The following is a 54063-nucleotide window of genomic DNA, read 5'->3' on the forward strand; positions in this document are numbered from 1 at the left end:
CCGAAGCCGCGAAGTACATGCTCCAGCACCCCGACACCTACCGCGCGATCGAGACGCGCGACGTGGCCGGGGCCGACGGCAAGTCCGGCCTGGGCAACCTGCTGGCCGCCGCCCGCGGCGAGATCCCTGCCGTGAAGGGCGCAACGGACTCCCTGGACAGCCTGCAAAAGCTGCTGCAGCAACTGTTGAAGCTGCTGAAGGCCCATGCAGAGCCGAACCCGCCCCTGGACGGCCAGAGCGCGGCACGCATCCTGGCCGACCACATGGTGCAGGAAGCCGGTGGTGCGCTCCGCCTCTTCGGCAAGCGCTTTCTGCCCAAGACCCAGCCCATGACCCCGGACCGCCTGTACCAGTTGAGCCAGGGACAGGGCCAGGTGGCCGAAGCCGCGAAGTACATGCTCCAGCACCCCGACACCTACCGCGCGATCGAGACGCGCGACGTGGCCGGGGCCGACGGCAAGTCCGGCCTGGGCAACCTGCTGGCCGCCGCCCGCGGCGAGATCCCCGGTGTGCAGGGCCGGGCCGGCGGCTCGGCGCAAGCCCTCCTGCCGCTGTTGCAACTGTTGCTGCAGCTGCTCAAGGCCACCTCGAACACCCAGCCGCCACTGGATGGACAGAGCGCTGCGCACACCCTGGCCGATCTGCTGCAGCAGCAAGGTGGCACGATGACGCCGGACCGCCTCTACCAGCTGAGCCAGGGCCAAGGCGAGATCGCCGACGCCGCGAAGTTCATGCTCAAGAACCCCGACATCTACCGTGCCATCGAGACGCACGACGTGCCAGGCGCCGACGGCAAGTCCGGCCTGGGCAACCTGCTGGCGGCCGCGCGCGGTGAGATCCCTGGCGTCGAAGGCGGCGCGGCGCAACGCACCGCAGGCGCGAGCCGCTCCGTGCTCGATGCGCTGCTGCAACTCCTGCAGTTGCTCACGGGCCAGGGGGCCGCGCAGTCCAGCGGCGCTTCACGGCCCAACCGGCCCGTGCAGCCATCGCAGCTGGACGGCCAAGGCGCCGCGCGCATCCTGGCCGACCACATGCTGGGTTGCCACGCCGGACTGCTGGCGAAGGCCTTCGGCGGCAAGGACATGACGCCGGGCCGCCTCTACCAGCTGGCCGAGAGCGACACGGCATCGCCCCAAGTCGCCGCAGCCGCGAAGTTCATGCTCCAGAACCCCGACACCTACAAGGCCATCGAGACCCACGATGTACCTGGCGCCGACGGCAGATCGGGTGTCGGCAATCTGCTGGCCGCCGCGCGCGGCGAAGTGCCTGGCGTGGATGGCACGCCGGCTTCGAGCGCCGGCATCCTCCAGTTGCTGGCCCAGGTTCTTCAGGGCCTTCAGTCCCGTGAGCAGCAGCGCGTGGTGCAGATCGAGCTGCGGGTGAGCGTGAGCGTCCAGGTCTCCGTCAAGGCCTGACCGACCCTTCGAAGACGCAATGGGGACGATGGCCTGGGCAATGCCCCAGGCCATCGTCCTTTTTTCTTGCCCGCCACTGCCGAGCGAACGAAAAAAAGGGCCGGCGATCATGTCGCGGCCCTCGGGGAAATCAGGGAAATCAGCGGGTGGCGGGATACCTGTCCAGCACCTTGCGCACGTAATCCTGCGTCTCGCGAAAAGGGGGAATCTTGTAGCCGTGCCGCACGACCGCCCCCTCGCCCGCGTTGTAGGCGGCCAGCACCAGCTCGGTCTGGCCACTGAACTTGTCGGCCAGAAAGCGCAGATAGCGCACCCCGGTCTCGACATTGACGGCGGGCGTGAACAGGTCGGCGGAGGACGGCGCGCCAAAGCGCGCGGCCGTGGCGGGCATCAGTTGCATCAGGCCCAGCGCGCCCTTGGGCGATCGGGCATTGGGCGCGTAGGCCGACTCCACCTCGATCACGGCCTGGACCAGGTGGGGGTCGATGGCATGGCGGGTGGCGGCCGACTCGATCACCGGCCACAGCGCTTCATGGCGCCAACGGGGCGTCACCATCGCCGTGGGCCAGACCGCGCCGGACGGCGCGGCACCGGCGGTGCGTGAGGCCCGGATCACGCGCACGCTTGCCACGGCGGCCGCGCTGGCCACGGGATCGTCCGCGTCTGCCGGATCGGCCGGCGGGTCGGGCAGCTCGACCGCCCGGCATTGCCCCACGATCGCCGGATAGCGCTTGGCAATGTCGAACGCCACGCGCACCGGATCGGACTCCGGCCCCTTCACCCAGCAGTCGTAGGCGATGAGTGCGTTGGCGCCACACGCCTGCAGCGCCGCCGCTGCCACCAGCGCATGGCGCTGCCAGCGCACCATCACAACAGGCCCAGGTGGCGCAGCACCGGGGCACGGCTGGCAAAGAAGCAGCGGGCGCTGTGCGCCAGGCGTTCGGCCGGCATCTGGCCCTCGCCCTCGCCTTCGAACCGGGCCCGCATCGCCTGGACCATTTCGTCCGCGGTCTGCGCGCCCTGGCAGGCGGCACGGATCTGCGCCATGGCAAGCGGCGACCAGCCCATGGCCTGGCCGCTGGCGGCGCAGGACAGGTAATGCAGTCCATCGTCGTCCGGCCGCTGCATGACCGCCTTGTTGAAGCGCTGCACCGATTCCCGAGCGCTCTCACGCAGTGCCACGGGCAACGCGGGATGCACTTGGGCTTCGTTTTCCAGCAGCATCAAGGCCTCGACGATGAAATCCGCGCCCAGCGATTCCAGCTCGGGCCGGCGGGCCAGTTCGCGGGCGGTGGCGGGGCCTTCTGCCAGCGCGTCCAGCAGGCGCAGGGCAGTGGCTCCGTCCACATGGTCGGCGGCGCCATCGGACAACGGGCTCTCGCGGGTTTCGCTGCGCGCGGTGGCCAGGATCCAGGACCTGTCCAGGCGGAACTGCGCATGCTGCTGCGCGCTGGCCTGGGGGGCGCCCCGGGTGTACAGATCCCAGCGGAAGGACCGGTTCACCGCGAAGTCGCGCAGGGTCTCCCGCAGCACCGGGTCATCGACCCCCCGCAGCAACTCCCGCGTGGCCGGGGGCAGGATGGCCGCATCCACCTGCTGGGACAGCACCGCGGGCGCTGCGAACTCCAGCCCCGCCTCGGCCATCTCGGCGGCGACCTGGTGAAAGTGCATGGGGTGCCAGTCGGGATTGAAATACTCGTGCGCAGCGTAGTGCGGATCGAGCCGCCGCAGCCCATACAGGCGCGCCTGCACCGAAAGGTCGTCGGAGAAATAGGCAGGGTTCACCTTGGCGAAATCGTCGAGGAAATCCAGCGTTTGCGACAACCGCTCGATCGGCGTTGCGCTGACCGGAACCTGGCGCAATCCATGCAGGTTCACCAGTTCGCGCAGCGGCATCTGCGCGGCCCAGCCGGGCAGTGCGTTGTGGCTCACGAAGACGACGCCTCCCGGGCGCAGCCGCTCGGCGATGAAACGCATCACCACCTTGCGCAGCGGCGGCGAGATCCAGGAGTACACCCCGTGCATGGAGATGATGTCCATGGGGGGCAGGTCACGATCGAGCAAGGTCTCGAAGGCGTCTTCGAACACTTCCACGTTCGACAGGCCCGCGTCCCGGGCCAGTTCGTTGGCATAGGCGACGTGATGGGGGTTGAAGTCGTTGCCGTAAAAGCGCATGTGCGGAAAGCAGGCCGCATGCGCCACCAGCGGCAGGCCGAACCCCATGCCCAGCTCGAAGCAGTTCAGGGGGGCCGACAGGTCGGGGCCGCACACGCCACGGGACTCCAGGGCCACGCTCATCTGCGCGGGCGAGAGGGCGCGGTAGTAACCGCGGGTATAGGGTTCGCTGCGCACGTCGAGCACGGCGGGCTGGGGTGATTTCATCGGTCTTCCTCTGAGCGTTGGGACGGTGACAGGGCGTGTGCACCTTCGCTTTTCGCGAAAGGCACCAACGGCTGCGCCCATTGCAGCCGCAACGCGCGGCCAGGCCGGTCCAACAGTCGAAACGATGGCCGGAAAGGCGAAGCAGAGGCGCCATGTCGCACCCTGCCCGCCCCATGCCGGGCTTACCGGCGCCCCTACCGGTGCCCTTGGTGACGGCCCTGGCGACGGGCCCCGAACCACCGAAATCATGGCCTTCGTGCCGCGGGCCGTGTCTTCGCCTGCGGTGCCGCGACGGCGGTGGCCCCCACCTACTCTTCGTTTGCCAGACAACGAACCGGAGTACTGCGTTGAAGTCCACCGCCCCCATCCCTCGCAAGCCATCCGCCCCCTCGGCCTGCGGCATGGGAGCCGTTCAGCGCGACACCCTCGCCGCCGTGCTGCTCGCCCTGTCTCTCACCGGGTCCGCTCTCGCACAGCCCTCCATGGGCTACATGAAGATGTCCCACCAGTTGGGCAGCCTCTCCAGCATTTCCGCCTCCGCCAACCCCTTCGCCGTTCCGGCGACGGATCGCACCCAGGGCGATGCCGCCGTGGCCACCCGGCCCGTCACGATGCCATCGGCCCGGGCCACATCGCTGTCCGCAGCGCAGGCCCTGCCCCTGCCACCCAGCGCCATCGAACCGGCAGCCTGGGAGAAGGGCCGATTCGTCTACCGGGCGGAAAACAAGCGGATTGCGGATGTGCTGCAGGACTTTGCCGCCAGCCGCGGCACCCCAGCCATCGTGGCCGATGGGGTGGACGGCGTGGTCAATGCCAACTTCGATCTCAAGCCGCGCGAATTCCTCGACAGCGTCTCCCGTGCCTACAACCTGTTGTGGTACCACGATGGGTCGGCGCTGTACTTCTATCCGGGCCGCTCCATGCAAAGCCGCATGTTCCGCCTCAAGGGTTTCAACCGGGAACAGGTGGCGGAGCTGCTGCAGTCGTTCGACCTGGGCGACAAGCGCTACCCCATCCGGTTCAACGAGGCCAGCAGCACGCTGTATGCGTCCGGTCCGCCCCGGCACCTGGAACTGGTGAGTTCGGCCCTCGAAGCACTCGACGCGGGCGTGACCGACAACAACGCCCGTACGGCGCGCGTCTTCTCGCTCCAGTTCGCTTCGGCTGGCGACCGGGCCGTGGGCAACACCACCGTGCCGGGGGTCGCGTCCATGCTGCGCAAGCTCTACGGCGAGCGCGAAAAGGAAGGCGCCAGCATCGCCCCCCTGGTGCGGATGATGGACAAGGACACCGACAACACGCGCAAGAAGCTCGGGGCGTACATCCCCCTGCCTTCGGCCAATCAGTTCCTGCCCCCGCTTCCGCGCGCCACCAACCAGGACGCCAGCACGCCGGCGTCGGACCTGCGGCCGCTGACGCCCCCTGCGAAGAACCCCGAAGAAGACAACCAGCCGCGCTTCGAGGCCGACGAGGGCACGAACTCGGTCGTGGTTTTCGGCCGCGCCGACCGCATGGCGGAGTTCGAGACCCTGATCCGCCGGCTCGACCAAAAGCCCCAGCTGGTCGAACTGGAGGCCACCATCATCGAGGTCAACTCCGATAGCGTGGATGCGCTGGGCGTGAACTGGACCTTGCGGGGCAGCGACACCAACATCAGCATGAACCTGTCCAACAGCCTCATGCCTGCCGCAGCGCTGGGCACGATCGTCGCCGACGCGGGCCGCCATCTGCTGGCCCGCGTGAACGCCCTGCAGGGCGAGGGCAAGGCCCGCGTGCTGTCCAAGCCCTCCGTCATGGGCGTCGCCAACCGGACCGCCGTCATGCGCGAAAAACGCGTGGCAACCGTGCGTGTGGCCGGCAACCTGGAAGCCAACCTGTTCCAGATCGAGGCCGGCACGCTGCTGGAGATGACGCCGCAGGTCACCCGCATGGACGGCAGCAACAACATCAAGCTCACGCTCTACATCGAAGACGGAGCGTTCGAGACGAACGTGGTGGACCAAGTCCCCATCGTGAAGAAAACCGAGATCCGCACCGAAGCCCATGTGCGCGAGGGCGAGAGCCTGCTCATCGGGGGCATCACCGTGGAATCGGAGCAGTCCCAGAACAACGCCGTTCCCGGACTTTCCAAGCTGCCGCTCGTGGGCGGGGCATTTCGCAACAACGAGCGCCAGACGCAGCGCACCGAGCGGCTTTTCCTCATCACGCCGCGCCTTCTCAACGCCGCCTCGCCTGCTCCTGTCGCCTTCTTGAATGAGGTTCGCAAGCCATGAAGCAGCTTCGCATACTGACCGGCCAGCATGCCGGCGCACAGATAAATTTGACCTCAACGCGCTACCTGATCAGCGCGGAAGACGCAGCAGATATCCAGCTCACCGACTGGACTTCGGATGCGATGTTGATCGAAGCGGGAGAGGACGGAATGATTCAGTTCGCGCTGTCGCCACAAGGCCCTGCCCCGGCATGGCTGCCCATGGAGGACTTCACGCCCCATCGCATGGGTGACATCGTGCTGTGCACCGGCCCCGGCAACGCCACCTGGCCCGCCAGCGTCGATCTGATCGCCCGTCTCAACCAGGTACCCGTGGTGGCGCCCCACAGCCGCAAGATGTCGCCCATGATCCTTTCGGCGGTGGTGGGAACCGCGCTCATGACTGCGGCGTTGAGCGCGGCCGTCGCGCCGTTGACCCCCTCCAAGAAGGATCGCCCCGCCACCGACTCCGTTGCCCGCGAGGCGGTGCCCAAGGAACCGCTCCTGGTGCGGGTTCAGCGCGCCCTGGCGACAGCTCCGGTCTCCGGGCTGGAGGTGGTGGCCCAGGCGGATGGCGTCGTCGTGCGCGGCCTGCTGGCCGAAGCTTCGGATGCGGACACCGTTCGCCAACTGCTGGCGCCTTTCAAATCGGAACGCATCGTGCACGCCTATGCGACGAGCAACGAAGTGGAGCAAAGCATCGCCGACGCGATTGCACGCCCGGGCATTCGCGTCCATCACCTGGGCGAAGGGCGCTTCAACGTCACCGGCGACACGCAGAACCTGTCGGCGCTCAAGGACAGCGCCATGCGCATCGCGTCCGACCTGGCACCGCTGGTCAAGCGGATCGACGTGAGCGCGGCAGAACTTCCCCCTGCAGGCGTCAAGCGCATGAGCGCGCTGATGAACGCAGGGGACCTGCAGTACGTACAGACACGCGACGGCGTGAAACACCTCTCGCCACCGAATGCAGAGAGCCTGGCCGCCAACGACTGGTCGGTTTCCCGTTAACCCTTCACCCAACGAACGCCAACACCATGACTGCTTCCAACGAATCCATCATCTTCAGCGACCTCGCCAACCTGGACCAGGCGCTCACCGAGGACAAGAGTGGCGACCGTGCGCGGGCCATGATCCGCTACTTCGCGGAGATCGCGGATGAGAGCAGCGCCATGCTGAAGTCCACCCAGGTGGACGCCGAGCGCCAGCTCGTCACGCAGCTGATCCAGGCGTTCTACGCATCGCAGCGCGTGATCCAGCGGATCTGGGAAACCCTGCACGGCACCACCCTGGCCGTCTGAGACACAAGGAGCCCCTCCATGCTGGTCCTCGAAGCACCCACCGCGGCCAAGAGCGCATATCCGGTGATCTACCGCAACCTCATGACCGTGGGCTTGCTGGGCACGATCTACCGGGTGGGCGAAGACGCGCAAACCATCCACTCCACCGTCGAGATGACGCTCGAAGATGCCCACGGCTACTCGCTGTACCGCACCGTTGCCATGGCGATGGCCGGCCAGCTGGGCGAAGCGCGGGAGGCCCTCGCAGCACGCATCGAGGAAGAACCTCAGAACGGCGAGAACAAGATCGCCATGGCCGTCGCGATGCTCTTTGGCGGCGACCGGGGCTGGCGCTACTGGATCGACAACGTGCTGGCCACCCACGCAGACCAGGAGGTGCGCGAAGCCGCCTTCGGGGTGCTGAAGTACGTGGGCCAGCAAGGCCGGGGGGTCTCCCTGCACTGAACCGAAATTGGCATGGCGGCATCCGGCCGGCATGCCTCAACGAATGGGGGCCGCGCGGTGTGGCCTTCAGCAACGCGGAATGTTCCGCACTTCACCTGGGATTCAAACATGTCCACGAACAAAGCAGATGGCGATACCCGTGCCCTGATGGGCCGCATGCAACAGCAGCAAGACAACCAGAACGCCATGACGGCCCTGCAAGCCGAGCTGAGCGAGCAGCAAGGTAAGAACGCTGTCATCTCCAACATGGCCGATGCGTTCCAAAAGAACTCCAAGGCCCTGTCGGACAAGCAAGCGCAAGGCGCGGGCTAAAGCGGCATCGCGCCATGGGCCCAGGCGCTCATGGTGCTGCACTTTCTCATTTCCAACGTTCAACTTTTAAAGGAATTCAATCATGTCGACGAACAAAGCCGATGGCGATACCCGTGCCCTGATGAGCCGCATGCAACAGCAGCAAGACAACCAGAACGCCATGACGGCCCTGCAAGCCGAGCTGAGCGAGCAGCAAGGTAAGAACGCCGTCATCTCCAACATGGCCGATGCGTTCCAGAAGAACTCCAAGGCCCTGTCGGACAAGCAAGCGCAAGGCGCGGGCTAAAGCGGCATCGCGCCATGGGCCCCCAACGCTCATGGTGCTGCACCTTCTCTTTTCCAACGTTCAACTTTTAAAGGAATTCAATCATGTCGACGAGCAAAGCAGATGGCGATACCCGTGCACTGATGGGCCGCATGCAACAACAGCAGGACAACCAGAACGCCATGACGGCACTGCAAGCCGAGCTGAGCGAGCAGCAAGGTAAGAACGCCGTCATCTCCAACATGGCCGATGCGTTCCAGAAGAACTCCAAGGCCCTGTCGGACAAGCAAGCGCAAGGCGCGGGCTGATGCTGCATCGCGCCATGGGCCGCACCGCTCATGGCGCAGCAAAGCCTTTTACTTTTTCCCTCACAGGAGAGCCCCCATGGTCAACAAAGCAGATGGCGACACCAAGGCCCTGATGGCCCGCATGCAGCAGCAGCAGGACAACCAGAACGCCATGACGGAACTGCAAGCCAAGCTGAGCGAGAGGCAAGGCCGCAACTCCGTCATCTCCAACATGGCCGACGCGTTCCAGAAAAGCTCCAAGAGCATGACGGACAAGCTTGCGCAGGCTGCGGGATGAAGCGATCGGATCCTCTTTGGATCCAAGGCGTTTCCCCCGCGCATGGATTGCAAGCCTGCCCGCAGCCGCCGCAGGCCATGCCACCTTTCATCACCACGATCGTGACCCTTCTGGCTTGCGCTTCGTACGTCGTACTGGTGAGCGCCGAGGCGGACCATCGACCGACGCCGGCGCAGGGCTGTACGCGAGCCCAGGCCGTCTATGCAGAAGAAACAGGAGTGTTTTTATGAATCCGAAATTTGAGCGCAAGGAATTCGTTACCGCGCTGATCAAACTGGTCTACCGGACCATCGCCCAGGGCATGAACGACGAGGCGTCGGACATCCTTGCCGGAATCCGCACGGTGCGCCCCAAAGTGGCGGAGCTGGACATGATCGACGGCTGGATTTCCTTCCGGCGCGGGGCCTACCGCGAATGCATCCAGCTCGTGCGCACCCTGGAGAACCACCCGGAACAGTGGGGTTCCGCGAAAGCCATGATCGCCAACTGCCAATACATGCTGGGCGATCGCGGCTGGGAGATGACGCTGAACGAGCTGGAGCAAGGCAACGCCGGCCCGGACGCACTCGAACTGGTCAGCGGCCTGGTCATCAACCGGGCCCGGGCCGCAGGCACGTTCCAGGAAACCACCGAGGCACCCAAACCCGCCGAGGCCGCCAGCGTTTCCGCGTTCCAGATGCCTTTCATGTTCATGCGCGCCTGACACCCCTTCATTTCCGGAGAATCCACCATGGACCCCATCGGCAGCATTGGCGCGGCATCCAGTTCCCTCATCGTCGATCAGGCGTCCAGCCCCTCGATGAACATGAGCGCCGTCGCGGAAAAATTCGCCCGCATGATGAAGGACGCGCCCCCGCTGTCCTCCGTGGAGACCGAGAGCCCGTCCACGCTGGGCAAGATGCTGATCAATCAGGACGAGTCCATCCGCAAGGAAATCCAGGACACGGCGGCGCTCATGCAGGCCGCGATCCAGCAGCCGCCCGGGGTGGACCTGACGGCGTACCAGGTCACTCTGATGTACCAGTTCGCCGGCACCCACTTCCAGGTCCAGGCGATGAGCAGCCTTGCGCAAACCGCCAAGACCGGCCTGCAGACGCTCATGCGCAACCAATAACCCCCTTCAGCGAAGCACCCATCATGGCGCAATCCCTCTGCTCCCGCGCGGCGACCTACCGCCAGTTCGCGCGCCGCGCGCTGATCCCGTTGCTGCTGTTGCTGGCCCTCACCGGCTGCAAGACGGACCTCTACACCAAGCAGACGGAAACCGATGCCAACGACATGGTGGCCGCCCTGCTGGAAAGCGGCGTGCAGGTGAGCAAGGCCACCACGGATGCCGGCAAGACCTGGAACGTGCAGGTCGACCAGGACGATGTGGTTCGCTCGCTGACCGTGTTGCGGTCCTATGGCCTGCCCCGCGAGCGCCACGTCACGCTCGGCGAGATGTTCAAGAAGGAAGGCCTCATCTCCACGCCGACCGAAGAACGGGTGCGCTTCATCTATGGTGTGGCCCAGCAGCTGGAGGCCACGCTGTCGCAGATCGACGGCGTCGTCACCGCACGGGTGCACATCGTGCTGCCCAACAACGACCCCTTGGCATCCTCGGTCAAGCCGGCCAGCGCTTCGGTCTTCATCAAGTACCGCGAGAGCGCCAACCTGGCAGGGCTGGTCGCCGGCATCAAGAACATGGTGGCACGCAGCGTCGAAGGGCTGGCCTATGAAAACGTGACCGTCACCCTGGTGCCGGGCATGCCTTTGAGCCCTGCCGTACTGAAGGAAGAGTCCAACAACAGCCTGTGGATCGGCCTGGCCGCCTTGCTGTTCGTCCTTGCCGCGGCGGGTGGATGGCTGGCCTGGAAGCGCCCCGCCTGGCTGCCAGCGCCGCTGCGGCGCAAGGAAGCCAGCGCATCGCAGCCCGCCGTGGAGGCCGCCAAATCCAACCCCGCGCCGGCCACGGCGCCCGCGGGAGCCTCGGCATGACCCCCCTCCCCGACACGGCCGATGGCCTGGGGCGGCGGCCATGAGCCGGGCCAGCCAACTTGCCTCGCTGGCGCAGGCGCTCCAGCTGCGGCTCGAAGCCCTGCACGAAGGCATGGACCCGAGCTGGCGCGCCCCGCTCGGCCTGGCGCAATCCGCCCAGGACTGGGACCAGGGGGCCGTGGGACAGCGCATGTCCATTGCGCTGTATGAACGCAGCTGTGGCCCCCTGCCTCCCCTGCCCTCCCTGGAGCACCCTGCCAGCCGGCTTGCGCTGATGGACCGGACAAAGATGCTGTCGCGGTTGTGCGCGCTCGCCCTGATGGGCCGGCCCGGTGTGTTGCGCTGCTGCGTCGAGCGCACGTCGCGGGCCGCGCTGCAGCAATGCCTGGGGCCGGCCTACGGGGCCCTGCGAGGCCTTCAGGAAGGCACACCCGTGCCCAGTGAAGTCGCATCGTGGACACCCCTCGCATGGGCCTGGGTCGGTTACCGCGAACTGGTGCGGGAAGGCGTGTGGCCCGACCGGGGATTGCGCCGGCTGGCCCGATTGTCTCTGCCCCTGTCGCGGCAGGACGAGCCCCGCGCCCGGCATGTGCCGGCGGCACTCAGCCCGGCCCATGCCCGCCTGGAGCGGCTGGAATCGCTGTTCGAAGGCACACCATGCTGATCTGGTCCAACCCGAACCGCGCCCAGCTGCGCACCGACACCGGCATCCTCCGGGCCCATGAAATCCCCACGGTGACCGGCGTACTGGGGCTGCTGGAGAGCGTCCGGGATGAATGCGCCGCCATCCGCGAGGAAGCCCGGGCCCAGGCTCAACGCACCGCCGACGAAGCCGAACAGTCGGCCCAGGCCCTGTTGCAGCAGGCGCGGCAAGAGGCCGAAGCCCTGGTGAACGAGGCACGGCGCGAGGCGGCTGTCGAGCGAGAGCTGGGCTATGCCCACGGCGAGCGCGAAGCCGCCGCGCGGTGGCACGGCCGCTTCGCGCAGCTCAAGGCCACGCATGAAGCCGCCTGGCACGCCATGGACACCCAACTGGCCGGCGTGGTCGCGCTGGCCGTCGAGCGCATCGTGCAATCCGAATCGCGCGAAGCCCTGTTCCAGCGCGCCCTGTGGACCGTGAAGGATGCGCTGCGCCAGGCAGGAACGGCCAGCCTGCGCGTTCATCCGGACGAAGCCGAGGCGGCACGCACCGCCATCGCCTCGGCCGCGCGTGGGCCGAACGAGCCCGAGGTGCGCGTCGAGACCGATGCATCGCTCGCGCTGGGCTCCTGCATCTTCGAGTCCGACATCGGCCGGCTCGACACCAGCCTCGGTGTGCAGCTCGCTGGCGTGCGCTCGGCACTGGAGCGGGCCACCCGGCTGGCGATGGCCAATGCTTCGCAGGAAGCCAGCACGCCGCCAGACCCCGAAGAGATCGAGATGGAACCTTTGCATGAGGTCCAACTGACGTCCGCCCACGAAGCCACGGAGTGGCTGGAGGCGGACGAAGCCGAAGCCGAAGCCGAAGCGGAAGCGGAGGCGGAGGCGGAGGCGGAAGCGGAAGCGGAGGCGGAGGAGCCTCTCGTAGCCGAGGACCCGCTGGACACCGAAGAGTCGGTGCCCGAGCAAACCCTGGCATCCGTTGCACCGCCTCTGGCCCAGAGGGCAGACGACTCGCCCAACTGGTTCTCATCCGCCAAGCCGTTGCACAACGACGACGATGCGGTGGACTGGCTCGAAACCCTGGACCCGATGAGCGGGACTGCCGGCGACGGCGATGACGATGACGACGAGGAAAAGCACCATGCTTGAAGTCTCCGGACTGCCCCAATGGATGGAGCAGGAAATTGCCTCCGCGACCATCGTTCGCCGCAGTGGCAAGGTCGTCGAGGTGATCGGCACCTTGATGCGCGTGACCGGCCTGGACGCCAAGCTCGGCGAGCTGTGCCATGTGCTCGATGAAAGCGGTGGCCTGCTGCAGGCCGCCGAAGTGATCGGCTTTGCCAACGGCCAGAGCATCCTGTCACCGTTCGGATCGATCCTCGGCGTGCGGGGCGGCTCGGCGGTGGTCGGCCTGGGCGAGGTGCTGTCCGTCCCTGTGGGACCCAAGCTGCTGGGCCGGGTGATCGACAGCCTGGGCCAGCCCATCGATGGCAAGGGTCCGCTCGATTGCCTCGAGCGGCGCCCGGTGTTCGCCCTTCCGCCCACGCCGATGGAGCGGGAAATGATCGAGCACCCCTTGCCCACCGGCGTGAAGGCCATCGATGCCCTGCTCACCCTGGGCGAAGGCCAACGCATGGGCATCTTCGCGCCGGCGGGGGTTGGCAAGAGCACGTTGATGGGCATGCTGGCGCGTGGCACGGAGTGCGACATCAGCGTGATCGCGCTCATCGGCGAGCGGGGCCGCGAAGTGCGCGAATTCGTCGAGTTCATTCTGGGTGAAGAAGGCATGGCGCGGTCCGTGGTGGTGTGCGCCACCTCCGATCGGTCGTCCAGCGAACGCGCCAAGGCAGCCCATGTGGCCACCGCCGTGGCCGAGTACTACCGGGACCAGGGCTTGAAGGTACTGCTCATGATGGACTCGCTCACGCGCTTCGCCCGCGCGCAGCGGGAAATCGGCCTGGCTGCGGGCGAGCCCCCTGCGCGGCGCGGCTTCCCGCCCTCGGTGTTCGCCGAGATCCCCCGTCTGCTGGAGCGGGCCGGCATGGGTGCGGTGGGCTCGATCACGGCGCTGTACACCATCCTTTACGAGGACGAGAGCGGTGGCGACCCGATCTCCGAAGAAGTGCGAGGCATTCTGGACGGCCACATGATCCTGTCACGCAAGATCGCGGCCCGCAACCAGTACCCGGCCATCGACGTGCTGGGCAGCCTGAGCCGCGTGATGTCGCAGATCGTGCCCAAGGACCATCAGCAGGCGGGCGGACACTTTCGCCGCCTCATGGCGAAATACGACGAGATCGAACCGCTGGTGCAGATGGGGGAATACAAGCCCGGCAACGATGCGCTCGCGGACGAGGCCATGCAGAAAATGCCCCAGATCCTGGATTTCCTGAACCAGGCCACATCGGATCTCTGGGATTTCGACCGATCGGTGGGCACCTTGGCACACGTGGCCAACGGCTGACCCACGGCCCGCCAGCCGGGATCCGGCCAACGGTCAGGCCAGGCGGCGGGAAAAGAGACCGGCGAGCGAAGCGATGGCCATGCGGCCCACGCCGGGCGCCGTGCGCCATGCGAACCGCGCTGCCTGCCCCAGCAGGCCCAGCGGGCGCACGTGGCCGTCAACCATGTCCCGCCACAACAGCCCCGTCAGCAGGCGCGACAGATCGATGCCGAGATACAGCGCCGCCAGCGCCAGGCATGCCACACGCCGGGCATGGCCAATACCGAACGCGCGGGCCACATCGGAGGCCACATGGCGATGCCCCACCTCTTCCTCGCAATGCCAGCGCCACATCCGCGCCTCACGGCCATCGCCCTGCAGCCAGGCCGTTCCCTGCAGCACCTGCGCTGAGAGCAGCGCAGTCAGGTGCTCGAACGCCTCGGCCAGCGCCAGGCGTGTCGGCAGCGGCAGACCGGCCAGGTCCTGGACCGCCGCCGCGACCCGCCCCTCCAATTTGGATACCGGCACGCCGGTCTGCGCCAGGCGCTCGTTGTAACGGCGGTGCGCTCGCTGGTGGGTGGCTTCTTCTCGCACGAAGCGCAGGGCCTCGTCACGCAGTGCGGGAGCCGAGACGCCTTGCCCGCCGTCGGCCTGGAGCGCGTCGGAGATGGCATCGATCACGAAGGCTTCGCCGGACGGCAGCAACAGCGACAGAGCGTCGAAGAACCGCGTGCGGAACATGTCTCCATTCCAGGGCACCACACGGGCTTGCGTAGCGCTCAAAGCAGCGCTCCGGCCCAGTGCGTGGCACGTCGCAGCACCGCAAACGGCAGGATGCGCCACAGCGGCCATGCCGCCGCGAGCGGCACGGTGCCACGCAGCAGAACGCCGTGGTCCAGCGATTCCGCATGCGGGAAGTAGTCCGGCCGCACGCCGACGATCTCGCGAAAGCCCTTGCGATGGTAGTACCGCAGCTGGGCATCGGCCGGCAGGCCGCCGCGGCGCGAATGCACATAGGTTTCCGCATCAGGCGCAAGCCCTTCCTGCAAGGCCCGGCGCAATCCGGGCACTGGCGATCCCAGATAGATGTCGCGCCAGCCATGCCGAAGCGCATGGGGCCAGAAGAACCGGATCAACTGGCAGGCCGCTTCCGGGTCCACGCTGGTGAGGCTGATCCCGAAGAGGCTGCGGCCAGGCTTCGCGCCGACCGGTTGTCCTGCGCCATCGTGCCAGGACCGGGCGGCCACCAACGCCTCGCGGCAGGCCGGCTTCATGAAGAGCGACGCCAGCGCCTCTCCTGTTTTCGGACAGAACGCACCCACGCACAGATCGGGATGGGCCAGGATGCGACTGCGCAGAGCCGCTTCGTCGGCGGCTTGCTCCGGCGTCCATTGCCGGGCTTCCAGGCGCAGCAATTGCGGAATGTCGTCCAGCCCCAAAAACCGCGCACGGGGCCTGCTCGCCACCCGAGCAATGCCCTGGGGCGCCATGGCTGGCGAACGCACGCTGCGCGACGGCATCCAGGAGCCCGCCGGCGCAGCGCGCCGAATCTGCATATCGAAAGACATGGGGTCGGATGATCGCCAGCCCGTATGAAAGGCTGATGACACCCCGTGCAATCGGCCACCGCTGGCCTGGCCCGCTCGCTTGTCGGTCGATCGCTTCGCATGCCGGCTGCCTGCGCTGGGTATGGCTGCCTACCCTGGAGGCATCCCGATCAACGCGAGAACGCCATGAACAGCCTTATCCTGAAAAGCCCCCCTACAGAACTGCGCCCGGTAGCGGGCGGCCTCTTCGCCTGGCTGAGCGCCAAGGCCTCCAGCGCCCATCGCCTGCGCCGCGCATCGTCCCATCGCATGGGTGGCGCGTCCTTGGCGCCTGCCGCAAAGCAAGCAGCCGCCCGGCCGGCCGAGCACCCCGTGCGGGACCTGTCCGAGGGGCAGGCTGGCGTGCCGGTGGTGCGTGGCACGCAGGGCCTGCTCGATATTTGCGAAGACGGACTTTTCCCCGGGTTGCGCAAGATCGTGCTGCGGGGCGAGTTCAGCGACGCGGATCTGCAGCACCTGCCCGGGTCGCTTGAGGAGCTGGAACTGCTGCATTGCAAAGGCATCAGTTCCGCAGGCCTGGCACAACTTTGCCAATTGGATCTGCGCTCGCTCACGGCCCGCCATCTTCACATCGATGCGCAAGGCGCCGCGATCCTCGCAGGCCATCCCACGCTGCGCTGCCTGGACCTCAGCCACAACCCGATTGGCGATGAAGGCGCCCGCGCGCTGGCTCGAAACCCCGGCGTGCAAACGTTGCGGCTGAACGACTGCGGCATCGGCAATGCGGGCGCCACCGCCCTGGCCGCCAACCCCCACCTTCAGGTGTTGGAGCTGCGCAGCAACCCAACGTTGGGCGCCGAAGGCATCCGCGCCCTGGCCCGCAGCCACGGCATGCGTTCGCTCGACCTGAGCGACAACCGGCTGCGCGACCCGGCCATTGCCCCGCTGGGCAGCAACCGCAGCCTGACCCACCTGGTACTGGGCGGCAACCTGATCGGCGAAGACGGTGCCCGCAGCCTGGCGGCACACCCGTTCCTGGAATCGCTGAACATGCAACGCAACCGGATCGGGGACCAGGGCGCTGGCGCTCTGGCGCGCATGCCACGTTTGCACACGCTGGTGGCATCGGGCAACGGCATCGGCACGGCCGGTGCGCAAGCCCTGGCACAGCACACCGCCCTGACCACCTTGGACCTGCGCCACAACCCGATTGGCGATGCAGGTGCCCAGGCGCTGGCCGACGCCCCGTCCCTGGTCTGCCTGGATGTGGGCAGTTGCCAGGTGGGCAATGCCGGCGCGTGCGCATTGGGCCGCTCCCGCACGCTGACGCGCCTGGTCCTGCGCAACGACATGGCCGGCACCGTGCAGATCACGGAAGCCGGCGCTTGCGCCCTGGCGGCCAGCACCTGCCTGACCGAACTCGATCTGGAGGGCCACCAGATCGGCTCCGGCGGTGCCCGGGCCCTGGCGGCCAATCCCCGCCTGCAGAAGCTGAATCTGGCCCGCAACCGGATCGGCGAGTCGGGCGCGCATGCGTTGGCTGGCAACCGCACGCTGGCATCGCTGGACCTCTGGAGCAACCCGTTTTCAGAGCGGGGGAACCGCGCGTATGCGCAAACGCATCGAGCACTGATGACGGCCCTCGGCTGAAGGCCTCCGGTATTGCCGAAGGGGCTGGCTGGGCGCCCATGATCGGGGTAATAGGGGCCCGGATCGAGAGAACGGTGCGCCCTCAAGCGCTGGCTTCACCGACTGTCTGATGGCAGGCAGGTCCGGTGCCACGGCGCCGGCCTGCGATGCATCAATCGGACTTGGGCTTGACCCAGTCGGTCAGTTCGTCGCGGTGCCGCAGAGTGCGGATGGTTTGGTCGACCATCTCCTGGATCTCCGCGATCTCCTCCCTGTGCTCGCCTGCGCCAGTCGCGCCACCCAGTAGAAGCCGCTGAACGAACTCCAGATCAGCCAATTTCGGCTCGCGAGCGTCTCGCAGACTAGCCAGCTTGTCCATCGCCGTGCTGAGGTACAACGCCTCGTCGCCGCGATATTCGGGAATCGCGCCTTGCAGCTCCGAACCCCGGGTGGCCAGCTTTCCCTGCACGATATACGCCGCATTCGACAGCCGTACCAGCTTGTTGTCTCGCCACTTGTCCAGGGAGTCGTTCAGGCTGTGCGATGCGCCGCCCAGATACTCCTTGCTCGCCTGCCAGACAAAATCGTTGGAAGAACTCTGGCCCGCCTGCTGCAGCATGTAGCCCTGCGATCGCAGGGATTCGCCTGGCAGGGCAGAGTTGGAGCCGCCCCGCCCCAATTGTCCGACCAGGGCGCCGATGCCGGTCGAGGCAACGCCTGCCATCACATTGGACGCCAGCGAACGGCCCATGTCGCTGACCCGGGCTCTCACGTCGTCGCCATTGGGCAACCATGATCCGCTGGTGCGCCAGGGGCCGATCCAGAAGTGCTGCGTCAATGCCAGCGTTTCCTTGGCCACCTCCGCGCCATAGCCTGGCAACCCTTTGATATCGGCCAGTCCCGCCGCGGGCAACCCGGGCTGGGGCAGGCTTTTGGCAAACACGTTGGCCTTTTGCGTCCCCCCTGCGAAATCGTCCAGGTTGGCATAGGCCACGGACTTACCCATGCCCAGCGCCAGCTTGGTCACGCCCCCTCCGAGCCCCGAAGCCCATAGCGAGTGCGCGAACACCAAGGCGGGATTGGTGAACGCGTAGATCGGCATCACCTGCCGGCGCAGCACATTGAAGCCCGCCGTCATCAGCGGCTGGGCCAATACCCCCCACTGCTTGCCATCCAGTGCCGCCTGCAGCGTGGTCACCGACTTGCGCCGCAGGTCCGCCTGGGCCTTCAGCTCGTTCATCGTGGGCAAATGCGGCGAGCCACCGAGCGAGTCTGCCGTCACCGGCCTCCAAAACTCCTTTTGTCCGTTCACCACCCGGATCTGTACCGGGCAAGGGTCGGGGACCAGCACGTGCGGATCGATGGCCTTGAACTGGGGAAAGTTGGCCATGGCCGCTCGCCGGTCCATGGCCGACAGCAACGTGGTATCGACCATGTGGGCGGTGAGCCCCCCGAGGGTGCCGCCCGCGAGCGCCGGATCGTACTGGTTGCTCAACTCTCCGATGTTCACCGACTGGCCTTCGGCATTCAGGCCCGAGCGCGGACCGATGGCAGTGGCCATCGCATTGGTGGCGGGCGAACGCGCCATCGAGCTCAACAACTGCCGGGCAAAGTCGTAGCCCGCAGGCAAGGCCGCATCGCCAGTCCGCAGCGAGTAGCCCTCGGCCCCGGCGGCCTCCCGCGCATCGGCCTTTTGCCGGGCCCACTCGCTGTATTGCGCGGCCATATCGCGCTGCTCCTGGCTGTTGTCCATGAGAAACGGCATGTTATCCAGGGCGGCCACCAGGCGGGCGCCCGCCGACAGAGCGGGCCGGTCTGCGGCCGGGAGATCGACCACCACATCCGGAATGCCGGCCTCCAGGTCCACCATGTCGATGACGATGTCTTGCACCGGCGCCTGCACATCGGTCGCCTGGGCCGCTGCAGGCTGTGGCGCCTGGCCTCGCCATCCCACCTGTCCCGCCAGGGCATGGGCGCCGGTCCATGCAGCCCCCAAGCCTTGCGCCATGCGCCGCCCGCCCGACTGCATGGTCTCCATCCAGCTGCGGGAGGCCCCGGCATTGGCAACGCCTTCGTTCGGGGACGGCATGTCGATGGCGACGTAGCTTCCGGACGCCGGCGGGGAGTTGGTGCTCCGTTCGGGCAGCGCTGTTCGGCGCATCGGAGTGGCCGGCTCGGCGGTGCCTGGCGCGGTGCGCGGGCTCAGGTCCTGGTGCTCGAGCGTTTGCGTCCGGGGCCGCTCGGTCGTGTGGCTGGCGGCCGTGGTGTTGGCATCGGTCCGATGGGGGGTAGACCGAATGCTGCGGCCAGTGATGTTCGGGTGGTCCATGGGAGTGTCCTTGGGTCCAGAAATTCGTGAAACGGAGGGTCAGCCGGTCTCAAGCCGAGGACGGCGCTGGCGCGGGTTCGTCCAGCAGTGCCTGCAGCACGCTGGCCCCGATTCCGTTGAGCATGTCCATGGCGGTGGCCGCGTCTTGCGGCGCCTCGATCCAGGACAGCGAACTGAGCTGCAGCATGCCTTCGGCGGATGCGCCCAGATACCAGCCGAACTCTTTCAGGATCGCGGCCTGCAACGTCAAAAGCTTCAAGACCTCCGGGCCGGCAAGCTCTTGCGCCGCGACCGGCAGCAGCACTTCGGGCAGCACCGCGGCATGCTCGGGGTGCAAATGGAAACGGCCGGCCAAGCCGGCCGGCCCGCTGATGACCCGCGGGGCCACCAGGAGAAGGCCGTCTTCCGCCCGCAGGCCGATGTGCACGGCCAACTGGGTCAGGAAATCGATCTGGGCGCGCGTCGCGGCCTCGGGCACGCGGGCAACGGTGGATGGGGCGCTCATGGGAGTGTCCTATGACGAATTGAGTGGGGGGTGTGGGAGAGAAATCAGGGCACGGAGGTGGCACCGACGGAAAGACATTGCCCTGCCGCTGCTGCTGAAAACGAGGCAGCAGGCCGTGTGGCGGCGGGATGCGCCGCACGCAGGCGCAGCGGCTGGCAGGGCAGGCGAACGCCTGCATGCACCAGCCGCTGTGGCCAAGCAAGGCCGGAAGATCCGCTGGCATGACGCAGCAGACTTCCAGCCTCTTTTTCATCAGCCCGTGAAGGCCTTCGTACCGCGGTTTTCCGCACCTTCCACCTTGGTGGCTGCGGGTGCGAGCACATCGTGGGGCGCGCCAACGATGTCGTTGTTGGCCAGCTTGATGTTGGCCTGCGTCGCGTCGGTACGCACCACGGCTTCCTTGACGTTCCTGATCGTCGAGTTGGTGATCGAGATGTCGGTCGCGAAGTCCTTGCCGCCGTTGGTGCGGACCAGCTTGCTGGTGCCATCGAAGAAGGAGTTGTCGATGGAGAAGGCGCCGCCGTGGTTGAGCTGGAACGTCTTGTCGGTGGCGTTCGATGCGCCGCCGTTCTTGAACACCACGTCGCCTTCGCCCTTCTTCGTCATGAAGTCCTCGCCCACATCGCGTCCGAACACGCCGTCGATGGTGGCATTGCCCATGGTGTGAATGCCATCTGCGCCCGAAATCTGCACATTCTTCAGGGTCGCACCGGGTTCCAGCACGAACAGCGGTTTCTGGCTTTCGCCTTGTCCACCATCTCCCAGGGCAGGGCCGGCCTTGAGATGCATCATCTTGCCGTATTCCTTGAGGCCATCGAAGGTTTCCCCAGCCTTCACGACGATGGTTTCGTTCTGGATCTTCTCGGCGTCATACGGCGGAATGCTCGTCACCTTGCCGGCAGAGCCAGAACCGGTGGTGGAGGGGGTCTCGGAAGGTTTGGTGCCGGTAGACGGACCTGTCGTGGAAGGCTTGTCGGTGGAAGGCTTTTCCGTACCGCCGCCATCACCCACTGGAGGCTTCGTACCGCCGCCATCACCCACTGGAGGCTTCGTACCGCCGCCATCACCCACTGGAGGCTTCGTACCGCCGCCATCACCCACTGGAGGCTTCGTACCGCCGCCATCACCCACTGGAGGCTTCGTGCCGCCGCCATCACCAGAAGGCTTCGTGCCGCCGCCACCACCAGCAGAAGGCTGAGTGCCGCCACCACCACCAGCAGAAGGCTGCGTGCCGCCGCCACCACCGCCTCCACCCGACTCGCTATCGGACTCGTCCGGCTTCTTGCCCGTCAGGAGTTCGATCAGCTTTTGCAGCAACTCCATCAGTTGTTGGGTTGCATCCTGTGCGCCACCATTTTGCTTGTCGCCATTGGCCAGCTTGTCCAATGCGCTGCTGTCGCCCTTGATGAGGGCCTCGACCAATTGCTTGAGCATGTCGCCCGGCGAGCCCTGCCCTTTTGCACCATCAGTTCCATCGACTCCACCGGAATCACCAGTTCCGCCAGTTCCACCGGCATTGCTGGTGCCGCCAGAGTCCTTGGTGCCGCCGGCTCCACCGCCACCACCAGAGCCTTCCGCCTTTCCGCCCTGCAGGGTTTGCAGGATTTGCAGAATCTGCTCGAGCACCTGCAGCAGCTGCTGGATCGACGACTGGCCGTCGCCGCTTTGCGTGCCGTCCGCGCCCTCAGGGCCGCCAGTGCCGCCAGTGCCGCCGGCACCGTTCGTGCCTCCGGTGCCACCCGTACCGTTTTTCCTGCCCAGGTCTTCCACCGCACCCGAGCCACCCGACAGCAATGCTTCGATGAATTGCTTGGCCAGATCGCCAATGTCGCTGGCGCCTGTATTGCCGTCGCCACCACTGCCGCCGCCGTTGGTTTGCCCCGTGCCGCCGGCACTGCCCGTGCCGCCTGTGGTCATCTTGTCCAGGATCTGGCGCAGATAGCTTTCGCCCAGTTGCTCCAGCAGGTTGCCACCGCTGCCGCTGTCCTTGCCCATTTCATCGAGCGTGTTGCCGCCACCGCCGCCGAGCTTGTCGGCAATGCTTTTGGCCAGATCGCTGGCAGGATTCTTCTGCGAGTTCTGCTCCATGGACTTGGCGATCTGCTGCAGCAACTCGCCGAACTGCTGGATCAGGCCGGCCACGCCCTGGCCCTTGTTCGCGCCGCCGCCTCCGTTGGCGCCGCCCGCGCCGCCCTTGCCCGACACACCATCCGTGCCGCCCGCTTTGCTGTCGGAACCGTCTTTGTCCATCGCTTTCATGACTTGCTGCAGCACCAGCACGACCAGCTGGAGCAGTTCGTCCTGCAGTTTCTGGGAAGAGTTCTGTTGGTTGTCCGACAGAGAGTCCAGGTTGTTGTTGAACCGGGAGGTGGTCTGGGTTTGGAAATTGACTGACATACTGACTCCTTAAGGCAAAGTGAAAAAAAAGCTGCCCACCCCATGGCGGCTCAGACAGAGAAATTCGGCGGAGGGATCCACCGTGTTGCGCGACGGCGTGGGTTCAGAGAAAGCGACTGACTGCGGTGGCGACCGGATCGACACGTGGTGGGAAACCCCGGCCCCGCGGTGCACATCGCTGGGACACTGCAGGCGCGGCGGCACGAGGGGCCGTCCACAACTCACCGACACAGCGCATCGGCGCGCCGCCAGTGCACAGGACAGGCTGGCAGCCCAGTTGCGAAGGCGGTACTGCGCGGCCTGCCGGTTGCCCTCAGCGTCATCCATGGGGCACCGCCGGCGATTGGGGTGAGGCAGGGGGCGAGGCCGCAGGCGACAGCAAGCGCTTGATGCGCTCGGCCACGGGCCGCATCGTGAGTTGCGGCCGCACCTGCTGGAAGAAAACGCCCACCAGGAGCACCAGCAGCAGCATGGTCGTCGCCCCCTTGATGGGCTGCGCGAGGCTGTTGGGCTCCAGTTTTTCTGCGGCCTTGCCGAGCAAGCCGATGCCCAGATCGATGAGCATCAGGATCACGATCACCGGTCCGGCGATCTTGAGCACGGTTTCGGCGTAGTTGGTGACTTCGGTCGGCAGGAACCGCTCCATCAGCACCGACCAACTGGGCATGACGCCCGTGAGCGGCCACCACTCGTACGAATCGAACAGCAGGCCGATGAAGACCAGCATGCCCCCCAGCATGTAAAAGCCTACGATGGCCAGTTGCGACAGCAGGTTGCCCACCGGCGTGCTCTGCTGGCCGCTGAGCGGATTGGTCTGCTGGATGTTGTTGTAGCCGGTCTGGTTGTCAATGAGCATGCCCACGCTCTCGGCCACCCAGAAGACGGTGCCGACCGCGAACCCGATCAGCATTCCGATGACGCCCTCCTTGAGCACCAGCACCGCCATGTCCACGGCGGTCAGCGAATGCAGCAGTTCGGTCGGCTGGCCCCAGGCCACAAAGGCGCCCAGCACAAGCACGAGCCCACCGCGAGTGCGCCCATACAGGAGCATGTCGTTCGTCGCCGGCATGACGAGCATGGCGGCATAGATGCGCGCAGTGGACAGTGCCAGCACGGCAAAGAAGCCCTTGAGATCGAGGGTCAGCTGGAAAAGGCCCAGCCCCTGCTGCATGGAGGGGTCCATCGCCACCTCATGCCCTGGCGCCGCGCGCCAACTGCAATCGCGTGCGCGCAGCGGCACGGGAGCAGGCCAGCATGCGAGCAACGGCCGTTTCCTCTGCCTCCTCGTCCTGCGCGTCCTCCTGGGCCCGTTCAGCCTCCTGCACGGCTCGCTCCAGCCGGGCCTCGGTCGCCTCCAGTTGCTGCGTTGCGCGCCGCAGCGCGAACTCTCGCTCGGCCACCCGCTGCACGGCGGCCTCCACCTGCGCTGCCGCGCGCTGCGTCAGCTTGCCGGCATCGGCGCTGCGCACTTCCGCCTCCTTGACCAGGATTTGCAGCGTCACCACGTCCTGCGCATGAAAGCCTTGCGGACGCTCCGTGGTCGAGGCGATGCGGCCGCGCAGGTCGCTCTCGGCCTGGCGCACCTGCGCCTCCTCGGCCACGGCCGCTTCGTGCGCGGCATGCTCGCGATCGCGCTGCCGGGCGCTCTCCTGCAATGCCGCTTCGCTCTGCTCGACACGCCGCTTCTTCAGGCGCACCAGGATGCGCAACCCCTTGATCGTGCTCATGAATCCCTCTCCAGCGGCCAACCGACATCGATTGACCTTCTGGCGGCAAGACTAGAAGCGCGCGGCCTCGCGCCATGGAACCCGAACGAAGGCAGTCACGGCAATGCGAATGTGGGCACGCAGCGCAGGACTGCGATCCGTCACGTTCGTCTGCGAGGGCAAGGACTTCGCATGGATCGCATGCCAGGCGGCGTGCAAAGCTAGATTGCAAGAACCCATCGCGCACCGCGACCAACGAGCCCACGCCATGTCAGAAAAAACGGAAGAACCCACAGACAAGAAGCTCCTGGACGCCCGCAAGAAGGGAGAGGTTCCCAAGAGCCAGGACGTCGTGGCCGCGGCCATCCTGGTGGCCTCGCTGCTGGTGCTGATCGGCTCCGGCCCCATGCTCTACGACCACATCGCGAAGGTGGTGAAAACCGCCATGCACCAAGGCATGCAGGCGCAGGACACGCAGGAGGTTCTGGCGCTGATTTCCTCCATGGTGCTGGACGGCGCGATCGCCGCGTTCTCCCTGGTCATCGTCTCCGTGCTGGTGGCGATCATTGCCATGATGGGCCAGGTGGGGGTGATCATTTCGTTCGAAGCCATCCAGCCGAAATTCGAAAAACTGAACCCCGCCGAAGGCCTCAAGAAACTGATCAACGCACGCTCGATCATCGAGTTCTGCAAGTCGGTGGTGAAGGCCGTGGCACTGGGGGCCGTGATCTGGCAAATCGTGCTCAGCCTCGTGCCATTGCTGGTGGGCTCGGCCTACCTTTCTGCCCAAGGCGCGGGTCAGGTGGCGTGGAGCGCCATCCTGCGGTTGATCGGTTTTTCGTGCCTGGTGTTCGTGATCATCGGTCCCGTGGACTTCGGCTTGCAGCGCTGGCTGTTCATGCGCGACCAGCGCATGAGCAAGGACGATATCAAGCGGGAGCGCAAGGACAGCGACGGAGACCCCCATGTCAAGGGCCAGCAGCGCTCGCTGCGCGACGAGCTGGCCAACAGTCCACCGCAGGAACGCGTGCCCGGCGCCACCGTGGTGGTCACCAACCCGACCCACTACGCCGTGGCCCTGCTCTATGAGGAAGGCGTCACGCCCCTGCCCATCGTGGTGGCCAAGGGGATGGATGCACAGGCCGCAGTGATCCGCGGCCTGGCCGCAACGCATGGTGTTCCGATCATCGCCAACCCGCCCCTGGCCCGCGCGCTGCACCGCCTGCCGCTGAACCAACCCATTTCCGAAGAGCTGCTCGAGTCCGTTGCCGTCGTGCTGCGCTGGGTCGCAGAACTCGACCAATTCGGCGGCGGCACGGCCGCAAACACCTCTCCTCCCTGACAAGCCTTCACCACCAGGAACACCCCATGGCCAAACGCTTCGACTCCACCCTGGTCAACGACATGACGATGGCGGGCTTTCTCGTCGGCGTGATCGCACTGATGATCCTTCCGCTGCCGACCATGCTCATCGATGCGCTGCTGGCCATCAACCTCACGGTGAGCATCCTGCTGCTGATGACCACACTGTTCATACCGGACGCGCTGTCGCTTTCAACCTTTCCTTCGCTGCTGCTGTTCACCACGCTGTTCCGGCTGGCGCTGAACATCGCCTCCACCAAGGCGATCTTGCTGCATGCCGATGCAGGCCACCTGATCGAGAGCTTCGGGCAGTTGGTGGTGGGCGGCAATCTGGTGGTGGGGATCGTGGTGTTCCTGGTCATCACCATCGTCCAGTTCATCGTGATCGCCAAAGGCTCGGAGCGGGTGGCGGAAGTCGGCGCGCGCTTCACGCTGGATGCCCTGCCAGGCAAACAGATGAGCATCGATGCCGACTTGCGCGCGGGCCTGTTGACGCCCGATGAAGCCAAGCGAAAACGCGCTCACCTCGGAATGGAAAGCATGCTGCACGGCGGCATGGACGGCGCGATGAAGTTCGTGAAAGGCGACGCCATCGCCGGGCTGATCATCACGATGGTGAACATCCTCGCAGGGGTTGTGGTCGGCATCATGTACCACAACATGACCGCCGGCGAAGCGGCCAACCGCTTCGCGGTGCTGTCCATCGGCGATGCCATGGTGTCGCAGATTCCGGCCCTCTTCATCTGTATGGCGGCCGGCGTTCTCACCACCCGCGTGACCGACGAGCACAAGAAAAAGCCCACCTCGCTCGGCCAGGACATGACCGAGCAACTCACCCGCAACCCCCGTTCGATGTACCTTGCCGCGGCGCTCACGGCGGGCTTCGGCTTCATTCCGGGCTTTCCGATGGTGCCTTTCGCCCTGCTGGCGGGCGGTCTGGTGGCTGGCGGGCACTTCCTCACCAAGAAACGAACCCAGCTCGCGGGCAACTCGCTGTCCAAGCCGATCGCGGCCCTGATGCGCGAAGGGGCCAAGGGAGACGCGCCCTCCATCCAGCAAAAAGCCCCCGAGTTCGCCAAGCCGCTGTCGATCCGCATGTCGGATGCGTTGGGCAAGCTGATCGATGCAGAGCGGCTCAACGGCGCACTCAACAAGGAACGGGAAGGACTGCAGTCCCGGCTGGGCCTGCCGTTTCCCGGCGCTGCGATGTGGGTGGACATCGAGCTGACCGGCCTGCGCTACGAAGTGCTGATCAACGACGTTCCGGTGGCGCAGCCTGAACTGCCGGGCCGCATGCTGCTGCTGCTCGACCCCCAATCGCCCCTGGCCGCATCGGCCCAGCCACACGGGCCCGCACTGGGCAGCGAGGTCTCGCTGTGGCTGGCGCCGGAGGCCGTGCCCATGGCCCAGCGAGAAGGCGCATGCATCGATGTGGAGCAGGTCATCGCGCGCGAAGTCGTGGGCATGCTGCAGCGGCACGCCCACCTGTTCATGGGGGTTCAGGAGGTGCAGTGGGTGATCGAGCGCAGCACGCCGGAATACCCCGGTCTCGTGGCCGAGGTGCAGAAGATCATGCCCCTGCAGCGCATGGCCGAGGTGCTGCGCAGGCTGCTGGAAGAACAGGTGCCGATCCGCAACATCCGCAGCATTTTCGAGAGCCTGATCGTCTGGGGGCCCAAGGAAAAAGACCTGTTGCTGCTCACGGAGTACGTGCGCTCCGACCTCGGCCGCTATCTCGCGCATGAAGCGACCAGTGGCCAGCGGCATCTGTCGGCCATCTTGCTCGATCCGGACATCGAACAGGCGATCCGCGGCTGCATCAAGCCCACGCCGGCGGGGAACTACCTGGCCATGTCGCCCGACGACGCGCGCGACCTGACCGAGCGCATCGCCGCGGTCGCCGATACCGCCAGGCAGCCCGGCGTGGCCTTGGTGACGTCGATGGACATTCGCCGCTATGTCAAGAAGATGATCGAAAGCCGCCTCGACTGGCTGCGCGTGTACTCGTTCCAGGAGTTGGGAACCCAGGTGGAACTGCGGCCTATCGGCCGCGTTTCCTGAGGACCGCGGCCATGACCTCTCTCCAGCGCCCCGATCACACCCTGCGCCACGTCGCGCACCCTGCAGTGGCGGCCACCGCCGCGCTGCTGCGGCCGAACTCGCAAGAACGGTTTCGCCGCGAGCTGTTCCCCCCCGCACTGCCGCAGGATGACCCCGCCGAAGGCGAGGCGATCGAGTCCACCGATCCCTTCGCCATGGCTTCGGAGGGCGCCCCGCCCGATCCCACGGAATCGGGCGAGGGAGAGCCTCGGGAGCAGGCCGACTCGCAAGGCGATTCGCCGCACGAAGAAGACCGGGACGACAACGCACCGCCCGCTCCTGCACCGCAGGCAGCGACGCCGGATCCATTGCCACCGCAATATTTCTTCATCCAGGGCGATACCGTGCCGCCGCCACTGGCACGCACACCCGCCCCCGGGGAAGCGGGGCAAGACCTGCCCGACGACCGGCCACCCGTGCACGCCGTCGGGGCCACCGGTACCGCCACGGATGCGGAGCCGCCGCAATGGCTGCGGGATACCGCGCAAACCATTACCGATCTGTGCCTGCGGGCAGACCCGGCCTTCCAGTCCTGGGCCGTCACAGTGCCCATGGACCCCAAGGTGCTGCCGGAATGCGAACTGGCCCTGGGGCTTTCGTCCTATGCCATGACGCTTCGCTTCCGAACGGTGTCGCCCGAGTCCCGCCACCTAATCTCAAAGCATCGCGATCAACTGCACGGGTTGCTTGCCCGCCTGGGCACGGCCCATCGAAGCATCGACATTGACCTGGAATGACCTTGAACGCTGTCAAGCCACCGGCTTTCCCCTTAAGCGACCTCGCAAGGTATCTCCCGCCCATGGACCACGGCGAAGCCCGTCTGGCGCGGGTGATGTTCGATCGGCGGTTCGTGCGTTGGGTCCGGGCCCTTTCGGGACAACCGGGTGCGTCGATCAGCCGGGCGCCTGGTCGATCCGGCAAACGCATCAGCATGGAATTTCGGTCGGCGCAGGGCACGATGCGGCTGTCGGTCCCCAGGACCGACTGGCCTGCGCTGGAGATGGCGGCGCGCCTGCCGGACCCCGCGCTGGCGCGGGACGTTGCGCAGTCGCTACTGGCCCAGCCGCTCGCCCCGTTCCAGTCCCGCTTCGCAGGCCTGGTGCTGCATGGGATGCAGCTGGACTCCGGCGCTGCGCCTTTCGAGATCACCGCAAGAAATCGCCGCATCGGGCCGCAGGCCATCGACGAAGCGATGGCCGGGCAGATCCAGGCGCTGCTGGCTTCCTCGGTCCGAAGCGACGCAAGCCACCTTCTCGGCTTGCGCGTGGCCTGCCGTATTCGGCTTACGCGCAAGACGTATGGCGCCTCCGAACTGGGCTCGATCAGGGCAGGCGACGTGCTGCTCACAGGCGTGCCCGCCGGCGCTTCGGCCTCTTTGCATTGCCACTTGTCTTTTGGAATGGGCGTCTCCATGGAAACCACTGCACAACTCGATATCGACTCGCACGAAGCCACGCTCGACGGGGCACCTCAGCCCGGCAGCGAACCCATTCCGGAGCACGACCTGCCAGCGGGTGCGGAAATCGGTGCCATCGGAAAGCTGTCCATCCCCGTGGCCTTCGAGATAGACAGCGCCCGTGTCCGGCTTGACGATCTCGCGGCCTTCGGTCCGGGCTCGGTCATCACGCTGGACATGCCCGTGCGCGAAGCCCTGGTGCGCCTCGTGTGCCACGACCAAGTGGTCGGTACCGGCCGCCTGATCGTCATCGGCGAGCAGCTCGGGGTACGCATCGAGCGAATGGGGCTCAGCCAGGCGGCCGAAGCACCACCACAAGACTTGCCATGACCCCGTTGTCATCCGTCCAGGGGCTGGACCCCATCTCGCTGTTCATCGCCCTGATGGCGCTGGCGGTTCTGCCGTTCGCGGCCATGGTGGTGACCTCGTACACCAAGGTGGTGGTGGTGCTGGGCTTGCTGCGCAACGCGCTGGGCATCCAGCAGGTGCCGCCCAACATGGTGCTCAACGGCATCGCCATCATCATTTCGATCTACGTCATGGCGCCGGTCGCCATGGAGGCGGCCGACAAAATCCAGAACGGGCCGCCGTCATCGCAGACGTCGAACACCCAGCAGCTGCTGGCAGCCGCCTCCGCCGCGAAGGAACCGTTCCGGCAGTTCCTCGTCAAGCACGCGCACCCGGCCGAAAAGGCATTTTTCCTGAAGTCGGCACAGGCGATATGGCCCCAGGAACGCGCAAAAGCGCTTCTGGTCGACGACCTGATCGTGGTGGCCCCGGCTTTCTTGCTGACGGAGCTGACGGCCGCCTTTCGCATCGGCTTCCTGCTGTATCTGGCCTTCGTGATCGTGGAGCTCGTCATCGCCAACGTGCTGCTGGCCATGGGCCTGTCTCAGGTGTCGCCCACCAACATCGCCATCCCGTTCAAGCTGCTGCTGTTCGTCGTGCTCGACGGGTGGTCCCAGGTCATGCACGGACTCGTGCTGACCTATCGATGACGGAGGACGCAACCCCATGACGCACGACAACATCGTTCAACTGACGTCCGAAGCACTGATGCTGTGCCTCATTCTGTCGCTGCCCGCGGTGGCCGTGGCGGCCATCGTCGGTTTGCTGGTGGCGCTGGTGCAAGCCGTGACATCGCTCCAGGATGCTGCCATTTCACAGGGCATCAAGCTGATCTGCGTGACCGTCACCGTTGCGGTCTCTGCCCCTTGGGTCGGGACCACCGTGTTGCAGTTCTCCCAGAGGCTGCTTGCGGCCACGTTCACGCCATGAACCCCAATACGCCGCTCTTCCGCGGGCTACAGCAGTTGCAGCGGCTCAAGCAGTTGCACCTGCGCGAGCACAACCACCTGCTCGCAGTGCAGCATGAGCAAGCCGCGCGCAGCGCCTCGCTCATGCAGCAGGGCCGGTTCGGTGACTACATTTTCCGTACGGTCCCCCGGCCGCCGCTGCCCTTGCCACCCAAGCAGACCCGGCTCCCCGGCCAGCCCGATGCCCCGCTTTTTGCGCCAGGGCAGGACATTCCGCTCGAAATCCTGCAAACCGATCCCGAAGAATCCGAAGCACGGCTGGGATCTGCCGAGCGGTGGAAAGCGGCCCTCGACGACGACCGCGGAGAGCGCTATGCGCGGTACCGGGAATCGCTGCGGGACACCGGGAACGAGCCCACGGCGCTGGACAGCTTTCTGCGACAAGGAAGCAGCAGCCGTGACAAGGGGGACTCCCAAGAGAACTCCGAAGGCGGCAACTCTGGATCTGGTTCCGGCTCGGGATCCGGCTCCGGCTCCGGGTCGGGTTCCGGTTCCGGTTCCGGCTCCGGCTCCGGCTCCGGCTCCGGCTCCGGCTCCGGCTCCGGGTCAGGGTCAGGCAAAGGCGATCAAGGAAGTTCACGTGACAACCCTCATGCAAGCCGAATGGCCAAATCGGGCTTCGCTGAGGGAGCCATGGCGGCCCACCAGGTTTTGCAGCGGCATTACGCCGGCACGGCGCAAGACCGGGCCCATGTCCTCACACAGCGGCTTTGGGAGCACAGCCGAAAGCCCCACTTCGCTGCCACCCCCACTCGGGGCATGGCGGAGATGGCAGCGTACCTGCAAAACCACGAAGAGCGGGGTGCATTGGGCACCCTTCAGCGGGTCAAGATGGCGTTGTTGCTGTGCGGAGGTCCCGCTCCCGATGCAGCCAGTGACACCGTTCGCATGAAAGACCTCAAGGCCTTGCTGCCGCTCGCGTTGCTGAGCACCGATCTCCCGCGCACGCCGTCCCAGGCGAGCATCGCTGCAGAGCGGCAACTGCAGGCCAGCCAGTCCCTGAAACGGCCCGTTCGCCCATGAGTCTCGATCAATACAACCAGTTGGTCACCGAGCTGTGCGAGGCCATCGACTTGCCCGATCCGCAGGCAGTGCTCGCACAGGGCTGGATCGAGGTCGAAGGGTTCGAGGTTCTGCTGTCGCACTACGAGAACGACCCCGCCGCGCTGTATCTCAACTTCCATTTCGGCATCGTCACCGCAGGGCGCACGCTGACCATCTTCCGGCTCCTGCTGGAAGCCAACCTCACCGTGTATGCGCAGGATCAGGCCCAGGCGGGCATCAACCCCGATACGGGCGGCATCATCCTGATCGTGCGGGTGCCGATGACACCGGAAATCACCGGGACCTGGCTGGCCGAAACGCTGACCCACTACACCGAGCACGGACGCTACTGGAAAGACAACGTGCTGAGCTCCACCGACGAAGCCTTCAACGGCATTTGCGCGGGGGACTACATCTGGCTCAAGGTTTGAAACCCGGGCCCCCGCCGCCAATGCCCTGATCGGGCTAGAACGTGTTCAAGGCCTTTTTTGGAGCTCATGCTGACGCGCAATCGGAGGGGGTGGGCCCCAGTGGCACCGCATGGGCGGGTGCGCATGCAGGTCGCCGGAGCGCTGCGTCATCCGGTTCCGCTCCAGCCCGCGGGACCCGTACCTTCTCAGGCGGCCGGCGGCGTGGCAGCGCTGGCCGAAGTCCCAGGCGATGGCTGGCGCATTGCGCCTTGCACCCCATCCCGAAACGTCACTTGCACGGCCCGAAAAAGACATTGAGCACGTTCCTGCTGTCTTTACCAGTAAAGCGCGGTGTATTCGCTGCCGACCGCTTCCGTCCCCTCATGGGACAGCAACCGGTAGCCGCGTCCATAAGCCGCCTGGACGCGCAGTTGGCAACCGGCCTCCCGCAGCTTGGTGCGCAGCTTGTAGATGTGCTGCTCCAGGGTGCGTTTGTTGGATTCAACCGAGCGCCCCCACACCTTGGCGATGATCGTGGGCAAAGACACCACCTGGTTGGGCTTGGAAAACAGCAGGCAGGCCAGTTCGCATTCGCGGTGCGTGAGACCCACCGTCTTGTCCCCATGAACGAGGCAAAGCCTGGCCGGGTCGAGCCGGCAGCCGTCGACATCGATCGGGTGGGCGGCCTGGAACGCCTGGGCTTCCATGTGGCCGCGCAGCCGGGTCTTGAGTTCGTCATGCCCGACGCGGGAAAGGCTGATGTAGTCCACCGCCCCGCAGGCCAGGGCCACGCCGAAGCCGGCGTGCAACTCGGCCCCCACCACCACGACGGGAACCTGATCGGAGACGCAGGTTTTGATCAATCCCAGATCTTCCGCCAAGGTGCCTCCGCAGTCTTCAAGGATCACGGCATCAAAAGCCTGCTGCCTCACTTGCATGCGGAAGGCCGCAATGCTGACGTGCAGCATGGCTTGAATTCCGCCACGGGAAAGCAGATCCACCAGGAACTGGTTCACCGTCGATCGACGCGAAAGAAGAGCAATGTTCATGGAATCCCTCGACGCAAATTTATATCGACAAATGGCGGCGCATCACGCTGCCCCCCTGGCCTGTTCAGCTGGGCGTGGGTGCCAAAAAATCGCCATCCGGTTGCTACACATAGTCACAGATTTTGCAATTTTTTCCCAGCCTTCCGCGGAACAGAATCAGCAAAATATTCTCTGCAGTATGCCCTTTCGATAGGTCAATTGCTTATAGGCAATAACTATTCGACGCCATAGCAGTCCCTTATCAGTCTCCAACTCCGGCCTTGTGCGCTCAATCGGCTGGCGCAGCAGTCCCTGTTTTTTTGCTGGCAGTTCTGGATCCGCGGCGCCTCCCTCTCTCGCTGAAAATCCGGTCCTCGACGACCTGATTTCACTCTAAACACCTCGCATGAATGCAGAAACAGCCCTTCATGAAAAACCGGTGACTCGCCGATGAATATTGGATGAACGGGGGAGCAGATGTGCTGCCAATAGCTTCAGGCAACGCGTGCAAAGGTATCCGAAGCCACTCACCACAAAACGTGGCAATTAGCAAAAGTTGAGGATTGAACGTAAGGAAGTTGAGCATTGCCCGGACGCCCGTTCCTAGCATTGACTGGTCATCAATCAAAGGCGCGGCAACACCGCGAAGACCCATGCTGCTCACACTTCTGTCGTTGACCTGCCAGCGCGCCCAAGCCCAGGCGCCAGAGCTTTCCAATCTCATTCATGCCATGCGCGTCAAGGACGCAGCGGGCATCGGCCGCCGGCGCCTGGAGCGCAATGGGCGTGATACGGGCACGCCACAGGAAGGCGCGCTGCTCGGACGCAGCCTGCTGCTGGTTGGCATGGAAGAGGCGGCCAGCGAAGTGTTTCACCAGCAACTCAAGGCCTATGACCAGGTTTCGCGCAGCAACGTGCGCTGGCAGTCGGCACTGGACCAGGCCTGGCTCTTTCATCATCTGAACAAGCCCGCCCGCGCCGTGGCTTGCTGGTCGATCGTGGCTGGCGACCACGAGGCCCCGCTTGAGTTGCGTGTGGAAGGCCATTGCGGCAAGGCGCTGTCACTGCAGGCCCTGGGCCAGCATGCAGAAGCCCTGGCCACCGCACGCCAGGCGGAAGCGCTCTGCCAATCTGCCGCTGCAGCCGTGCTGGAGCCGCACGCCAGGGCGATCCGCCTGGAGGTACTGGCCCGGGTGCACCTGCTGCGCCATGAAGAACTGACCGACCATGCCCTCTCGGAGTCCGCCATGGCGCTGGCACGCGATCTGCCCACCGCGGCGGAGATGGTGGCCGAACTGGCAGCGCTCGAGTCGAGCACCCACGTGCCCGAGCTTCTGCGGGCCCGCCTGGCTTTCCTGCGCTGCGGCTTGTTGGGACACCATCCCGCCAGTCGGCAAGAGGCGGTGGCGGGCTTCGTGCGCTGGCTGCGCGAACACGAATTGGCCGGCCTGGAATCGCAAGTGCGGGTGGAGGCCTGCCTCGCATTGCTGACCGACAAGGCGGCCACGGGTGCCCGCGATGTGATCCAGCCGCTGGCCAGCGTCGAACGCGAGGTCGATCGGCACCCTTACGCATCGGACATCCAGTACTGCCTGTCCAAGATCCACATGGAAGAAGGCCGGCTGGGCGAGTCACTGCGCCAGTACAAGCGCCACGTGGCCCAGGCCATGCGGGTGGTGCACAACACGGTGCTGGCGCGCATGAACAGCGCCGCGTCCACCCTGCCCTCCCAGGCCCAGGACACGACCGGGTTGCGCCTGCCGCCCCGCTACCGCGCGGCCTACCGCTACATCGTGGAGCACCTGCACGACGCCAACCTTTCGGTGCGTGAAATCGCGGGCCGCCTGGGGGTCACCGAACGCGCGTTGCAACTGGCGTTCCGCAACCACCTGGGCATGACGCCTGCCGAACTGATCCGGACCGAGCGCGTGAAGCGCATCGAAGACGAACTGCGCGAGATGAGCGAAACCGGCGGACGGGCCCACATGCTGGACGTCGCGTCACGCTGGGGCATCTGCAACCGGTCCACGCTGGCCAACGCCTTCAAGCTGTCCGCCGAGCGTCCCGCCGATGCGCACTGACATCACGGCTGGCGGGACGCGACAGCCGCCCGCAGCCACCCTGCGGTCACTTCACGGAGGTCTTGGCGCCTTGCTCGACCAGCCGCGCGAACTCTTCATGCTCGTAGGCGATGTAGGTCTCCATCATGCTGCGGTAGATGGCCTCGATCACCTCGGGCTCGCCGCCTTCGGCCAGCGCACGCTCGCGCACCCGGTGCACGATGAATTCGATGCGGCCTTCGTCCCGCACCTGGGACTCGCGCTGCTTGTTCAACGCCGCCTGGGTCATGTAGCCGCCGCGCTCCACCAGCAACGGCACCAGGATGTCGTCCAGCGCGTCGATGCGCGCGCGCACCTGCGCCATGCTGCTGCAGCGCTCCACCTTGTCGATCGCCCGGGTCATCATTCGAGTCCTTCCTCAACCAGTTCGGCAGCGCGCAGCAGGGCGCGGGCCTTGTGTTCCGTTTCCTTCCACTCCAGCTCGGGCACCGAGTCGGCCACGACGCCGGCCGCGGCCTGAACATAGAGCGTTCCGTCCTTCACGATGCCGGTGCGGATGGCAATGGCCACATCCATGTCCCCGGCGTAGCTGAGATAGCCGCACGCCCCGCCATACAGGCCACGCTTGACGGGCTCCAGCCGGTCGATCAGTTCCATCGCATGCACCTTGGGCGCGCCGGTGAGCGTGCCTGCCGGAAACGTGGCCTTGAGCACGTCCATGTTGGTCATGCCGTCGTTGAGCAGGCCCTCGACGTTGCTCACGATGTGCATCACGTGGCTGTAGCGCTCCACGGCGAACGCCTCCGTCACCTTCACCGTGCCCGTCTTGGCGATGCGCCCGATGTCGTTGCGCGCAAGGTCGATCAGCATCACGTGCTCGGCGCGCTCCTTGGGGTCGTTGACCAGCTCGACTTCCGTGGCCTTGTCATGCTCCGGCGTGTTGCCGCGCGGGCGCGTGCCGGCCAACGGCCGGATCGTGACCTTCTGGCCTTGCGGGGTGCTCTCTTGCCGCACCAGGATCTCGGGCGACGCCGAGACGATGTGGAAGTCGCCCATATGGTAGTAAAACATGTAGGGCGAGGGGTTCAGCGACCGCAGCGCGCGGTACAGGGAGAGCGGCGACTCGGTGTAACGCTTTTGGATGCGCTGGCCCACCTGCACCTGCATGAAGTCGCCCGCGGCGATCAGCTCCTTGGCACGGTCCACCGCCGCCAGGTAATCGGCCTTGGCAAAGTCGCGCTGGGGGGGATGGCTCTCCGTCGGCTTGACGACCGGCGCGGCCACCGAATATTTGAGCTGGTCCTTCAAACCCCGCAGGCGTTGCTTGCCTCTGGAATACGCCTCGGGCTGGCCCGGGTCCGCGTAGACGATGAGGTACAGCTTGCCCGAGAGGTTGTCGATGACGGCCAGTTCCTCGCACTGCAGCAGCAGGATGTCCGGCATGCCCATCGTGTCGGGCGGGCAACTGGCTTCGAGCTTCTTTTCGACGTAACGCACCGCGTCATAGCCGAAATACCCCGCCAGCCCGCCGCAAAACCGCGGCAGGCCGGGGCGCAGCGCCACCTTGAAACGTTTCTGGTACGTCTCGATGAAGTCCAGCGGATTGCCGGCGGCGGTCTCGACCACCTGCCCATCGGTGACCACCTCGGTCTTGGCGTCGGCCCCGAAGCCGCTGGCCCGCAGCAAGGTGCGCGCCGGCAGGCCAATGAAGCTGTAGCGGCCGAACCGCTCGCCCCCCACGACCGATTCGAGCAGAAAGCTGTATTTTCCGCCGTCCTTGCTGTAGGCCAGCTTCAGGTACAACGACAGCGGCGTCTCCAGGTCGGCGAAGGCCTCCGCAATGAGTGGAATGCGGTTGTAGCCTTCGCTGGCCAGGCTTTTGAATTCAAGTTCTGTAATCACGGGAATTTCCCAATCGGGCAGCGCCAGCACAAGGACGTGGGGCGCCGCAGTTCATTGCGTTCGGCCCGTCAGGGCCACGGGTGCAGCTGGGATTGCCCCAGGTGCCATCAGGCGTTCGATGCGGCTGGCTTGCGCCAGGGCCAGGCTCCCCGGTCGCTGCAACCTGTGATGAACACATGGTGAATGAACATGGGGAGAAAGTGTAGCAAAGCGCCTGCGGCCGCCCACCGCGGCCGGCGAACCAGGGGCGCGGCCGCAATCCTTGCTGAAAACCCTGTTGTGCCTGCCCCGGCACGCGGCAACAATCAGAAACGAACGATCGTTCTTTTTCTGGAGTTGCCATGATGTCTCTGCAGCGGTGGCTGGCAGCCACCCTCGCCGGCCTTCTCGTGACCATGGGGGCCGCCTGGGCCCAGGTCGTGACCGTCGCCGATGTGAAGTACGCCACTGCCCTGCCTCTGCAAGGCAGCCCGTTGCTGCTCAATGGCGCGGGCATCCGCTACAAGGCCGTGTTCAAGGTCTACACGGCGGGCCTGTACCTGGAGCGCAAGGCGGGCACGCCGCAGGAAGTGGCCGCCCTGCGCGGTCCCAAGCGGCTGTCGATCACCATGCTGCGCGACATCGAATCGGCCGAACTGGGCAAGCTGTTTTCGCGCGGCATGGAAGACAACATGGACAAGGCCTCGTTCTCCCGCCTGGTGCCCGGCGTGCTGCGGATGAGCGAGATCTTTTCCCAGCACAAGAAGCTCTCGGCCGGCGACACCTTCACCGTGGACTGGCTGCCCGGCACGGGCACCGTGGTCAGCGTCAAGGGCGTGGCGCAGGGCGAGCCGTTCCGCGAGCCCGAATTCTTCGATGCCCTGATGGGCATCTGGCTGGGCGAGCGGCCGGCGGACTGGAAGCTCAAGGACGCCCTGCTGGGCAAGGCGGATGGCTGACTCAGTGTCCGCGGCCCTCCGGCTGGCGGCGCACGGGCATCCGGCCCCTGCTTTTCCTGCCCCGCAACCCGGATGCTATTAATTTTATAGCTACATGCCCTAGTACATATTGCGCCAGAGCATGATTCGACCGCTTTGAAGAAAACCGCGATGCCGGCACGGCACCTGAATTCCAGGAATTTTTTCACCCGCCTGTAACCCGCGGCGCATTCCGCCCGAACTACTGGACGAGGCCCGATCGCCGGGCCCTCTTTCAGGAGCATTCATGGCGGCATCCGCGAAACCACAGCCCATCCACCCCTTGTGGATACGCATCAGCCACTGGCTGAACGCCCTGGCGGTGCTGATCCTCACCGCCAGCGGCTGGCGCATCTACAACGCGGCGCCGCTCTTCCCTTTCACGCTGCCCGACGCGCTGACCCTCGGCGGCTGGCTCGGAGGTGCACTGCAGTGGCATTTCGCCGCCATGTGGCTGCTGGCGGCCAACGGCCTGTTCTATCTGGCGATGAACCTCGCCAGCGGCCGGCTGGCCCGCAGGTTCTTTCCGGTCTGGCCGCGCGCCGTGCTGCGCGATGCCACGGACGCCCTGCGCGGAAAGCTCGCCCACACGGATGCGCGCCAGTACAACAGCGTGCAGCGGCTGGCCTATCTGTTCGTGATGCTGGACCTTCTGGTCCTGGTGCTGTCCGGGCTCGTGCTGTTCAAGTCTGTGCAGTTCCCCGTCTTGCGGGAATGGCTGGGGGGCTACGAGTTCTCGCGCCGCATCCATTTCGTAGCCATGGGGCTGCTGGTCGGGTTCATTGCCCTGCACGGTGTGATGGTGGCCCTGGTGCCGCGCACGCTGCTCACCATGCTGAGCGCCGGCCGCCAAGGGAGTGCGGCATGAACCTCTTCAGACGCCGGAGCTTGTCCAATGCCGATGCAGACTTGGCCTTGGCCTTGGCCTTGGCCTTGGCCTTGGCCTTGGCCGACGCGCGCAAGCTCCTGGAGCGCCACATGGCGCCCGCCGCACGCCGCCATTTCCTGCGCGGCAGCCTGACGCTGGGCGGACTGTCCCTGCTGGCCGGCTGCAGCATCAGCGACAACGAGGATGTGGAAGCCATGCTCCAGCGCATCTCGCGCTGGAACGACCGGGCCCAGGGATGGCTGTTCGACCCCGGCCGGTTGGCGCCCACCTATCCCGAATCCATGATCGTCCGGCCGTTTCCCTTCAATGCGTACTACGGCGAAGACGAAGTCCGGATCGTGAAAGAGGAAGGCTACCGCCTCGAAGTGGCCGGCCTGGTGGCCGAAAAACGCCCCTGGACCCTTGCGGCACTGCGCGCCCTCGCGCAGCAGGAACAGGTCACCCGCCACATCTGCGTGGAGGGCTGGAGCGCCATCGGAAAGTGGGGCGGCGTGCCTTTCGGCGATTTTCTGCGGCGCATCGGCGCCGACCTGAGCGCGAAGTACATCGGCTTCGCATGTGCCGACGACTATCACACCAGCATCGACATGGCGACCGCGCTGCATCCGCAGACGCTGCTCGCGCTGACCTGCGACGGCGAGCCATTGCCACCGAAATACGGCTTTCCGCTGAAGCTGCGCATACCGACCAAGCTGGGCTACAAGAACCCGAAACACGTCATGGCGATGTCCGTGACCAACACCTATCCAGGCGGCTACTGGGAAGACCAGGGCTACAACGGGTTCGGCGGCAGCTGAGCGATCGGGCTCGGCGCCGCAGACGGCGCGGCCGTGCCCGATTCCCGGGTGCGGCGCAATTTTTCTCTTCTCTCTCTAAAAGGACTTTCGACATGAACAAGCTCACGACCGCACTGCTCGCCGCCTGCCTGACCGCGGCCTCCGTCTCCGCCATGGCGGCAGACGACATGATGAAAAAGGACCCCATGGCCAAGGACTCGATGGCGAAGGAAGCCACGCCGAAAGACGCCATGAAACACGACGGCATGAAGAAGGATGCGATGAAGAAAGACGGCATGAAGCACGACCCTATGGCCAAGGATTCCATGGGAAAGGACGCGATGAAGAAAGATGAGATGAAGAAGGACGAGATGAAGAAGGACGAGATGAAGAAGGACGAGATGAAGAAATAAGCCACGCATGCCTGCAGGCAGTGGGTCCATGCATGCCGTCAGCGCAGGCGGCGTTCGAAGCCATCGCGCGATGCGCGCGAGTGGTGCCGATGCCGGCGCCGTGTACCCTGATGCGGCCATGGCACCCCGACCGCCTCGAGATATTGCGCACCTCCAGACCGAACAGCACCTGCGAAGCCTGATGCTCGCCGGGCTGGAGGGCGATGCGGCGGCGTACCGGCAATTCCTGCAGCAGATGGCAACCCGCCTGCGGTCGTTCTACCGCCGGCGGTTGTCCGGTTGGCCCGACGATGTGGAGGACCTCGTGCAAGACACCCTGCTGGCCCTGCACAACCAGCGCCACACCTACCAGCGCACCCAGCCGCTCACGGCCTGGGTGCACGCCATCGCGCGCTACAAGATCATCGATCTGCTGCGCGCGCGCCAGGCGCGCGAAGCGCTGCACGACCCCCTGGACGACGATGAAACCGGCCTCTTCGATCACGCCGAGGACACGGCCGCCGAGGCCCGGCGCGATCTCGGGCGACTGCTCGCCACACTGCCCGACCGCCAGCGCCTGCCCATCGAACAGGTCAAGCTGCATGGCCGGTCGGTCTCCGACGTGGCCCTGGAAACCGGCATGACGGAATCCGCCGTGAAAATCGGCATCCACCGGGGCCTGAAGGCGCTGGCGAGCCGCATCGCGTCTTCGTCCCCCCCCACGGCGAAGCCAAAGGCCTCCCCATGAAAACCGACGATCTGATCCATCTATTGGCCGCCGACACGGTGCCGGTCCCTCGCCATGCCGCAGCGAAGCGCCTGGCGCTCGGCCTTCTCCTGGCCGTGCCGGTTTCGGGTTGGCTGATGCGGTATGGGCTCGGGCTCAATCCAGCGCTCGGCCAATACGCCACCCTGCCCATGTTCTGGGTGAAGTTCGGCGCTCCGCTGCTGATGGCCCTGGCCGCGTTGCGGCTGGTCGCCCGGCTCGGAAAACCGGGCTCTGTCACCCGCGTCGCATGGCTGGGCTGGGCCGCCCCGATCGGCCTGGTGTGGGCCCTGGGGCTGATGGCGGTGTGGCAGGCCCCCGCGGCACAACTGCCGGAGCTGGTGCTCAGCCGCACCTGGCGTGTGTGCGCGGAAAACATCGCGATGCTGTCGCTGCCGGTGTTCCTGGCCGCGATCTGGGTGCTGCGGGGTATGGCGCCCGTCCGCCCCGCATGGGCCGGCGCAGGGGCTGGCGCCCTGGGCGGCGCGGTTGGCGCCACGGTCTATGCGCTGCACTGCCCGGAGCTGGCCGCACCGTTCATCGCCATCTGGTACGTTCTGGGCATGTCGCTGCCAGTGGCCGCTGGTGCCGTGCTGGGGCCTCGGCTGCTGCGCTGGTAGCGGGCCATCGCCCCGCTGCTGCGGCGCGTCAGGGGCCGGGCAGCAGCGCCTCCAGCGAATCGACATAGCCGTCGGCATCCACCTCGCGCACGGGTTGCCCGTGGTTGTAGCCGTAGGTCACCAGCACCACGGGGCAGCCGGCGGCGCGGGCCGCCCGGGCATCGTTGCTGGAGTCGCCGATCATCAGCGTGCGCGCGGGCACGGTGCCCAGCGCCTCGCAGGTCCTGAGCAACGGCATCGGGTCGGGCTTCATGCGCTCGAAGGCATCGCCGCCGAACACCTTCTCGAAGAAGCCGTCCAGCCCCTTGGCCTCCAGCAGCGCAACGGCGAACGCCGTGGGCTTGTTGGTCAGGCAGGCCAGGCGCACGCCTTGCCGCCGCAGCGCCTGCAGCCCGGTGACCACGCCAGGGTACAGCGCGGCGAACTGGCCGTTGACGGCGGCGTAATGGCGCTGGTAGCTTTCCCAGGCCTGCGGATAGATTGCTTCTGTTTTGATAGCAATACGCCCTAGTGAATCATGCGCCAGAACGTGATTGAGCACTGAATGAATCAGGTGCTGCGAGCCCTTTCCCACCATGCGTTCGATGTCGGGCGCCGCGATACCGGGCAGCCCCAGCTCGTGCAGCATGCGGTTGATCGCCTCGGAAAAATCGCCGAGCGTGTCCACCATGGTGCCGTCCAGGTCCACGATCGCGGCATCGGCTTGTGCGGTGGGCAGCGGAATCCAGTCTGAAAAGGGGGCAGATTGCATCGTCATGGCCATGAAAACAGGCGTGCAGTGAATGAAGGCGGGGTGGCGCCGTGGCGGTCCTTGAGCGGGCGGACGTCTTCAACCCTCTGGAAAACTCACCGCCTGCGTCCCACGCCGCTTCGGCCGCACGACCACCGTGCCCGCCAGCTTATCGTGCCAGCCCTGCTTGCGGCCGTCGAACGCCACCCACAGCAGGCCCAGGCCCAGCGGAATCGCGGAGGCGAAATACGCCACGTAGCGGCCTACGGACTGCCCGGGGGTCATCGGCTTTCCGGTGGCGGCATCCACCACGCGGGCGCCGATGGCCATCTTGCCCGGCGTGGCCTGCCGGCTCAGCCAGAACAGCACCACGGCCACGGCCGGCAGCACCCAGGAGATGACGAAATCCGCAGGCCCCAAGACCAGGCGCTCGGATTCGAAATACGCCCAGCCATAGAACGCCACCAGCAGCGGCACCGTCACGACGATCAGCAGCACGGTGTCGATCAGCGTCGCGCCCACGCGCGCCCAGAAGCCGACATATTCGAGATCGGGAAAACCGCTGGGGTCGTTCATGGCATCGTTTCCTTCTGAAGCAGGTGTTTGCGGCCTCAGGGGTCGAGGCACCCTGGATTCTGGCAGCGATCGCCGGCCTGCGAGGGGTTTCAAACGCCAGTCGGCCCGGCCGCCCGACGCCGCACCGGCGCCTTCGCCACCGTCAGTTCCGCCCAGACGGGGGCATGGTCGCTGGCATCGTCCTTTCCGCGCTCGTCCCGGTCCACGCCGGCGTCCGCCACGTGGAGCATGCGGCTCACCAGGATGTGATCGATGCGCAGCCCCGCATCGCGCTCCCAGCGCCGGCGCCGGTAGTCCCAGAAGGTGAACGGCACGTCCTTCGGGTGCACCGTGGCGATGGCATCCGTCCACCCCTGGGCCAACAGATCGGCATAGGCTTGCCGGGGCGCCGGCTGCAACAGGGCGTTGTCCGCCCACGTGTCGGGCCGGTAGATGTCCGCATCCGTCGGCACGACGTTCCAGTCGCCCATCAGCACCACGGGATGGCCAGACGCCCAGAGCGCCTGGGCGCGGCGGTTCAGCCGCTCGAACCAACGCAGCTTGGCGTCGAATCGGGGGCCGGGTTGCGGGTTGCCGTTGGGCAAGTACAGGCAGGCGTAGAGCACGCCGTTGACGGCCGCTTCGAGGTAGCGGGCTTCCTTGTCGGCCGGGTCGCCCGGCAGCGCGGTCAACACGGGCAGCGGATCGTGCCCGCGGCCGAGCAGCGCCACGCCATTCCATGTGCGCTGGCCGACGGCCACGCCCCGGTAGCCCGCCGCGCGCAGCGCCTCATCCGGGAACTGCGCCGTGGGACATTTGAGCTCCTGCAGCGCGACCACATCGGGCCGCGTGCGCTGCAGCCAATCGACCAGCCGGTCGATCCGCTTGTTGACGTTGTTGATGTTCCACGTGGCGACGCGCATGGCATCACCGGTCTGGACACGCGGGCGAGCAATCGCTCACGCCGCTTTTCTTTCCGGTGCGCTCTTCCTGGCGGCGGCGCTTTTGGCACCGGCCTCCCTGGCAGGCGCCTTGGCCGACGCCTTGCCGGCCGTTTTGCCCGCGCCTTTGCGCACAGGCGCGGAGCCACCCTTGAGGCTGCGCTTGAGCAGGGCCGTGAGGTCGATCACTTCGCCGGTCTGCGGCGCTTCTTCCTCCGGGTCCATCACCGTGTGGCCTTCGCCCGCCTTCGCCTTCTTGTCCACGAGCTTCATCACCTGGATGCGGAACTCGTCCTTGAAGTCGGCGGGGTCCCATTTTCCGGACATCTCCTCGACCAGCTGCTTGGCCATCTTGAGTTCCGCGGCGCTCACACTCTTTTTGCCGGCGGCCGGCAGTTCGAGCGAGTCGAGCGTCTTGACCTCGTCGCCCCAGCGCAGCAGGTTCAGCACCAGCGCCGGCCCCGAAGGCACCAGCGCGGCCAGGTGCTGCTTCGTCGAAATGACGACCTTCGCGAGACCGACCTTGCCCGTCGCGATGAGGGTTTCGCGCAGCAGCGCATAGACCTTGTCGCTCTTGTTGACGGGTGCCACGTAGTAAGGCCGCTCCAGGAAGATGAACGGCATTTCGTTCGCATCGATGAAGCGCTCAATCTCGATGGTCTGCGTGGTCTTGGGGAACACCGCCTCGATCTCTTCCGGGCTGATGATGACGTACTTGCCGTCTTCGTACTGCACCCCTTTGACGATGTGGTCCTTGTCGATTTCCTTGCCGGTCTTCTTGTTGATGCGCTTGTAGCCCACCGGGTCCATGGACCGCTTGTCCAGCCAGTCGAAGTCCACGCCCTGCTCCGTCGCCGCCGTGTGCAGCCCGACAGGGATATGGACCAGGCCGAAGGTGATGGCGCCCTTCCAGAGCGTGCGACTGCCAGTTGCCATGTGACTTTTCTCCGAAGGGGAAACCCCGTTCGCCCCAGTCTGCGTTGATCGGTCTGCCCCCCTTGTAGGCGGCCGCTTGCCGCAGCGGTAGGCATTGCCTGCCAATCGGGTGGCGGCACGGCCTTGGGCCATCCCCCGCGATCCCCTATGCTGGAGCGATGCCGTCCGCCCTCCGCCCCATCGCCATCCATGTGCAAGAGCCTGCCCCCGGGGACTTCCGCTGGGTGCTGATGGAGCGCGAAGGCGGCGGTGCCTGGGCGGAGATGGAACGGTCCGCGTCGGCCGCGGGCACCTACCACCAGGCCCTGGCCGATGGGCTTCGGGTGTTGCAAGCCATGATCGAAGACCTGGACATCGGCCCTCGCCTCGCCGTGAAGCGGGCCGCGAAAGCGGTGGCGCCATCGCAGGATGCGCCCCAGACGGAGCGCCCGCCGGCCGATCCCCCGGCCCCCTCCAAACCCTCCCTGTTCGGATTCGGCCCCGCCCGCTGAACCGCCGCGCGTGGCGGCTGGAGGAGGTGGTGCAGAATGCCCACCACGTCCCTACAGGCCCCACCGATGACCACGCTCCAACACCTCCTCGGCACCGAATTTCCCCTCATCCAGGCGCCCATGGTGGCGGTGTCGGGAAGCGCCATGGTGATCGCCGTGAGCGAAGCCGGGGGCCTGGGCTCCTTGCCCTGCGCCGGGCTCACACCCGACCTGATCCGCCAGGAAGTCACGGCCATCCGCGCCGCCACCCGCCGGCCCTACAACGTCAATTTCTTCTGCCACACGCCGCCCCAGCCCGATCCGCAGCGGGAGGCGGCATGGCGTGCGGCGCTGGCGCCCTATTACGCCGAATTCGGCCTTCGCTCGGAGGACATCCCCGCCGGAGCGGGACGCCATCCGTTCAACGCCGAGGTGGCCGGCCTGCTGGCGGAGTTCCGGCCGCCGGTGGTCAGCTTCCATTTCGGGCTGCCGCCGGACGACCTCCTGGCGCAGGTGAAAAGCTGGGGCTCCAAAGTCCTCGCGTCGGCCACCACGGTGGAAGAAGCGCTCTGGCTGCAGGCGCGGGGCGTGGACGCGGTCATCGCGCAGGGCCTGGAGGCCGGCGGGCACCGCGGGCACTTCCTGTCGCACGACCTGACGAAGCAATCCGGCACCTTCGCGCTGCTGCCCCAGATCGTCGGCGCCGTGCAGTGCCCGGTCATCGCGGCCGGGGGCATCGCGGACGCCCAGGGCGTGGCCGCGGCCATGGCACTGGGGGCCTCGGGCGTGCAGGTCGGCACCGCCTACATGCTGGCCACCGAGGCCACCACCAGCGCAGTGCACCGCGCCGCATTGCAAAGCGACGCGGCGCGCCACACCGCCCTCACCCACCTGTTCACCGGCCGCCCTGCCCGCGGCATCATGAACCGCGTCATGCACGAACTGGGGCCATTGAATCCCGCGGCCCCGGAATTCCCTCTCGCGACGGCCGCGCTGGCCCCGCTGCGCGCCAAGGCGGAAGCCTTGGGGCGCAGCGACTTTTCACCACTGTGGTCCGGACAGAACGCGAGCGGGTGCCGGGAGGCGTCCGCCGCCGACCTGACGCGCGCGCTGGCGAAGGGCCTGCGCTGAGCGGCCGACCGTTTCCAGATTCACCGGCCCCACCGCTTTGACATGAAAATTCCTGCACTGCCCTTCACGACGACGGACTGGTCGCTCATCGCACCCACCGAGCACCCTGGCGAGACCGGAACGGCCCTGTGGCGCACCCAGACGGTGGGCGACATTCGCATTCGCCGGGTCGACTATTCCGCCGGCTACCTGGCCGACCACTGGTGCGACCGGGGCCACATCCTGTTCGTGCTGGAAGGCACGCTGGAAACCGAATTGAAGGATGGCCGCCGTGTCACACTCACGGCCGGCATGAGCTATCAGGTATCCGACTTCGGCGATGCGGCCCACCGGTCGTCGACGGCCACGGGCGCGCAGCTCTTCATCGTGGATTGACGCCTGGGCCGCCCTGTGGCGGGCGAACGGCCCGCACGGCGGCTGCGCACCGTCCGACAGACGCTCCCTCGGTGTACGCCTAGTCTGCAAACCTTGCCCCGGCCGGGCCTTCGCCCGGCTGCCAGGGGCGGTTCGCATACCAAAGGATCACCATGCCGATGTCTTCTCTTCGCCGCTTTTCCGCTCTCGCCGCCACCGCCCTGCTGGCCGCAGCCGCCGCCACCGCGCACGCCGCGCCGGACGAATCCGCCCGGGCCCGCTACGAGCGCGACCGCCAGGCCTGCCTGAGCGGCAACACGCAGCAGTCCCAGGCCGTGTGCCTGCAGGAAGCGGGTGCGGCCCTCGAATCGTCGCGCACCGGTCAGTTGACCAATCCGGGCGCCCAGGCCGAGCAGAGCAATGCGGTGGACCGTTGCGCCGTGTTCAAGACGCCCGAAGAACGTTCCGCCTGCCTGGACCGCGTGAAGGGCCCGAGTGCCGTGTCCGGCTCGCCCGCCGCGGGCGGCGTGCTGCGCGAGAGCACCACGACCACCATCGTGCCGGCCCCCGCCACGCCACCAGCGCGTTGATTGCCGTGGATGCAGGCCGAGCCCGCGGCCGAGCCGCGTCAGGCGAGCTGCGTGCGCATGGCGCCGATCACGCCGGCGTAGTCGGGCTTGCCGAAGATCGCGCTGCCCGCCACGAAGGTGTCCGCGCCCGCATCCGCCACGCGGCGGATGTTGTCGGTCTTGATCCCGCCGTCCACTTCCAGGCGGATGTCCTTGCCGCAGGCGTCGATGCGCCGGCGCACGGCCTCGATCTTGCGCAGGGCCGAGTCGATGAAGCTCTGGCCGCCGAAGCCCGGGTTCACGCTCATGATGAGGATGAGGTCGATGTCGTCGATCACCCAGTCGAGCACGTCGAGCGGTTCGGCGGGGTTGAACACCAGGCCGGGCTTGGCGCCCTTGGCGCGGATGGCCTGCACACTGCGGTGCACGTGGGCCGAGGCGTCGGGGTGAAAGCTGATGTAGTCGGCGCCGGCATCGGCGAACGCGGCGGCCAGCGCATCCACGGGCTGGACCATCAGGTGCACGTCGATCGGCACGGGCTGGCCGTCGGGGGTCTTGGCGTGGGGCTTCAGCGCCTGGCAGATCATGGGCCCGAACGTCAGGTTGGGCACATAGTGGTTGTCCATCACATCGAAGTGGATCCAGTCGGCGCCAGCGGCGATGACGTTCTTCACTTCGTCGCCCAGGCGGGCGAAATCGGCGGACAGGATCGAGGGGGCAATGCGGTAGGTGCGGCTCATCCCCCGATTGTCGCAGCAGCTAGCGGCGATCCGGAAGGCACGGCCGCGGGCCCGGGTACCATTGCGCCCATGCCGAAGTACCAGTTCCAGGCCGAGGTGCAATCCCAGTACCTGCCCGAGCAATCCACGCCCGACGAGGGCTTTTATGGCTTCGCCTACACCATCACCATCACGAACACGGGCGACACCCCTGCCCAGCTGATCTCCCGCCACTGGGTCATCAGCGATGCGCGCGGCCACACCGAAGAGGTCAAGGGCCTGGGCGTCGTCGGGCAGCAGCCGCTGCTCAAGCCCGGGGAATCCTTCCAGTACACGAGCGGTTGCCGCCTGCGCACGGCCAGCGGCAGCATGCACGGCCGCTATTTCTGCGTGGCCGAGGACGGCGAGCCGTTCGAATGCCCCATTGCGCTCTTCGTGCTGGAAGCCGTGTCCGGCGACGCCTCGGGCGCACCCCTGAACGGCAGAGTGCTGCATTGAAGCGCCACGCCAATGACCTGGGCCACCTGCTGGCCCAGCTGGATGCGGGCGCACCGCTGGCGCAGCGCCACCTTTGGCTGATTGCGCTGCTGGACTGGGTGCGGGGCAACCGCCGCTCGGTCGAGGCCGCGGTCGGCCGCATGCAGCTGTTCGTGGAGGCCATCGAAAAGGACGACGCCGCGCGCCAGCGCCTTCAGGACTGGTGGAACGCGCTCGTCGGCACGGTGGATATCACCACCTTGCTGGCCGATTTCGGCTTCGCCCCGCGCACGGCCCTTGCCAGCGAAGTGGCGGAGCGCCTGCGCTACAAGCTGCTGCCCGGCAGCCCGGAGACCATCGACGCGTCCGAGCTGTTCATGCTGGCGCTGCCCTACGATTTCGATGCGCTGTGGCTCGCGGCCCTGGACGAGGCCCTGCTCGCGCGGCTGCTGTCGGCCATGGCCCCGGCCGAGGCGCCGGGCGCCACCCGCTGGCAGCGTGCCCTGCTGGACGCCATCACCTATTGCGCGGGGCAGATCCTGTCCACCGGCTTCGCACCCGAGCTGCGTCTGCGCATGAGCGAGGCCGCGCGCGACGCGCAGCCGTTCCACGCCCTGATCCGCGACGTGGAGAGCGTGCGCGTGGAGGTTCTGCACCAGCTGCGCACCACCGACCGGCTCGACGAATCCGTGCAGCGCCTGCGCGAGCGGCTCGATGCCTGCCGCGCCGCCGCGGCCACTGTGTATTCGCACTTCGAGGACAACGGCATTTCGGTGGGGCTGGTGTTCCGGCTGCGCCAGCTGCGCGAGCGCATCCTGCGCGTGCGCGAGCTGCTGGACTGCCTGCTCTCGCCCACGCCCGCCCCCACCGCCGCCCGCCTGATGGCGCGGCTGGTCACCGTGGGCCGCGAACGGCGCAGCCTGCGCGCGCTGCTGGCATCCAACTCGTCGCTGCTGGCGGCCAAGGTGGCCGAGCGCAGCGCCGAGACGGGCGAGCACTACATCACGCGCACCGGCGCCGAATACCGCGCCATGGTCGGCAAGGCCGCGGGCGGCGGCCTGGTGATGGCCTTCACCACCCTCATGAAGTTCGGCCTGGCGGCATTGGCGCTGTCGGCCTTCTGGGGCGGCTTCTGGGCGGGCGTGAACTATTCGGTGAGCTTCGTGCTGATCCTGCTGTTGCACTTCACGGTGGCCACCAAGCAGCCCGCCATGACCGCGCCGGCCATGGCGGCCAAGCTCAAGGACCTGGACTCCGACGAGGCCGTGGTGTCCTTCGTGGACGAGGTCACGCACCTGGTGCGGTCGCAGGTGGCCGCGGTGCTGGGCAACGTGCTCGTGGTGTTCCCGACCGTGATCGGCATCACGCTGCTGATCGCCAAGGGAACCGGGCAGACGGCCATCAGCACGGCCCAGGCCCACCACGTGCTGGAGTCGCTGCACCTGCTGGGGCCCTCGCTGCTGTTCGCGGCGTTCACCGGCGTGCTGCTGTTCGCCTCCAGCATCATCGCGGGCTGGGCGGAGAACTGGTTCGTGCTGCACCGCCTGGATTCGGCCGTGCAGTACAACCCACGCATCACCCGGCTGCTGGGCACGGCGCGCGCCGCTCGCTGGGCGCATTTCCTGCGCGAGAACCTGTCCGGCTTCGCCGCCAACATCTCGCTGGGCTTCATGCTGGGGCTGGTGCCGCCCATCGCCTCGTTCTTCGGGCTGGGGCTGGACGTGCGCCACGTCACGCTGTCGTCGGGCCAGCTGGGAGCGGCCAGCACGGCGCTGGGCCTGCCGGTGCTGCACATGCCGCAGTTCTGGTGGGCCGTGGCCACGATTCCGCTGCTGGGCGCGCTGAATGTGTCGGTCAGCTTCTACCTGGCCTTCCGCCTCGCCCTGCGCGCGCACAGCGTGACGGGGGTGGAGCGGGCCCGCGTCTATGCGGCCCTGCGCGCGCGCCTGCGGCGCGCGCCGCTGGAGTTTTTCATGCCCGTCCGGCGCACGGCCTGAGCCCTGTTAAAAGGTCTTTTCTGCCGCCTTGATCCACCCCGGAATGGAGGCCTCCGTCCTACAGGGTGGGGCCACCCCAGCGGGTAAATTCGGGCGACCCCGGGGTCGGGCCGCTGCGCGCCGAGGGGGCTTTGCGAAGGCCGACCCAACCCTGCAGGCCTGGCGCCTGCGCGAAGAGGACATACAAAGAATGGATGAAATCCTGAGCTTCTGGGCGCAATGGTTGCGCCCTTCGGCCGGGTTGCCCACCGTGCAATGGTCGCTGCTGCTCGCAGTGGCCGCGGTATCGGGCTACCTTTTCCAACGCCATATCGGCCTGCCCAAGGTGGTGGGCTACACCCTGGTCGGCACCATCGCCGGCCTGCTGGGCTTCACCGGCGCCGTGTGGCCGCTGCAGGGCATCAGCCTGTTCCTGCTGGAGCTGGGCATCGCGCTGGTGCTGTTCGAGGCGGGCGGGCGCATTCCGCTGCGCTGGTTCCGCCACAACCCGATGGTGCTGGTGCAGAGCATCGCCGAATCGGCCCTCACCTACTTCGCCGTGTACTACGTGCTGATGTGGCTGGACGTGCCCCAGCGCGCCGCCGGACCGCTCGCCCTGGTGGCCCTGGCCGCCTCGCCCGCGGTGCTCAGCCGCGTGGTGGCCGACACGCGCGCCGCCGGCCCGGTGACCGACCGCGCCATGGTGCTGGCCACACTCTCCACGCTGTACGCCCTGACGCTGGGCAGCGCCACGGCAGAGCTGATCAACCGCCCCGCCGCGCGCATCATGGACACCATCTACCCGGTCATGGTGGTGCTGGGCGTCTCGATCATCGTCGGCGCCGTGCTGGCCCTGGTGCTGCGCATGGCGCTGCGCTTCATGAGCCCCACGAGCGAGAACACCTCGTTCCTGCTGCTCACCCTCATCGCTGCCGGCACGGCCGTCGCGGCCCACATGGGCGGCTCCGCGCCGCTGGCCGCGCTCCTTGCAGGCATGCTGCTCAAGCAGCTCAATCCGCGCCCCTGGGCCTGGCCCCGCCAGATGGGCACGGCCTCGTCGTTGCTGACCATGCTGATGTTCGTGCTGGTCTCCACCGTGGCGGCGCAGGCCGACTGGAGCGGTCCGGTGGCCGGCGTGGTGCTGGCCCTGATCGTTGTGCGCCTGGCGGCCAAGGCCCTGGGCGTGGCGGTGGGCAACGTGGGCAGCGGCGCCAGCTGGCGCCAGGCCCTGTGGGTGGGCTGCGCGATGACGCCGATGTCGTCCATCGCGCTGCTGATCGCATCGCAGTTCGTGGTGGCCTCGGCCTCCACCGGCCAGCTGATCGCCCGCGTGGCGCTGCCGGCCATCCTGGTCATGGAAGTGCTGGGGGCCGTGATCGCCACCGTGGCCATCTACCGCGCGGGCGAGAGTTCGAAACCCTGGGCGCCGCTCTCGCGCGCCGCCAACGGAGACAACAGCCGTGAGTCTTGAAGCCTTCCACCATTCCGAGCCCCTGACGCTGGGCGTCGAGCTGGAGCTGCAGCTCGTCAACACGCACGACTACGACCTGGCACCCTACGCCGAGGACATGCTGCGCCTCATGCACAAGACGCCGCTGCCCGGCAGCGTCGTGCCCGAGATGACCAACAGCATGATCGAGATCTCCACCGGCGTCTGCCACAGCAGCAGCGAGGTGCTGGGCCAGCTCACGCAGATCCGCGATGCGCTGGTCAAGAGCGCGGACAAGCTCAACATCGCCGTGGCCGGCGGCGGCACGCACCCGTTCCAGCAATGGCACGAGCGGCGCATCTACGACAAGCCGCGCTTTCGCGAGCTGTCGGAGCTGTACGGCTACCTGTCCAAGCAGTTCACGATCTTCGGGCAGCACGTGCACATCGGCTGCCCGGACGCCGACGCGGCGCTGCTGATGCTGCACCGCATGTCGCGCTACATCCCGCACTTCATCGCGCTGTCGGCCTCCAGCCCCTACGTGCAGGGGCAGGACACGGCGTTCGATTCCGCCCGGCTCAACTCGGTGTTCGCGTTCCCGCTGTCCGGCCGCGCGCCCATGGCGCTCACCTGGACCGACTTCGAGCACTACTTCGACAAGATGACGCGTACGGGCGTGGTCAAGAGCATGAAGGACTTCTACTGGGACATCCGCCCCAAGCCCGAGTTCGGCACCATCGAGATCCGGGTGTTCGACACGCCGCTCACCGTAGAGCGCGCCGCCGCGCTCGCCGGCTTCGTGCAGTCGCTGGGTGCGTGGTTCCTGGCCGAGCAGCCCTTCATGCCGACCGAGGACGACTACCTCGTCTACACCTACAACCGCTTCCAGGCCTGCCGCTTCGGCATGGACGCGGTCTATGTGGACCCGGCCACGGGCAACCACATGCCGCTGCGCGACCACATCCTGCAGACGATCGACCACATCGCGCGGCACGCGGGCGTCACCGGGGCGTCGAGCGCGCTGCACATGCTGCGCAGCGAGGCCGACGCCGGCCAGAACGACGCGCGCTGGCTGCGCGAGCGCCAGCGCAACGAGCAGTTGCTGGGCGAGGTGAGCCGGCAGGCGGCGCAGCGCTTTCGGGGCGCGGTGTCCTGACGGGCCGACGGCAGGCCGCGTCCATGGCGAACGCCACGCTTCGCGCGCTGCGCGCCGACATCACGCGGCTGGCGGTGGATGCCATCGTCAACGCGGCCAATTCGTCGCTGCTCGGCGGTGGCGGGGTGGATGGCGCCATCCACCGCGCGGCCGGCCCGGAGCTGCTGCACGAATGCCGCCTGCTGGGCGGGTGCAAGCCAGGGGATGCGAAAGCCACCGGGGGCTACTGGCTGGCGGCCTCCGTCATCGTGCACACGGTCGGCCCGGTGTGGCGCGGCGGCTCGAACGGCGAGGCGCAGTTGCTGGCCTCCTGCTATCGCAGGTCGCTCCTGCTGGCGAGCGAACGCGGGGCGAGGACGGTGGCGTTTCCCTGCATCAGCACGGGCATCTACGGCTACCCGATCGGGCCGGCGGCGGTGGTGGCCGTCGATGCGGTGCGCGCCACCCTCGAACAGACGCCCGATATTCAGGAGGTGACCTTCTGCTGCTTCTTGGAGCAGGACCTGTCCGTGTACCGGGCGGTGCTCGGGCAACAGGCCGACCAGCCCCGGGAATGCCCCTGAAAGCGGCATCTTTAAAACCAACGAGAATATTGATTGATTTTTAAATTCTCAATGGTGATATAATGCCCTTTGTTGCAGTCATGGCGCCTGACCCGGGCCGTCACCGCAACGCTTGCCGGGAGCCGGCCATCGGCCCCCCCCTGGCAATCCGCCTTTTGCGACCTTCGTCGCCCTGTCGATCTGCCGAGCTGCAGCCGACCGAGTTCCTCGATGCTCACGCAGGCCCTCTCCCGCCTGCGATCCTGAATGAACCAGATTTCCAAGACCGCCATTCCCATGGGCCAGTACGTCGTCTCGCCCTCGACACACCCGACCGACTGTGGCCGCTTCCGCGCCTCCTTCTCGGTCCATCGATCCCAGGGCAACGGCAGCTACTGCCGCGTATTCCGTTTCGACAAAGCGTTTGCATCCCGCGAAGCTGCCCGGCTCTTTGCCATCACCCAGGGCTGGCTGCAAACGAGCATGCCGCACCCTCCGGCGTGCTGAGGCCCAGGGGCTGCCGAGGCAGATCCCTTTTCCCCTTTTCGCACCACCGTCCTCCAACGGCGCGCCATTCGTTGCGCACCTCTTTCAGAAAGGCTCTTTCCATGAGCAGCAAAATCTACGTGGGCAACCTGCCCTACTCCGTGACCGACGCCATCTTGCAAAGCAACTTTGCCGAGTTCGGCAACGTCTCCTCGGCCAAGGTCATGATGGACCGTGAAACCGGCCGCTCCAAGGGCTTCGGCTTCGTGGAAATGGCGTCCGCCGAAGCGGCCCAGGCCGCCATCACCGGTCTGCACGGCATGTCCGTCGACGGCCGCTCGATCGTCGTGAACCTGGCCCGCCCCCGCGAAGAAGGCGGCGGCTC

At 66.6% G+C, this 54063-nt stretch carries 59 protein-coding genes (1 of these 59 only partly in view); 42 read left to right on the plus strand and 17 right to left on the minus strand.

From position 1 onward, the window contains the following. Window positions 1–1415, plus strand: a 1415-nt coding sequence (locus tag AVKW3434_RS15625) for a hypothetical protein (protein WP_284406590.1), incomplete at its 5' end; no start/stop codon positions are given. 139 nt (window positions 1416–1554) lie between these two features. Here the strand turns inward: AVKW3434_RS15625 and AVKW3434_RS15630 are convergent. Continuing rightward, the gene (locus AVKW3434_RS15630; protein ID WP_284406591.1) at window positions 1555–2283 is read right to left on the minus strand and encodes a lytic transglycosylase domain-containing protein; all 729 of its coding nucleotides are present in this window, start codon (window positions 2281–2283) and stop codon (window positions 1555–1557) included. After that, the gene (locus tag AVKW3434_RS15635) at window positions 2283–3797 is read right to left on the minus strand and encodes a methyltransferase regulatory domain-containing protein (protein WP_284406592.1); all 1515 of its coding nucleotides are present in this window, start codon (window positions 3795–3797) and stop codon (window positions 2283–2285) included. The genes AVKW3434_RS15630 and AVKW3434_RS15635 overlap by 1 nt, the downstream gene beginning before the upstream one ends. Before the next feature lie 347 nt (window positions 3798–4144). On the opposite strand from AVKW3434_RS15635, the gene sctC reads away from it, so the two are divergent. The 14 genes from sctC to sctN all read left to right on the plus strand — a co-directional run bounded on the left by sctC (window position 4145) and on the right by sctN (window position 14038). Beyond that, window positions 4145–6070, plus strand: coding sequence for a type III secretion system outer membrane ring subunit SctC (gene sctC / locus AVKW3434_RS15640; RefSeq protein ID WP_284406593.1), 1926 nt, complete (start codon window positions 4145–4147; stop codon window positions 6068–6070). Continuing rightward, window positions 6067–7059 (plus strand): secretion protein, encoded by a 993-nt coding sequence (locus tag AVKW3434_RS15645; RefSeq protein ID WP_284406594.1) that lies wholly within the window; start codon window positions 6067–6069, stop codon window positions 7057–7059. Before sctC ends, AVKW3434_RS15645 begins: the two co-directional genes overlap by 4 nt. 26 nt (window positions 7060–7085) lie before the next feature. After that, complete coding sequence (locus AVKW3434_RS15650) at window positions 7086–7349, plus strand: hypothetical protein (RefSeq protein ID WP_272565616.1); 264 nt, start codon at window positions 7086–7088, stop codon at window positions 7347–7349. 18 nt (window positions 7350–7367) lie between these two features. Next, window positions 7368–7793: a hypothetical protein gene (locus AVKW3434_RS15655; protein WP_284394230.1), complete on the plus strand. Its 426-nt coding sequence runs from the start codon at window positions 7368–7370 to the stop codon at window positions 7791–7793. A 108-nt stretch (window positions 7794–7901) separates the two neighbouring features. Continuing rightward, entirely contained in the window at window positions 7902–8105 is a 204-nt protein-coding gene (locus AVKW3434_RS15660; protein ID WP_284406595.1) for a hypothetical protein, read from the plus strand. Between the two features lie 82 nt (window positions 8106–8187). Next, complete coding sequence (locus AVKW3434_RS15665) at window positions 8188–8391, plus strand: hypothetical protein (RefSeq protein ID WP_284406596.1); 204 nt, start codon at window positions 8188–8190, stop codon at window positions 8389–8391. Between the two features lie 83 nt (window positions 8392–8474). After that, complete coding sequence (locus AVKW3434_RS15670; protein ID WP_284394233.1) at window positions 8475–8678, plus strand: hypothetical protein; 204 nt, start codon at window positions 8475–8477, stop codon at window positions 8676–8678. A 76-nt stretch (window positions 8679–8754) separates the two neighbouring features. Beyond that, window positions 8755–8955, plus strand: a complete 201-nt coding sequence (locus AVKW3434_RS15675) for a hypothetical protein (RefSeq protein WP_272565621.1) — start codon at window positions 8755–8757, stop codon at window positions 8953–8955. A gap of 226 nt (window positions 8956–9181) precedes the next feature. Next, the gene (locus AVKW3434_RS15680; RefSeq protein WP_284394235.1) at window positions 9182–9658 is read left to right on the plus strand and encodes an HrpB1 family type III secretion system apparatus protein; all 477 of its coding nucleotides are present in this window, start codon (window positions 9182–9184) and stop codon (window positions 9656–9658) included. A gap of 27 nt (window positions 9659–9685) precedes the next feature. Further along, window positions 9686–10069, plus strand: coding sequence for a type III secretion protein (locus AVKW3434_RS15685; RefSeq protein ID WP_272565623.1), 384 nt, complete (start codon window positions 9686–9688; stop codon window positions 10067–10069). 23 nt (window positions 10070–10092) lie between these two features. After that, complete coding sequence (sctJ, locus tag AVKW3434_RS15690) at window positions 10093–10932, plus strand: type III secretion system inner membrane ring lipoprotein SctJ (protein WP_284406597.1); 840 nt, start codon at window positions 10093–10095, stop codon at window positions 10930–10932. 40 nt (window positions 10933–10972) lie between these two features. Continuing rightward, a complete protein-coding gene (locus tag AVKW3434_RS15695; RefSeq protein ID WP_284406598.1) occupies window positions 10973–11596 on the plus strand; it encodes a type III secretion protein HrpB4 in 624 nt (207 codons plus the stop codon). Further along, on the plus strand, window positions 11590–12723 hold the full coding sequence (gene sctL, locus AVKW3434_RS15700; protein ID WP_284406599.1) for a type III secretion system stator protein SctL: 1134 nt from the start codon (window positions 11590–11592) through the stop codon (window positions 12721–12723). Before AVKW3434_RS15695 ends, sctL begins: the two co-directional genes overlap by 7 nt. Next, on the plus strand, window positions 12716–14038 hold the full coding sequence (gene sctN, locus AVKW3434_RS15705) for a type III secretion system ATPase SctN (RefSeq protein WP_284406600.1): 1323 nt from the start codon (window positions 12716–12718) through the stop codon (window positions 14036–14038). The genes sctL and sctN overlap by 8 nt, the downstream gene beginning before the upstream one ends. 33 nt (window positions 14039–14071) lie before the next feature. Here the strand turns inward: sctN and AVKW3434_RS15710 are convergent, their stop codons facing one another. Further along, window positions 14072–14800 carry a metal-dependent hydrolase gene (locus AVKW3434_RS15710; protein WP_284406601.1) on the minus strand — a complete coding sequence of 243 codons (729 nt, stop codon included), beginning with the start codon at window positions 14798–14800 and terminating at the stop codon, window positions 14072–14074. After that, a complete protein-coding gene (locus tag AVKW3434_RS15715; protein ID WP_284406602.1) occupies window positions 14797–15507 on the minus strand; it encodes a hypothetical protein in 711 nt (236 codons plus the stop codon). The genes AVKW3434_RS15710 and AVKW3434_RS15715 overlap by 4 nt, the downstream gene beginning before the upstream one ends. Before the next feature lie 243 nt (window positions 15508–15750). Between AVKW3434_RS15715 and AVKW3434_RS15720 the strand changes: the two genes are divergently transcribed. After that, the gene (locus tag AVKW3434_RS15720) at window positions 15751–17214 is read left to right on the plus strand and encodes a leucine-rich repeat domain-containing protein (RefSeq protein WP_284406603.1); all 1464 of its coding nucleotides are present in this window, start codon (window positions 15751–15753) and stop codon (window positions 17212–17214) included. A gap of 151 nt (window positions 17215–17365) precedes the next feature. Here the strand turns inward: AVKW3434_RS15720 and xopF are convergent, their stop codons facing one another. The 5 genes from xopF to AVKW3434_RS15745 all read right to left on the minus strand — a co-directional run bounded on the left by xopF (window position 17366) and on the right by AVKW3434_RS15745 (window position 24151). Then, complete coding sequence (gene xopF / locus AVKW3434_RS15725) at window positions 17366–19522, minus strand: XopF/Hpa4 family type III secretion system effector (protein ID WP_284406604.1); 2157 nt, start codon at window positions 19520–19522, stop codon at window positions 17366–17368. A 49-nt stretch (window positions 19523–19571) separates the two neighbouring features. Continuing rightward, window positions 19572–20027 (minus strand): hypothetical protein, encoded by a 456-nt coding sequence (locus tag AVKW3434_RS15730; RefSeq protein ID WP_284406605.1) that lies wholly within the window; start codon window positions 20025–20027, stop codon window positions 19572–19574. Window positions 20028–20279: 252 nt separating this feature from the next. Further along, window positions 20280–22424 (minus strand): pectate lyase, encoded by a 2145-nt coding sequence (locus AVKW3434_RS15735; RefSeq protein ID WP_284406606.1) that lies wholly within the window; start codon window positions 22422–22424, stop codon window positions 20280–20282. Between the two features lie 319 nt (window positions 22425–22743). Continuing rightward, the gene (sctT, locus tag AVKW3434_RS15740; protein WP_284394248.1) at window positions 22744–23607 is read right to left on the minus strand and encodes a type III secretion system export apparatus subunit SctT; all 864 of its coding nucleotides are present in this window, start codon (window positions 23605–23607) and stop codon (window positions 22744–22746) included. A 7-nt stretch (window positions 23608–23614) separates the two neighbouring features. After that, the gene (locus AVKW3434_RS15745) at window positions 23615–24151 is read right to left on the minus strand and encodes a type III secretion protein (RefSeq protein WP_284406607.1); all 537 of its coding nucleotides are present in this window, start codon (window positions 24149–24151) and stop codon (window positions 23615–23617) included. A 247-nt stretch (window positions 24152–24398) separates the two neighbouring features. Between AVKW3434_RS15745 and sctU the strand changes: the two genes are divergently transcribed. The 8 genes from sctU (at window position 24399) to AVKW3434_RS15785 (ending at window position 31839) form a co-directional block, all read left to right on the plus strand. Further along, complete coding sequence (gene sctU, locus AVKW3434_RS15750; RefSeq protein ID WP_284406608.1) at window positions 24399–25472, plus strand: type III secretion system export apparatus subunit SctU; 1074 nt, start codon at window positions 24399–24401, stop codon at window positions 25470–25472. 26 nt (window positions 25473–25498) lie between these two features. Then, a complete protein-coding gene (gene sctV, locus AVKW3434_RS15755) occupies window positions 25499–27553 on the plus strand; it encodes a type III secretion system export apparatus subunit SctV (protein WP_284406609.1) in 2055 nt (684 codons plus the stop codon). Between the two features lie 11 nt (window positions 27554–27564). Next, window positions 27565–28329, plus strand: coding sequence for a type III secretion HpaP family protein (locus tag AVKW3434_RS15760; RefSeq protein WP_284406610.1), 765 nt, complete (start codon window positions 27565–27567; stop codon window positions 28327–28329). 62 nt (window positions 28330–28391) lie between these two features. After that, window positions 28392–29378, plus strand: a complete 987-nt coding sequence (locus AVKW3434_RS15765) for a FliM/FliN family flagellar motor switch protein (RefSeq protein WP_284406611.1) — start codon at window positions 28392–28394, stop codon at window positions 29376–29378. Beyond that, window positions 29375–30046 (plus strand): type III secretion system export apparatus subunit SctR, encoded by a 672-nt coding sequence (gene sctR, locus AVKW3434_RS15770; RefSeq protein ID WP_272565652.1) that lies wholly within the window; start codon window positions 29375–29377, stop codon window positions 30044–30046. Before AVKW3434_RS15765 ends, sctR begins: the two co-directional genes overlap by 4 nt. Window positions 30047–30062: 16 nt before the next feature. After that, the gene (gene sctS, locus AVKW3434_RS15775; protein WP_272565653.1) at window positions 30063–30326 is read left to right on the plus strand and encodes a type III secretion system export apparatus subunit SctS; all 264 of its coding nucleotides are present in this window, start codon (window positions 30063–30065) and stop codon (window positions 30324–30326) included. Then, window positions 30323–31387: a hypothetical protein gene (locus tag AVKW3434_RS15780; protein ID WP_284406612.1), complete on the plus strand. Its 1065-nt coding sequence runs from the start codon at window positions 30323–30325 to the stop codon at window positions 31385–31387. The genes sctS and AVKW3434_RS15780 overlap by 4 nt, the downstream gene beginning before the upstream one ends. Further along, a complete protein-coding gene (locus tag AVKW3434_RS15785; RefSeq protein ID WP_272549503.1) occupies window positions 31384–31839 on the plus strand; it encodes a CesT family type III secretion system chaperone in 456 nt (151 codons plus the stop codon). The genes AVKW3434_RS15780 and AVKW3434_RS15785 overlap by 4 nt, the downstream gene beginning before the upstream one ends. Window positions 31840–32153: 314 nt before the next feature. Here AVKW3434_RS15785 and AVKW3434_RS15790 read toward each other — a convergent pair whose 3' ends face one another. Next, complete coding sequence (locus AVKW3434_RS15790) at window positions 32154–32867, minus strand: winged helix-turn-helix domain-containing protein (protein ID WP_284394261.1); 714 nt, start codon at window positions 32865–32867, stop codon at window positions 32154–32156. Window positions 32868–33499: 632 nt separating this feature from the next. On the opposite strand from AVKW3434_RS15790, the gene AVKW3434_RS15795 reads away from it, so the two are divergent. Then, the gene (locus AVKW3434_RS15795) at window positions 33500–34927 is read left to right on the plus strand and encodes a helix-turn-helix domain-containing protein (protein ID WP_284406613.1); all 1428 of its coding nucleotides are present in this window, start codon (window positions 33500–33502) and stop codon (window positions 34925–34927) included. A gap of 46 nt (window positions 34928–34973) precedes the next feature. On the opposite strand, the gene AVKW3434_RS15800 is transcribed toward AVKW3434_RS15795, so the two are convergent. Then, complete coding sequence (locus AVKW3434_RS15800; RefSeq protein ID WP_284406719.1) at window positions 34974–35309, minus strand: chorismate mutase; 336 nt, start codon at window positions 35307–35309, stop codon at window positions 34974–34976. Beyond that, window positions 35309–36808, minus strand: coding sequence for an anthranilate synthase component I (gene trpE, locus AVKW3434_RS15805; protein WP_284406614.1), 1500 nt, complete (start codon window positions 36806–36808; stop codon window positions 35309–35311). Before trpE ends, AVKW3434_RS15800 begins: the two co-directional genes overlap by 1 nt. 341 nt (window positions 36809–37149) lie before the next feature. On the opposite strand from trpE, the gene AVKW3434_RS15810 reads away from it, so the two are divergent. The 6 genes from AVKW3434_RS15810 (at window position 37150) to AVKW3434_RS15835 (ending at window position 41207) form a co-directional block, all read left to right on the plus strand. Beyond that, window positions 37150–37746, plus strand: coding sequence for a chalcone isomerase family protein (locus AVKW3434_RS15810; RefSeq protein WP_284406615.1), 597 nt, complete (start codon window positions 37150–37152; stop codon window positions 37744–37746). A gap of 265 nt (window positions 37747–38011) precedes the next feature. Next, window positions 38012–38632, plus strand: coding sequence for a cytochrome b/b6 domain-containing protein (locus tag AVKW3434_RS15815; protein WP_284406616.1), 621 nt, complete (start codon window positions 38012–38014; stop codon window positions 38630–38632). Beyond that, window positions 38629–39450: a molybdopterin-dependent oxidoreductase gene (locus tag AVKW3434_RS15820; protein WP_284406617.1), complete on the plus strand. Its 822-nt coding sequence runs from the start codon at window positions 38629–38631 to the stop codon at window positions 39448–39450. Before AVKW3434_RS15815 ends, AVKW3434_RS15820 begins: the two co-directional genes overlap by 4 nt. 92 nt (window positions 39451–39542) lie before the next feature. Then, the gene (locus AVKW3434_RS15825) at window positions 39543–39842 is read left to right on the plus strand and encodes a pentapeptide MXKDX repeat protein (protein WP_284406618.1); all 300 of its coding nucleotides are present in this window, start codon (window positions 39543–39545) and stop codon (window positions 39840–39842) included. 118 nt (window positions 39843–39960) lie between these two features. Then, on the plus strand, window positions 39961–40569 hold the full coding sequence (locus AVKW3434_RS15830; RefSeq protein WP_284406720.1) for a sigma-70 family RNA polymerase sigma factor: 609 nt from the start codon (window positions 39961–39963) through the stop codon (window positions 40567–40569). Beyond that, window positions 40566–41207, plus strand: a complete 642-nt coding sequence (locus tag AVKW3434_RS15835; protein ID WP_284406619.1) for an NrsF family protein — start codon at window positions 40566–40568, stop codon at window positions 41205–41207. Before AVKW3434_RS15830 ends, AVKW3434_RS15835 begins: the two co-directional genes overlap by 4 nt. Window positions 41208–41235: 28 nt before the next feature. On the opposite strand, the gene gph is transcribed toward AVKW3434_RS15835, so the two are convergent. The 4 genes from gph to ku all read right to left on the minus strand — a co-directional run bounded on the left by gph (window position 41236) and on the right by ku (window position 44369). Then, the gene (gph, locus tag AVKW3434_RS15840; RefSeq protein ID WP_502869102.1) at window positions 41236–41958 is read right to left on the minus strand and encodes a phosphoglycolate phosphatase; all 723 of its coding nucleotides are present in this window, start codon (window positions 41956–41958) and stop codon (window positions 41236–41238) included. Window positions 41959–42036: 78 nt separating this feature from the next. After that, the gene (locus AVKW3434_RS15845; protein WP_284406621.1) at window positions 42037–42513 is read right to left on the minus strand and encodes an RDD family protein; all 477 of its coding nucleotides are present in this window, start codon (window positions 42511–42513) and stop codon (window positions 42037–42039) included. Between the two features lie 89 nt (window positions 42514–42602). Further along, window positions 42603–43415, minus strand: a complete 813-nt coding sequence (locus tag AVKW3434_RS15850; protein WP_284406622.1) for an exodeoxyribonuclease III — start codon at window positions 43413–43415, stop codon at window positions 42603–42605. A 36-nt stretch (window positions 43416–43451) separates the two neighbouring features. Next, window positions 43452–44369, minus strand: a complete 918-nt coding sequence (gene ku, locus AVKW3434_RS15855; RefSeq protein WP_284406623.1) for a non-homologous end joining protein Ku — start codon at window positions 44367–44369, stop codon at window positions 43452–43454. 158 nt (window positions 44370–44527) lie between these two features. Between ku and AVKW3434_RS15860 the strand changes: the two genes are divergently transcribed. From AVKW3434_RS15860 to AVKW3434_RS15875, 4 genes are all read left to right on the plus strand, one after another. Beyond that, on the plus strand, window positions 44528–44860 hold the full coding sequence (locus AVKW3434_RS15860; protein ID WP_284406624.1) for a hypothetical protein: 333 nt from the start codon (window positions 44528–44530) through the stop codon (window positions 44858–44860). Between the two features lie 66 nt (window positions 44861–44926). Further along, window positions 44927–45970: an NAD(P)H-dependent flavin oxidoreductase gene (locus tag AVKW3434_RS15865; RefSeq protein WP_272565680.1), complete on the plus strand. Its 1044-nt coding sequence runs from the start codon at window positions 44927–44929 to the stop codon at window positions 45968–45970. 42 nt (window positions 45971–46012) lie between these two features. Further along, window positions 46013–46345 carry a DHCW motif cupin fold protein gene (locus AVKW3434_RS15870; RefSeq protein ID WP_272565681.1) on the plus strand — a complete coding sequence of 111 codons (333 nt, stop codon included), beginning with the start codon at window positions 46013–46015 and terminating at the stop codon, window positions 46343–46345. A gap of 152 nt (window positions 46346–46497) precedes the next feature. Further along, window positions 46498–46914, plus strand: coding sequence for a hypothetical protein (locus AVKW3434_RS15875; protein WP_284406625.1), 417 nt, complete (start codon window positions 46498–46500; stop codon window positions 46912–46914). A 38-nt stretch (window positions 46915–46952) separates the two neighbouring features. Here AVKW3434_RS15875 and rpe read toward each other — a convergent pair whose 3' ends face one another. Next, window positions 46953–47633 carry a ribulose-phosphate 3-epimerase gene (gene rpe, locus AVKW3434_RS15880; RefSeq protein WP_092745201.1) on the minus strand — a complete coding sequence of 227 codons (681 nt, stop codon included), beginning with the start codon at window positions 47631–47633 and terminating at the stop codon, window positions 46953–46955. A gap of 69 nt (window positions 47634–47702) precedes the next feature. Between rpe and apaG the strand changes: the two genes are divergently transcribed. From apaG to rbp, 7 genes are all read left to right on the plus strand, one after another. Next, window positions 47703–48110 carry a Co2+/Mg2+ efflux facilitator ApaG/CorD gene (gene apaG, locus AVKW3434_RS15885; RefSeq protein WP_284406626.1) on the plus strand — a complete coding sequence of 136 codons (408 nt, stop codon included), beginning with the start codon at window positions 47703–47705 and terminating at the stop codon, window positions 48108–48110. Beyond that, window positions 48107–50086, plus strand: a complete 1980-nt coding sequence (tlpB, locus tag AVKW3434_RS15890) for a transporter-like protein TlpB (RefSeq protein ID WP_284406627.1) — start codon at window positions 48107–48109, stop codon at window positions 50084–50086. The genes apaG and tlpB overlap by 4 nt, the downstream gene beginning before the upstream one ends. 190 nt (window positions 50087–50276) lie before the next feature. Then, window positions 50277–51536, plus strand: coding sequence for a cation:proton antiporter (locus AVKW3434_RS15895; protein WP_272565687.1), 1260 nt, complete (start codon window positions 50277–50279; stop codon window positions 51534–51536). After that, window positions 51526–52650 (plus strand): YbdK family carboxylate-amine ligase, encoded by a 1125-nt coding sequence (locus tag AVKW3434_RS15900; RefSeq protein WP_272549522.1) that lies wholly within the window; start codon window positions 51526–51528, stop codon window positions 52648–52650. Before AVKW3434_RS15895 ends, AVKW3434_RS15900 begins: the two co-directional genes overlap by 11 nt. Before the next feature lie 23 nt (window positions 52651–52673). After that, on the plus strand, window positions 52674–53213 hold the full coding sequence (locus tag AVKW3434_RS15905; protein WP_284406628.1) for an O-acetyl-ADP-ribose deacetylase: 540 nt from the start codon (window positions 52674–52676) through the stop codon (window positions 53211–53213). 246 nt (window positions 53214–53459) lie between these two features. Then, window positions 53460–53699 carry a hypothetical protein gene (locus AVKW3434_RS15910; protein ID WP_284406629.1) on the plus strand — a complete coding sequence of 80 codons (240 nt, stop codon included), beginning with the start codon at window positions 53460–53462 and terminating at the stop codon, window positions 53697–53699. Between the two features lie 101 nt (window positions 53700–53800). Next, on the plus strand, window positions 53801–54063 hold the 5' portion of the coding sequence (rbp, locus tag AVKW3434_RS15915) for an RNA-binding regulator (RefSeq protein ID WP_284406630.1). 88 nt of this gene lie beyond the right edge of the window; the window shows 263 of its 351 coding nt (coding positions 1–263); its start codon is at window positions 53801–53803; its stop codon lies off the right edge, out of view.

The sequence above is a fragment of the Acidovorax sp. SUPP3434 genome, from assembly GCF_030159015.1.
Lineage (GTDB): Bacteria > Pseudomonadota > Gammaproteobacteria > Burkholderiales > Burkholderiaceae_C > Paracidovorax.

What these genes read in the sequence shown, in the direction of transcription:
- AVKW3434_RS15765 (WP_284406611.1), top strand. Translation starts at nt 28,392, where the DNA reads ATGGACCACGGCGAAGCCCGTCTGGCGCGGGTGATGTTCGATCGGCGG.
- sctJ (WP_284406597.1), top strand. Translation starts at nt 10,093, where the DNA reads ATGGCGCAATCCCTCTGCTCCCGCGCGGCGACCTACCGCCAGTTCGCG.
- AVKW3434_RS15660 (WP_284406595.1), top strand. Translation starts at nt 7,902, where the DNA reads ATGTCCACGAACAAAGCAGATGGCGATACCCGTGCCCTGATGGGCCGC.
- AVKW3434_RS15695 (WP_284406598.1), top strand. Translation starts at nt 10,973, where the DNA reads ATGAGCCGGGCCAGCCAACTTGCCTCGCTGGCGCAGGCGCTCCAGCTG.
- AVKW3434_RS15650 (WP_272565616.1), top strand. Translation starts at nt 7,086, where the DNA reads ATGACTGCTTCCAACGAATCCATCATCTTCAGCGACCTCGCCAACCTG.
- AVKW3434_RS15795 (WP_284406613.1), top strand. Translation starts at nt 33,500, where the DNA reads ATGCTGCTCACACTTCTGTCGTTGACCTGCCAGCGCGCCCAAGCCCAG.
- AVKW3434_RS15810 (WP_284406615.1), top strand. Translation starts at nt 37,150, where the DNA reads ATGATGTCTCTGCAGCGGTGGCTGGCAGCCACCCTCGCCGGCCTTCTC.
- sctU (WP_284406608.1), top strand. Translation starts at nt 24,399, where the DNA reads ATGTCAGAAAAAACGGAAGAACCCACAGACAAGAAGCTCCTGGACGCC.
- AVKW3434_RS15745 (WP_284406607.1), bottom strand. Translation starts at nt 24,151, where the DNA reads ATGAGCACGATCAAGGGGTTGCGCATCCTGGTGCGCCTGAAGAAGCGG.
- sctL (WP_284406599.1), top strand. Translation starts at nt 11,590, where the DNA reads ATGCTGATCTGGTCCAACCCGAACCGCGCCCAGCTGCGCACCGACACC.
- rpe (WP_092745201.1), bottom strand. Translation starts at nt 47,633, where the DNA reads ATGAGCCGCACCTACCGCATTGCCCCCTCGATCCTGTCCGCCGATTTC.
- AVKW3434_RS15860 (WP_284406624.1), top strand. Translation starts at nt 44,528, where the DNA reads ATGCCGTCCGCCCTCCGCCCCATCGCCATCCATGTGCAAGAGCCTGCC.
- sctT (WP_284394248.1), bottom strand. Translation starts at nt 23,607, where the DNA reads ATGGACCCCTCCATGCAGCAGGGGCTGGGCCTTTTCCAGCTGACCCTC.
- sctN (WP_284406600.1), top strand. Translation starts at nt 12,716, where the DNA reads ATGCTTGAAGTCTCCGGACTGCCCCAATGGATGGAGCAGGAAATTGCC.
- AVKW3434_RS15865 (WP_272565680.1), top strand. Translation starts at nt 44,927, where the DNA reads ATGACCACGCTCCAACACCTCCTCGGCACCGAATTTCCCCTCATCCAG.
- AVKW3434_RS15825 (WP_284406618.1), top strand. Translation starts at nt 39,543, where the DNA reads ATGAACAAGCTCACGACCGCACTGCTCGCCGCCTGCCTGACCGCGGCC.
- AVKW3434_RS15730 (WP_284406605.1), bottom strand. Translation starts at nt 20,027, where the DNA reads ATGAGCGCCCCATCCACCGTTGCCCGCGTGCCCGAGGCCGCGACGCGC.
- AVKW3434_RS15830 (WP_284406720.1), top strand. Translation starts at nt 39,961, where the DNA reads ATGGCACCCCGACCGCCTCGAGATATTGCGCACCTCCAGACCGAACAG.
- sctS (WP_272565653.1), top strand. Translation starts at nt 30,063, where the DNA reads ATGACGCACGACAACATCGTTCAACTGACGTCCGAAGCACTGATGCTG.
- AVKW3434_RS15675 (WP_272565621.1), top strand. Translation starts at nt 8,755, where the DNA reads ATGGTCAACAAAGCAGATGGCGACACCAAGGCCCTGATGGCCCGCATG.
- AVKW3434_RS15895 (WP_272565687.1), top strand. Translation starts at nt 50,277, where the DNA reads ATGGATGAAATCCTGAGCTTCTGGGCGCAATGGTTGCGCCCTTCGGCC.
- AVKW3434_RS15790 (WP_284394261.1), bottom strand. Translation starts at nt 32,867, where the DNA reads ATGAACATTGCTCTTCTTTCGCGTCGATCGACGGTGAACCAGTTCCTG.
- sctR (WP_272565652.1), top strand. Translation starts at nt 29,375, where the DNA reads ATGACCCCGTTGTCATCCGTCCAGGGGCTGGACCCCATCTCGCTGTTC.
- AVKW3434_RS15875 (WP_284406625.1), top strand. Translation starts at nt 46,498, where the DNA reads ATGCCGATGTCTTCTCTTCGCCGCTTTTCCGCTCTCGCCGCCACCGCC.
- AVKW3434_RS15820 (WP_284406617.1), top strand. Translation starts at nt 38,629, where the DNA reads ATGAACCTCTTCAGACGCCGGAGCTTGTCCAATGCCGATGCAGACTTG.
- AVKW3434_RS15680 (WP_284394235.1), top strand. Translation starts at nt 9,182, where the DNA reads ATGAATCCGAAATTTGAGCGCAAGGAATTCGTTACCGCGCTGATCAAA.
- AVKW3434_RS15720 (WP_284406603.1), top strand. Translation starts at nt 15,751, where the DNA reads ATGAACAGCCTTATCCTGAAAAGCCCCCCTACAGAACTGCGCCCGGTA.
- AVKW3434_RS15735 (WP_284406606.1), bottom strand. Translation starts at nt 22,424, where the DNA reads ATGTCAGTCAATTTCCAAACCCAGACCACCTCCCGGTTCAACAACAAC.
- AVKW3434_RS15850 (WP_284406622.1), bottom strand. Translation starts at nt 43,415, where the DNA reads ATGCGCGTCGCCACGTGGAACATCAACAACGTCAACAAGCGGATCGAC.
- AVKW3434_RS15905 (WP_284406628.1), top strand. Translation starts at nt 52,674, where the DNA reads ATGGCGAACGCCACGCTTCGCGCGCTGCGCGCCGACATCACGCGGCTG.
- sctV (WP_284406609.1), top strand. Translation starts at nt 25,499, where the DNA reads ATGGCCAAACGCTTCGACTCCACCCTGGTCAACGACATGACGATGGCG.
- AVKW3434_RS15670 (WP_284394233.1), top strand. Translation starts at nt 8,475, where the DNA reads ATGTCGACGAGCAAAGCAGATGGCGATACCCGTGCACTGATGGGCCGC.
- AVKW3434_RS15760 (WP_284406610.1), top strand. Translation starts at nt 27,565, where the DNA reads ATGACCTCTCTCCAGCGCCCCGATCACACCCTGCGCCACGTCGCGCAC.
- AVKW3434_RS15835 (WP_284406619.1), top strand. Translation starts at nt 40,566, where the DNA reads ATGAAAACCGACGATCTGATCCATCTATTGGCCGCCGACACGGTGCCG.
- AVKW3434_RS15635 (WP_284406592.1), bottom strand. Translation starts at nt 3,797, where the DNA reads ATGAAATCACCCCAGCCCGCCGTGCTCGACGTGCGCAGCGAACCCTAT.
- AVKW3434_RS15870 (WP_272565681.1), top strand. Translation starts at nt 46,013, where the DNA reads ATGAAAATTCCTGCACTGCCCTTCACGACGACGGACTGGTCGCTCATC.
- AVKW3434_RS15655 (WP_284394230.1), top strand. Translation starts at nt 7,368, where the DNA reads ATGCTGGTCCTCGAAGCACCCACCGCGGCCAAGAGCGCATATCCGGTG.
- AVKW3434_RS15630 (WP_284406591.1), bottom strand. Translation starts at nt 2,283, where the DNA reads ATGGTGCGCTGGCAGCGCCATGCGCTGGTGGCAGCGGCGGCGCTGCAG.
- AVKW3434_RS15785 (WP_272549503.1), top strand. Translation starts at nt 31,384, where the DNA reads ATGAGTCTCGATCAATACAACCAGTTGGTCACCGAGCTGTGCGAGGCC.
- AVKW3434_RS15645 (WP_284406594.1), top strand. Translation starts at nt 6,067, where the DNA reads ATGAAGCAGCTTCGCATACTGACCGGCCAGCATGCCGGCGCACAGATA.
- AVKW3434_RS15910 (WP_284406629.1), top strand. Translation starts at nt 53,460, where the DNA reads ATGAACCAGATTTCCAAGACCGCCATTCCCATGGGCCAGTACGTCGTC.
- gph (WP_502869102.1), bottom strand. Translation starts at nt 41,958, where the DNA reads ATGCAATCTGCCCCCTTTTCAGACTGGATTCCGCTGCCCACCGCACAA.
- AVKW3434_RS15665 (WP_284406596.1), top strand. Translation starts at nt 8,188, where the DNA reads ATGTCGACGAACAAAGCCGATGGCGATACCCGTGCCCTGATGAGCCGC.
- AVKW3434_RS15800 (WP_284406719.1), bottom strand. Translation starts at nt 35,309, where the DNA reads ATGACCCGGGCGATCGACAAGGTGGAGCGCTGCAGCAGCATGGCGCAG.
- AVKW3434_RS15685 (WP_272565623.1), top strand. Translation starts at nt 9,686, where the DNA reads ATGGACCCCATCGGCAGCATTGGCGCGGCATCCAGTTCCCTCATCGTC.
- AVKW3434_RS15845 (WP_284406621.1), bottom strand. Translation starts at nt 42,513, where the DNA reads ATGAACGACCCCAGCGGTTTTCCCGATCTCGAATATGTCGGCTTCTGG.
- AVKW3434_RS15780 (WP_284406612.1), top strand. Translation starts at nt 30,323, where the DNA reads ATGAACCCCAATACGCCGCTCTTCCGCGGGCTACAGCAGTTGCAGCGG.
- AVKW3434_RS15815 (WP_284406616.1), top strand. Translation starts at nt 38,012, where the DNA reads ATGGCGGCATCCGCGAAACCACAGCCCATCCACCCCTTGTGGATACGC.
- AVKW3434_RS15715 (WP_284406602.1), bottom strand. Translation starts at nt 15,507, where the DNA reads ATGGCGCCCCAGGGCATTGCTCGGGTGGCGAGCAGGCCCCGTGCGCGG.
- xopF (WP_284406604.1), bottom strand. Translation starts at nt 19,522, where the DNA reads ATGGACCACCCGAACATCACTGGCCGCAGCATTCGGTCTACCCCCCAT.
- ku (WP_284406623.1), bottom strand. Translation starts at nt 44,369, where the DNA reads ATGGCAACTGGCAGTCGCACGCTCTGGAAGGGCGCCATCACCTTCGGC.
- apaG (WP_284406626.1), top strand. Translation starts at nt 47,703, where the DNA reads ATGCCGAAGTACCAGTTCCAGGCCGAGGTGCAATCCCAGTACCTGCCC.